Raw genomic sequence first — 57671 nt, 5'->3', positions numbered from 1 at the left:
CCGCCGCCATGCTGACCCCGGCAGCGACTCCGGCTGTCAACTACGCCTCCGCGCGGCCCCTGTTGCTGCCCGTGCCCGAAGTGGTCCTGCCCGCCTATTTCTGCAGCAACGACGCGAGAAACGCCTTCCACAACGAAAGCTACCGCCCGGCGGTGGAGATCGCGACCCGCAACAACGAGGCAGCTGTCACTTATATGCGCCGGCTGCAGGCGACCTATGACCGCGGCCAGCTCGGGCGCGACACCGCAGTGCTCAATGCCATCTCCGCAGAAGCCCGGGCCTACCAGGCTGAAGCCGCGCAAACCTATTCGGCGCAGGCGGTGCTGGTGCGCCAGTTCGACGCGCTGATGGCCGTGCCGCTGCGAACCTGCATGGCCTCGGCCCAATAGGCCCATACCCCCTCGGCCCGCCTCGGAAACCCGCCACCGCATAACCATTTCGGATGATGGCCGAAATGTGTTAGGTAATTTCACCTATTGCTGGCTGGCGATGGCCGAAGCGAGGGGGGCAGAGTGGGATCGAGTACGACAGCGGGTGCATGTTTGCGCAGCCGGCGAAGGCCGGTGCCTGCACGCGCGCCTTTGCTCGCACTGGCCGCGCTGCTGCTTCCGACACTCCAGGCGCATGCGCAGGGCCAGACAACGACCGGGGTCGGTTCGCAGTTTGAGCTCACATACTGGCAGTCGGTCGAAAGCGGCAGCGATCCCGCGCTCTATGAAGCCTATCTCGCGCAGTATCCCAATGGCACTTTCGCGCCGGTCGCGCGGGTAAAGCTTGCCAAGCTCCGCCAGACTGCGCCGGCGCCGGTCCCGATGGTGCCGGCAACTGCCCAGATCGCGCCGCCTCCCGAGCCAGCCCCGATCCCGGGTCCGATACCGAATGTGGCACAGGCGGCTACCCAGGCCCCCGGTCGGCTAGTCACGCCCGCCTTGACCCTCGCCGCGACACCGACCGCGGCCCCCGCCCCCGCCCCTGAGCCGGCACGCCGCCAGCTCGGAGCTCTTGCCGCAAACACTGCGCCAAGGGATCACCACACCGCCGGGGCATCGCGATCCGGTTCGGCCCAGAACGTTCCGACTACCGCCGCTCCGGCCGCCGCCAAGCCTGGCGCCTACGTCACCCCCGCACCCTTCGTCACCCCCGCGCTCCCTCCCGAGCGCCCGATCGATGGCCTCCCCGCGCCCTCAAGCGAGGACAGCGCCGCGCTGCGCCGTCTGCTCGGCGTGCTGGGTGAGAGCCAACGCGCGGGCGCGCCGCCGCCAGCCCCGATCGTGGACGTCCCCGCCCCTGACGAAACGGCCGCGCTCGTCGAGCCGCAGACCTCGCCCACGTCCGCCCCGCCGGCGACCGGTCCGTCCATCACGGTGCCCGATGCCGCTGCACTTTCGGCCAGCGCCTCGTCCGCAGGCGATCTGCGCCCGATCGCGGTCGGTCCGCTGCCCGCCGGGTTTGCGCTGCCGCCCCGTCCCGCACTTGCCGCGATACCCCCGCTCGCGCTTCCCGGCAGCTTTTGCTCGGCCGAAGCGCGCAACACCTACCATGATGGGCCCTATATAACCGCAGTGCAGACGGCGAAGCGCAACAACGATGCCGCAATTGCCTACATGCGCCGGTTGCAGGACCTCTATGACCGCAACCAGCTCACCGGAGATATCAATCCGATGAACGCGGTCGCCGCCGAAGCGCGGGCTTATGGGCCGGTCGCCGCAGCCGCGTTCGATGCGCAGTCGACGCTGGTGAATGCCTTCGTTGCGCTGATGGCCGTGCCGATAGTCCCCTGTGAGGCGCCGAGGTGACCAGCGCGGTCACCTCGCCGGCGCGGGGTGTCGGCTTGGGGGCGGCGCTGGCGCTTGTTCTGGCCCCCCTTCCCGCAGGCGCCGCCCCTTGCCCCGATGCGGCGACCGTACAGGCTGCGCGCCTCGTCGAGTTCGAGACGATGATGATGGACGTCTCGGTGCGCTGCACCCATGTCGGCGTCACCATCGGCAACCACCTTGGTGAAATGTCCGCCGCGCATGTCACCATGTTCACGGAGGCGCGCGACCGCGTCGCCACATTCCTGCGCAGTCTGCCCGTGCCCGTCAGCCCCGCCGCGCAGGCCAGGTCCGGCGGCGCCCGCGCCGGGGCCAAGCCCTCGCGCCGCACCGATCCCTTTGACCGTTACCTCACGATGATCGGCAACCAGTACGGCGCGGGCATCACCACCTTGCAGCGGTGCCGCGCCTTCGATGCCATCGTGGTATCCTTGTCGGAGAGAGCCAATACCGACCGGCTGCTGACCATGGTCTCCGAGTCGCTGATCGGGGTCACGCTGCTCGAAGCCATCGTGAACTGCCCGCCGGGAAAGTGATCCTCAATCGCGCTGTTTGGGTGCGAGCGGCCGGATCAACCCCTCCTGCGCAACATTGGCGACGAGCCGCCCGGCGCGGGTGAATATCCGCCCGCGGTTGAACCCCCGCGCGCGCCCTGCCCAGGGGCTGTCGCAGACATAGAGCAGCCATTCGTCGGCGCGGAAATCGTCATGGAACCAGATCGCGTGATCAAGGCTCGCGCCCATCATGTTGCCTTTGGCCCAGCTGATGTTGTGCGGCAGCGTCGAGGTGCCCAGGAGAGTCATGTCGCTGGCATAGGCAAGCACCGCGCGGTGGATCTTGGGATCATCGGGCAGCGGCGCCACCGCGCGCATCCAGGTGTGCGCCAGCGGCTCGCGCGGGGGGCCGCCCATCCAGTGCCGCGGCTCTACCGGGCGCTGCTCGATCGGGCGCAGGGTCAGCATCATGTGCCGCATCCGCTCGGGCACGCGGTCCGCATATTCCGCGCGCAACTCGGCCTCGTTGCGCAGGCCCTCGGGCGGCGGCACTTCGGGCATGCCTTCGGCATGCTCCAAGCCCGGCTCGCGCTTGTGGAACGAGGCGACCATGGTGAGAATAGGTTTGCCCTGCTGGCTCGCCACCACGCGCCGGTTGGCGAAACTGCCACCATCGAGATCGCGCATGACCTCGAAATCGATGCCGAAATCGTCGTTTCCGCCGCGCAGGAAATAGGCGTGGAGCGAATGAACCGGCCGGTCCTCGGGCACGGTGCGCTCAGCGCTCGCCAACGCTTGCCCGATAACCTGCCCGCCGAACACGCGCCCAACGCCGCCCGGCTTGCGCGCCCCGACGAAATGGTCGCCCCCGGCGTCGGCCACATCGAGCAGGCGCAGCAGGCCATCCACGAGTGCGACGGGATCGGCAGAGTTTTCCGGATTCTCGGTCATTCCAAGCGCATTGCCCAGCTTGCCGTTTGCGTCAACGGAAAGCTGGCGTCAGGCAAACCCCGGCAAGCGCCGCAGCACGCGCCAGCCCGCCGCCTTGGCTCCATTGCGTGCCGGCCAGCGTCCAGGTGCCCGTGGTGCCAGGCCGATGCCCCGCAGCACCCGGTTGAATGCGCGCGCGTCGGCTTCCTCGAAGCTCCATTCCGAACGCCAGGTGATCGAAAGCGATATCGCGCTCGCCGGGCCGTTACGCACGTAATGCGGCGCCATGACCGGCACATAGAGCGCCTCGCCGGGCTTCAGCTTCCATTCGGTTCCGCCCCTGGCGAGGTCGTCGGTCCAGAACAGCTCGCGCCCGCCCCCGGTGTGATAGCTCTCATGCGTCTCGTCAGGCGCGTAGCGGGCGTCCCCTTGCGGAAACAGCGTCATCGTCTTCGCGCCCGCCAGATGCAGCAGGATGTTGTGCTCCGGATCGAAGTGATAAGGCGTCACGCCATCCGGGCTGGTGATGAACACGAAGCCCTGCGGGCGCAGCATCGCACCGGTGCGCGCCTCGATCGCCGGGCGCAGTTCCTCCAGCAACGAAAGCAGCAGTTCGCGGTAGGCGGGAACCTGCTCGATGTTCTTGAGCGCAGCCCAGCTCCCCGTCTCGCCGATGCGGCGGATGGTCTCGCCGATGCCGAGCCCGTTGTCCGGCGGGACAATACCGTTGAGGCCCACCGGCAGGTCGGCGCGATTGTACTCGCGCGAGTTTGCCGGCAACGCCTCGGCCAGCTCGGCCAGTGCATCCAGCGTCAGCAGCGGATGGCCGCGCAAGTCATGGGTCAGCCGGTGCGGCACTTCGGGATAGGCGACAGCAAAGGCTGCGCGCGCGTCTGCTCGGAAAACAGGTTCGTTCATCTCAGGCCCTGCGGGTTGCGGGAAAGCTCGAAGGATACCAGCCGGTCAAACAGCGCGCGCCGCGCCGTGCCCCCGATGGCGATGGAAAAGCGTGCCAGCGTGCGCCGCTCGCGCCACAGCGAATCGATCATCGGGTGATCGGGCGCGGCGCAGCTGTCGGTCCAGTCGATCCCGGCACGCTCCAGCAGCTTGAGGTTTTCGAGCTGGAGCAGCACACCGGGCGAGAAGCGCGCAAAGCTCTCGTCGAACGCGGTCTTGTAGGAGAACGCCCCCGGCGGCGCGATCAGCGTCGCCAGCATGGCAATCGGTCGGCCATCAAGATCGAGGCTCAGCCGCTCAAGCTGTCCGCGCGCCGCAGCCTCCGTCATCGCCTCGCGAAACAGCCCCGCCGTCTCGCCCGCACAGGCGAGCGCGCTCCCCGCGCTGCCCTTCCACCCCCGCGCCTCGAGCGCGAGGAAGCGCTCGATCCACGCGGCGATATCGGTCTCGTCCTCCAGCCGCGTGAAGGTGAGCGTGCCCTGTTCGGCCAGCCGCGCGTGTTGGCGGCGCAATTCCTTGCGCTTCTTGCCCGGCAGCGCCGCGTCGAGATAGCCCGCAGGCGCCAGCGGCGAGGCGAGCATCGCGCGCTCCTCGCGGTGCACCATGGCCACGCGCCGCCCCTGCCGCGCGCCCACCGCGCGCAAGGCATCGGCCAGCGCGCTGTCCAGCGGCAATGCCGCAGTGTGGAGGAAGAGCGCGGCCCCGGCATGGCGGTCGGCCCAGTCAAACAGTGCTTCCCAGAACACCTCTTCCGCCCCCGCCGCCACCAGCGGCGCGCCGAGGAAGGCATTGGCGTGGAGCCAGACCGCCAGATGCGGCAGCGGATGGAGGCCGTAGCGCCGCGCCCGCTGCAGCGGCACCAGTCCTTCGAGAACCTCGCCACGCGCCATGCTGGCGATCATGATGCGCGCGCCGGGATCGAAACGGGCCAGACCCGGCAGCAGATACCACGGCTCGAAAAACGGATTGGGCGTGCCCACCCGCGCCGCCAGCCCGTCCCACGCGCCCCGCGCACCCGCCGTATCCCACGCGCGCCACGGCACGACGGCAAAGCCGCTGCCATGCCGCACAGTCGCCGATGGGTCTCCCCTGGCGGACCTGATCGTAAAGGATTCGTCGTTCAAGGCCGGGTCTCCGGCCCCAAGGGCTAGCAGTACAGAGCCAATATGCGGTTAACGCGTTGCCGCCTTTGCGGCCAAATCAGCCCCCCGTTGCCGCTGCCCGGTCCCGCGCTTTCTGCCACCGCGCAAGCCCCAGCGGCACGAAGCCGAGCGCCAGCCCGCCGATCCCCACCGTCAGCACCACCGGGCTGAACGTCGGTATGCTCCATGCCGCCACGAACGCCATGAACGCGCCGCCGATGAAAGGGAAAACAACCTGCGTCATCGCCGCGCGCATGTCCGTCTGCAGCAGCCCCCGGAAATGCCACGCACAGGCAAAGCCGGTCAGCCCCATGTAAAAGCAGATCTGGAGGCCTATCGCCGCGATCGAGGCCTCGAGGATCGAGGCGACCGAGGGCATGTAGGACGAGGAAAAAAGCAGTACCATGCCAAAGCCCCAGATCACCAGGGTCGCCACCCAGGGCGTCTGCCACTCGGCATGTACCGCCGCATAGCGCGGGTGCAGCACCCCTGCGCGCGACATCGAGAACATGCTGCGGCTGAACTGCAGGATCTGCGTTTCAAGCGCGCCCACCGTGCTCAGCATGGTGGCCAGCACGATAAGATAGCTCCACGGCGCCGGAAACAGCTTGGCCGAGATGGCATAGAGCACATTGGTGTTGGAAGCCGCGATTTCCTGATCCGAAAGCGCGATCAGGATCACGATCATCAGCACCACGAAGAACACGATGAGGTTGATCATCGCCCAGAACGCCCCGCTCGAGGCATCGGCGGGCTCGGTCTCCTCACCGAGGTTCATCGTCACGTCCCAGCCCCAATAGAGGAACACCGAGACCATCGCCCCATCGGCGAAGGACTTGAAACTGAACGCGGTGGGCGAAATCCACGAAAGCGAGACGGCATGCGCCGGTTTTCCAGCGAAGACATAGACCGCCGCGAACATCACCACGAAAATGATCACCGCCTCGGCAATCGTCACGATCACCTGCGCATAGCTCGCATGGCGGATGCCGCGCAGCACGATGGCGGTCACCACCGTCAGCCACACCGCGGCAATCCCCGTCACCAGCGGTGTGTTGTCCAGCTGGCCGGGCGCGACGAGTAGCAGTGTGGCCGTTGCCGCAGGCAGCGTGGCGGAGACCATGAACACCACCGAGGCGACCATCAGCCCCCAGCCTGCGAAGAACCCCCAGGTAGGACCAAACACCGTGCCCACCCAGGCAAAGGCCGCGCCCGCATCGGGCATCACCCGGTTGAGGCTGGCAAAAGCGAACATCAGCCCCAGCATAAGCAAGCCGCTGTAGAGCAGGCTGCCGACCGACAGCGTCCCGATCGCGGCATAGATCGTGCCCGTGGTCACCGCGATGGAGAAGGCGGGCGATGTTCCCGCGATCCCCATGATCGTCGATTCCAGCGCTGACAGCGCGCCCTTCGCCAGGCTCTGCTCGCCGCCCTCATCGCTCATGCCATGTTGCCCTCAGGTACTTTGCCCAGCATGTCGCTGCGGATCAGCGTGCTGCCGATATGCGCAATGCCGTCGCGGATATCGGCCTCGATCGCGATCCTCAGCGCCATTGTATCGCGCCGCCGCAGTGCCGCCAGCGCCTCGCTGTGCCGGTCCACCGTGTAGTGCCCCGCAAGCGTGCGCATCGCGCGGCGCAAAAAGGGGCCGATCTGCAGCCACAGCGATTCGATCAGCGGCAGGAAAGCCGATTGCCCCGCCGCCCCGTAAAGCATGGCATGGAAAGAAAAATTGGCGCCGATCCAGCTATCATAGTCGCGCGCAGCCTCGGCCGCATTGATCACCGCGTCCTCAGCTTCCAGCCGCGCGATCAAGCCTTCCGTCACATAAGGCATGGCCCGCGCCGCCGCTTCGGCTTCGAGCACCACACGCGCCGCGATCAGGTCGTCAAAGCGCTCGATCGTCATCGGCGGAATGCGCACGCGCCGATTGTCCATCAGCTCAAGCGCGCGCTCGGCCACCAGCTGGCGCAGCGCCTCTCGTACAGGCATCGCGCTGACCCCGAGATCAGCCGCCAGCCCCCGGATCGTCAGCGCCTGCCCCGGCTCGATCCGCCCGAGCAGAATGCTCTGCCGCAGCCGCGCCAGCACTTGCTGGTGCAACGTGCGCGGATCATCCGCTCCGCCTTGCGCCTCGGCGACGAGATCTGTTGCCATCATGCTGCTATGTGATCACAAAATCGCGCGCTGGCCTAGAGGCTTTCGGTTTCTCGCAGAGACGCGAAGCAGGAGGGGAGATCGCGAAGAGGTCGCTCCTGGCGGCGAAGCCGCTCCAATGACGCATCGCACGATTCCTCCCTGCGGGACACCACGCCGCGCGCCAAGCCTCGTCTCTGCGCCCTCTCTTCTCCTTCGCGTCTCTGCGAGAACCCCTTCGCCTTTCTCCAGCACCGCGTGATTGACACCCCCCGCCCCGCTCCATACCACCCGGTACGAAAGCTCCCGAGGACTGTTCCGACCCATGACCGCCCCGCAATCCATGATCGCCGACCCGGCCGAAGCGCGCGATTTCCTCGCCGCCAATCCCGAGATTGCCTTCATCGAAGTGATCTTCACCGCGATCTCCGGCGTCCCGCGCGGCAAGCGCGTCCGCAAGAGCGAGCTTCTCCCGATCTACGAAAACGGCCGCCTGTTCCCGAGCTCGATGCTGGTGGCAGACATCACCGGGCAGGACTGTGAGGACACCGGCCTCGTCTGGGGCAACGGCGATCCCGATTACATGCTGCGCCCCGTCCCCGGCACGCTCGTCAAGGCGCCGTGGCTGGGCGATGATGTGGCGCAAGTGATCACATCGATGTACTACGCCGATGGCACCCCTTGCGAACTCGATCCGCGCCACGTCCTTGCCCGCGTGGTGGACCGGTTCAAGCCGCTCGGCCTCACCCCCGTGGTCGCCTGCGAGATCGAATACTACCTCGTCGATCCCGTCCGCGGCCCCAAGGGCGAAGTCCACCTCGCCCGCTCGCCGCATAGCGCCGCGCAGCCCCACCTGATCGACGTGTTCAGCCTCACCGACATTCAGGATTTCGCCCCCTTCTTCAAGGAACTCTGGCGGCAGGCCGATGTGCAGGGCATCCCGCTCGAAGCCGTCATTTCCGAATACGCCCAAGGCCAGGTCGAACTCACGCTCCACCACCGCCCCGACGCCCTGCGCGCGGGCGACGAAGCGCAGATGTACAAGCGCCTCGCCAAGGGCGTCGCGCAAACACAGGGCATGGCCGCGACCTTCATGGCCAAGCCCTTCAGCCATTCCGCAGGCAGCTCGATGCACCTCCACTTCAGCATGGCGGGCGCGGACGGCAAGAACGTCTACGCCAGCGAAGACCCCGAAGGCACCGAGCAGATGCGCCATGCCATCGGCGGCCTTCGCGAAACGCAATCACAGGCGTTCGGCATCTTCGCCCCCAATGCCAATTCCTACCGCCGCTTCCGCGCCAATTCCTACGCGCCCACCGCGCCGATCTGGGGCGTCAACAACCGCTCGGTCAGCTTGCGCGTCCCCGCCGGCCCGCCCGCCTCGCGCCATGTCGAGCACCGCTTCGCCGGGGCCGACGCCAACCCCTACCTCGCGCTCGCCGCGATGCTCGCGGGCGTCCACCACGGCATGGTGAACCGGATCGATCCCGGCCCGGCCGTCGTCGGCGACGGCTACAAGGCCGCTGCCGCTTCGCACTATCAGGTCCCCGGCAACTGGTACGCCGCGATCGACGCGCTCCACGCCTCCGCGCTCATGCGCGACTACCTCGGCGATACCTTCGTCGAGATGTACTGCGCGGTGAAGCGCACCGAACAGGACCGCTTCTTCAGCGAGGTCACCGCACTCGACTATGACTGGTATCTCCGCAACGCCTAACTCTGGGCCTGACCCGCTTGTCGAACGCCGTGACCGCGCCTTCGGGCGCGGCGCCAAGCTGTTCTACGATGAACCGCTCCACCTCGTGCGGGGCGAGGGCGCCAGCCTCTTCGGGGCAGACGGCCGCCGCTACGTCGATATGTACAACAACGTGCCCTGCGTCGGCCACGCGCATCCCCGGATCGTCGATGCGATGGCCCGCCAGCAGGCCACGCTCAACACCCACAGCCGCTACCTCAGCGAACCCGCGATTGCGCTGGCCGAACGCCTCACCGCGCTCCAGCGCGTGACGGAAAGCGCCGTGTTCTCCTGTTCCGGCACCGAAGCCATCGAGATCGCCATGCGCATGGCCCGCATGGCCACCGGCGCGCGCGGTATCGTGTGCTCCGACCACACCTACCACGGTAACAACACCGTCGTCGGCGCGCTCACCAACCTCCCTGCCGGAGACAAGCGCCACGCGGACGTTCGCTCGATCCCCTTTCCGGAAACCTTGCGCCCCCTCGTCCCCGGCCTCACCGGCGAAGCGCTGGCGGACGCCTATGTCGCGCGCCTGCTGGCCGCGATCGAAGACCTCAAGGCCGGCGGCCAAGGCTTTGCAGCGCTGATCCTCTGCCCGATCCTCGCCAACGAGGGTCTGCCCGATATCCCTGAAACCTTCATGGCCAAAGCGGCAGCGCTCGTCCGCGAACACGGCGGCCTGATCATCGCCGACGAAGTGCAGGCAGGCTACGGCCGCAGCGGGACATGGTGGGGCTATGACCATGTCGGCCTCACCCCCGATATCGTCGTCACCGGCAAACCGATGGGCGCGGGCCTCCCTCTCGCGGCCACCACGGCGAAGCGCGCCGTGGTCGAGCGATTCCGCGCCGAGACCCGCTATTTCAACACCTTCGCCGCAAGTCCCCTGCAAGGTGCGGTCGGCTGCACGGTGCTCGACGTGATTAAGGAGGAAGGCCTCGTCGAACACGCCCGCACACTCGGCGCCGAGCTGAAAGCAGCGCTCCGGCAGCGCCTCGGCCTAACGCCAGGCCTGCTCGACGTGCGCGGCAAGGGCCTGTTCCTTGCTGCCGAATTCGTCGATGCCGATGGCAATCCCGACGCCCCCCGCGCCTTCGCGCTCGTCTGCGCGCTGCGGGAAAACGGCTTCCTCACCTCGGTCGACGGCGCCTTCAACAACTGCGTCAAGATCCGCCCCCCGCTGGTCCTCCCCCGCGAAGACGCGCTCGCCTTCCTCGATGCCTTCGACCGCGTCACCGCGCATGCCTGAGATCGAGGCCTACCTCCCCGCCGCATGCGAGGCCCTCGCCGCCTTTGGCCTCCCCGAAACCGAACCCCACCCCGTCGGCAAGAGCGAAAACGTCGTCTTCCGCGCGACTGACCCCGCAGGCACGACATGGGCCCTGCGCCTCCACCGCCCCGGCTACCTCGCGCGCGCGGAACTTGATTCCGAACGCCAGTTCACTGCCCACCTCGCAGAGCAAGGCCTGCTCGTCCCCACCGGCCGCCGCACGAGCAATGGCGCGTGGTATGCCGAAGTCCAAACGCCCGATCCCGAAGGCACCCGCCTCGCCGGCATGACACTCTGGCACCCCGGCCAGACGCTCGGCAGCCTGCTCGGCGACAATCGCGGCCCCGAAACCTGGGACTGGTTCGAACGTACCGGCGCGCTCCTCGCCGATCTGCACAATGCCACGGCCGGCTGGGCCCCGCCCCCGGCCTTCGCCCGCCACCGCCTCGATCTGGACGGCCTTGTCGGTGAAACCCCCTTCTGGGGCCGCTTCTGGGAGGTGCCCTGCCTCACCGCCGATGAACGCCAGTTCCTCGCCGAAGCGCGCAGCCACGTCGCCGCTCGCCTCGCGGACCTCGCCGATCCCCTCATCCTCATCCACGCCGACGCCCACCCCGCCAACATCCTCGTCAGCGAGGGCCGCCTAGGCCTCATCGACTTCGACGACTGCGCCTGGGGCTGGCCCGCGTTCGATATGGCCGTCTCCATCTGGAACGCCTCAGGCGAACCCCGCTTCGCAGACCTGCAGGGCCGCTTCCTCACCGGCTACGCCGCCCGCCGCGCCCTTCCGGAGAACGTCCTCGAACAGCTCAATCTGTTCCTGCTGATGCGCTCGCTCATGCTGATCGGCTGGTGCGCCAACCGCCCCGAAGTGTCAGGCGCGCCCGAGGAATGGAAGCCTGGCTTGATCGAAAAGGTCCGCGCCGCGCTCGAGCGATACCGATAGCCTCCCGCCGCCTTCGCGCGATACGCCTAGCCTACCACTACCTTCGTCATTCCCGCGCAGGCGGGAATCCAGAGCGGCTGGCACAGCGCTTCGGGCCCTGGATTCCCGCCTGCGCGGGAATGACGAATGGAGGTGGAGGAGGGCACCCCGGAATCCGGCCCCCGCCGTCGCCGAGGCCACGACAAGTCATTGAAAGGAATCAGGAACGCAAATCACACCTAAAGCTTACTTGAGATTCAAGATTCGTCCCTAGATTCCAAGGTGATCGCGCATCCCATAGTACCACGCCCCCACCACGCAGTAGGGCACGCGAAACAGCTTGCCGCCCACGAACGGGATGTATGGCAGCGAGGCAAACACGTCGAACTTGGTCATCTGCCCGTCGATCGCCTCGGCCAGGCGCCGCCCCAGCATCTGCGTCGTCGTCACGCCGTGCCCGCTGTCGCCCTGCGAGAAATAGACGCTGTCCGAAACGCGCCCCATCTGCGGATAGCGCGTCATCGTCAGCGCGAAGTTGCCGCTCCACTGGAACTCGACCTTCGTGCCCTTCAGCTGCGGGAAGGTCTGGAACATCTGCGGCAGGATCTTGCCCTCGATCGAGGCCGGATCGAACCCGCCATAGATCGTGCCGCCGCCATAGAGCAGCCGCCCGTCCGCTGTCCGCCGGTAGTAGTCGGGGATATAGCGGATATCCTCGATGCAGTAGTTGGTCGGAAACAGCGTTTCGAGAAGGTCGTCCCCCAGCACTTCGGTCGCGATCACCTGGCTCGAAACCGGCAGGATGCGCCCCGAAAGATCCGGCGCGGCATCGCCAAGGTAAGCATTGCCGCAGACCAGCACCTTGTTCGCGCGCACTTTGCCCTTGGCCGTATGCACCACCGGCGCCGCACCGCGATCGACATGCGTCACGCGCGAGTTCTCGAACACGCGCCCGCCAAGGCTCTCGAACGCCGCCGCTTCGCCCAGCACATAGTTCAGCGAATGCATATGCCCGCCGATGGGATCGAACATGCCGCCGATATAGCGGTCCGAATTGATATGCTCGCGCGCCGCCGCGCCTTCGGCCAGAAACATCTGGGTATGGCCATGGCGGTGCCATTCCTCGGTCCGCTCGGCCAGCGTCTTCAGCTGCGGCTTGCTCATCGCCATGATCGCATTGCCCGCGCGCAGATCGCACGCGATGCCATACTTCGCCACGCGCTCGCGGATGATGCCCTGGCCTTCCAGCGCCATTGCGCCGAACGCCTTTTCCGCCTCCACGCCATAGTGCTGGCGCACTTCGAGCATGCGGCGGCTGTAGCCATTGACGAGCTGCCCGCCATTGCGCCCCGAAGCGCCCCAGCCCACGCGCTCACCCTCGACGACGATCACCTTGTAGCCGCGCTCCGCCAGTTCGAGCGCCGCGCCCATGCCGGTAAAGCCTGCGCCCACCACGCAGATGTCAGCCACTTCCTCGCCAAGAAGCTCGGGCCGCCGAGGTGTCGGATTGGCGCTCGCCGCGTAGTAGGTCGCCATGCCCGCATAAGGCGCGGCTGGGGAGAAGGTGTCGATCACGCGTTCGGTCATGGCAAAAGTCTCGCAAGAAAACCATTGCCGCCTAGCCATGGCCCCCGCGCCCGTCAAGAAAAATGTGATCACATTATTGCCAGTCTGCATCCAAATGATGCAGATTTGGCCCCCAGACAGTCTAATTTGTGATCATCTTCTGCCCCGAAAGGGAGGATCGGGCCCTAGAACCCGATCCTCCCCCCGGTCGCCGGCTTGGCCGCCGCTTCCGCCTTCAACCGCGTCAGGATCTCCCCCGCATCGCGGCTCCCGGCAAAGCGCAGCTGCCGCGCCACCACTGCCATGTCGCCCGGCGTCAGCCCGCGCACCTCGCCCAGCCCCGGCGGCGGAGCCAGGCCGAAGAAGCGCGTGAAGGCCCGCCCCGCGCGCGCCGGACCAAGCGGCAGCAGCTCCAGCTTGAACACGAAGCGCCGCAGCGTCGCGGGATCAAGCTTGCCCGCATGGTTGGTCGCCGCCACCACCGGGAGCGGATGCCGGTCAAGCCAGGTGAGCAGTTCATTGACCTGGCTCACTTCCCAGCTCGCCCGCGCCGTGGTGCGGTCGAACAGCAGCGAATCCGCTTCGTCGAACAGCAACACCCCGCCGCGCGCCCGCGCCTCGGCAAACGCATCGGCAATCAACCGCTCGGTCCCGCCGACCCACTTCGAAAGCAGATCGGAGGCCCGCTTCACCAGCAGCGGCCGGTCAAGCCGCTGGGCCAGATGATGCGCCAGCGCGGTCTTGCCCGTCCCCGGCACGCCCGTCAGCAGCAGCGAGACATCGGCGTGTTCGCTCTCCGCCACCGCCGCCATGAGCGACTCCAATGGACGGTCGGTTTCGAACAAGTCGAAATCGAGTGCCTCGGGCCGGCCCACGAGCAGATCGTCGGTGCCGCGCAGCGCCTTGACCAGCGCTTCCCCGGCCCGCACGCCGCCATCGTCCTCGCCCGCCAGTCGGCTCCCGCGCGCGGCGACCCGCAGCACCGAAGCCGCTTCGGGGGCGGCCTCGATCAGCCCCGCCCAGCCCGCGCCCGCCGCCACGCCTTCCTCGCGCGCGACATGGTCCAGCATCCTGAGCGCGGTCGCGCGCGAGGGATGATCGAGCTTCAGCACGAAGCTCATCCGCCGCAGCATCGCCGGATCGATGTTGCCGATCGCATTGGTGGTCCAGATCACCGGCACCGGGTTCGCCTCGAGCATTCGGTTGATGAAGACCTTGCTCCCCTGCCGCCCGCGCATCCAGTCACCCTGCCCCGGCGTCGCATCGCCGATCAGGTCTTCCATCTCGTCGAAGAGCAGCGCGGCATCGCGCCGCCCCGCCAGGAGACGCTGGCCCATCTGGAACGCCGCGAGCCGGTCGCCCCGATCGGGCTCGCGGCCGTCGTCGTCGGCCTCACCCGCGCTGTGCAGGGTAAGCCCGGCCGCCGCTGCCAGTGTTCGCGCGAACTCGGTCTTGCCCGTGCCCGGCGGCCCATGGATCAGCAGGTTGATCCCCGCCGCACCCTCGGCCCGCGCGCCGTCCAGCAGGCGCCGCAGAAAGTCTGCATCGCCCACGTGGCCAAACGCTTCCAGCGGCAGCGCGCCGGTCTGGCGCGGCCCGACGAGCTGCGCGATGATCCCGTCCTCGCTTTCCGGCATCCGGTCGAGCAGGTTGTCGAGCGCCCAGCGCGTCTGCAGTTCGATCTGTCCGCGCCAATCCGCCCGGAAGTGGGCAAGCCCCATCCGGAACAGCGGGTTCAGCCGCACGCGCCGCTCGGCCTCATCCGCATCGGCCCCGGCCACTTCGCCGATCATCGCCGGCAAGTTGTCGCCCTGCGAGCGCAGCATGTCGCCAAGGCTGCGCACCAGCCGCACCCGTTCCATCGCGAAGACCACCGCGATGATCGCCGCATCGAGCGGATCCAGCCGCAGCAGCGCGGCAACCTCGCCGGCCAGCCGCATCGCGCCCGAAGGCGCCGCGACCGGCGCGTCATCGCTCGCTGCCGCGCGCTTCAGCGCCGTCCACGTCAGCTTCCGCGCCGCCCCGGCGCGCAGGCCGAACAGCGTCGCGCCGTTGCTGCGGCCGAACTCCAGCAGTGTCTTGCCCGGCGGCGACGCGGCCGTCACCCCGTGCATGGCCCGCCGGAGCATCCGCCGGGCAATCATGATCTCGTCCATAAAATCTCGCTTCGCGCCCCGGACGCGAGCGCGCGCACGGGGACGTTCCCAGGTGTTGTCGTTTGCGTGGGAATGCCGCGCGCTGGCCCTCAGGCCCTGCCGCGGCGCGTGGAAGCGCTTTAGGCGAAGGGCTGGAAGGACCGGGGCGCTGTGCCCACCAGGTATCTAAATTCCAGCAATGCTCGTCTCCAGCGGTCGGCAGATTCGCCGTCCGGTGCGCGCCGATAAGCGCATCCGGTTGCAAATGCAACTTCAATCATGCGGATCGCGCACGGTCTCCATTGCGACGAAAGTGGAGGTGCTCGCCACATGCGGCAGGCTCGAAATCTTCTCGCCCAGCACTTCGCGATAGCGGCGGATATCGGCGGTGCGCACTTTCAGCAGGTAATCGAAGCTCGACGCGATCATGTGGCATTCCTCGATTTCGGGAATGCGCAGCACGGCCTGCCGGAACGCCTCCAGCGCCGCCTCGCGCGTGTCGGAAAGCTTCACTTCGGTGAAGGCGACATGATCGAGCCCCACCTTGCGCGGATCGAGGATGGCCCGGAACCCCCGGATGTACCCTTCCGCAATCAGCCGCTTGAGCCGCGCCTGCGTCGGCGATTTCGACAGCCCGATGCGCTGCGCCAGTTCGGTAATCGGCAGCCGCCCGTCCACTGCGAGGATATCGAGGATGGCCCGGTCAAACCGGTCAAGTGATCCGTCATCCATGACCTGACTGTCCTTATCGCCCGCTCAAACCCGAAATTAAGGCCATATGGACTGTCAGACAATGCAAATCAGGCAAAGTGCCTTCCGCGAATCTGGTATTCTCGCGCTATGAGCACCTTTCCCGCCTTCGCCCCCCGCCTCTCGCCCGAAACCCCGCTGTGCCGCGCGATCACCCAGGCCACGCGCATGCCGGAACCCGAAGCGGTGCGCCCCCTGCTCGAAGCCGCCACGCTGCCCGAGGCCGACCGCGCGAAGATCGCGGCCACCGCGCGCACCCTCATCGAAGCCTTGCGCGCCAAGGCCCGCCCCGGCGGCGTGCAAGCGCTTGTGCAGGAATTCGCCCTCTCCAGCCACGAAGGCGTTGCGCTGATGTGCCTCGCCGAAGCGCTGCTCCGCATCCCGGACGACGCGACACGCGATGCCCTGATCCGCGACAAGCTCGCCCACGGCGACTGGGCCGCGCACCTTGGCGGCAGCAAGCCGCTCTTCGTCAATGCCGCGACCTGGGGCCTCGTCATCACTGGCAAGCTCAGCGCCAGCGTCGATGCCGCGGGCCTCGGCCATGCGCTCACCCGCATGGTCCACCGCCTCGGCGAACCGGTTATCCGCCGCGGCGTCGATGTCGCGATGCGCATGATGGGCGAACAGTTCGTGATGGGCGAGACGATCGAGGAAGCCCTCGCCCGCGCCCGCCGCCGCGAAGCGCAGGGCTACGCCTTCTCCTACGACATGCTCGGCGAAGCCGCCGCCACCGCCGAAGACGCTGCGCGCTATATGGAGGCTTACACCCAGGCAATCCACGCCATCGGCAAGGCCAGCGCCGGGCGCGGCATCGTCGCGGGCCCCGGCATCTCGATCAAACTCTCCGCGCTCCACCCGCGCTATACCCGCGCGCAAGGCGCCCGCGTCATGGCAGAACTCGCCCCCCGCGTCCTCGCCCTCGCAGAGCTCGCGAAAAGCTACGACATCGGCTTCAACATCGACGCCGAGGAAACCGACCGCCTCGAACTCTCGCTCGACATTCTCGAAGCTCTCGCCTGCGCGCCCAGCCTCTTGGGCTGGAACGGCCTCGGCTTCGTGATCCAGGCCTATCAGAAGCGCTGCCCCACTGTGATCGACTGGATCGTGGCGCTCGCCCGTTCCAGCAACCGCCGCATCATGGTCCGCCTCGTCAAAGGGGCCTATTGGGACGCCGAGATCAAGCGCGCGCAGGAAGCAGGCCTTGCCGATTTCCCGGTCTACACCCGCAAGGTCCACACTGATCTGGCCTATGTGGCCTGCGCGCAAAAGCTCCTCGACGCGCGCGATGCAGTCTTCCCCCAGTTCGCTACGCACAACGCGCAGACGCTGGCCAGCGTTCTCCACCTCGCCGGGTCCGACTTCACCCCCGGCGACTACGAATTCCAGTGCCTCCACGGCATGGGCGAGCCGCTCTACGACGAAGTCGTCGGCCCTGAAGGCCTCGCCCGCCCCGCGCGTGTCTATGCCCCTGTCGGCACGCACGAGACCTTGCTCGCCTATCTCGTCCGCCGCCTGCTCGAAAACGGCGCGAACTCCTCCTTCGTCAACCGCATTGCCGATCCCGAAGTGCCGGTCGAAGCCCTGATCGAGGACCCTGCGGTGGTGGTCGCCGCCGAACCCGAACCCGGCGCGCCGCACTCCGCCATCGCGCTCCCCCTCGCGCTCTTCGCCGATCGTGCAAACGCCAAAGGCCTCGATCTCGCCGACGAACCCACCCTCGCCGCGCTCGGCGAAGCGCTCGCCAACAGCACCGCGCGCCCCTACCGCGCCGGCGATGCCGCACGCCCGGCCCAGGCCGTGCGTAATCCGGCCGACCACCGCGATGTCGTTGGCCACGTCCACCCCGCCATGCCCGAAGACGCGGCCCGCGCCGCCGCGCGCGCCGCTGTCGCCGCCCCCGCATGGGCTGCCGTGCCCGCGACCACCCGCGCCGCCATGCTCGAACGCGCTGCCGACGCAATGGAAGCGGCGCGCGTCCCCCTGATCGCCCTCCTCATCCGTGAGGCCGGCAAGAGCGCCTCGAACGCGCTGGCCGAAGTGCGCGAAGCGGTCGATTTCCTGCGCTACTACGCCGTCCAGGCTCGCAACCTCTCCAGTGCCGCGCCGCTTGGTCCGGTCGTCTGCGTCAGCCCATGGAACTTCCCGCTCGCCATCTTCACCGGCCAGATCGCCGCCGCGCTCGCTGCCGGCAATCCGGTGCTGGCAAAGCCCGCCCCCGAAACCCCGCTCGTCGCCGACGAAGCAGTGCGCATCCTGCACGCCGCCGGCGTGCCTGCCGATGCGCTCCACTTCCTCCCCGGCGGCGGCGAGATCGGTGCAGCCCTCGTCGCCGCGCCTGAAACGCAAGGCGTCGTCTTCACCGGCTCCACCATGACAGCCCGCGCGATCCAGCAATCAATCACCGGCCGCCTCGGCAAGAACGGCGCCCCTATCCCGCTCGTCGCCGAAACCGGTGGGCTCAACGCCATGGTGGTCGACAGTTCCGCGCTCGCCGAGCAAGTCGTGGCGGACGTCCTCGCCTCCGCGTTCGACAGTGCCGGACAGCGCTGCTCGGCCCTGCGCCTGCTCTGCCTGCAAGAGGATATCGCCGATCGCACCCTGACCATGCTGAAGGCTGCCATGGCCGAGCTTGCCGTCGGCAACCCCGCAAAGCTCGCCACCGATATCGGCCCCGTCATTTCCGAACGCGCCCGCACCGGCATCGCCGCCCATGTCGCCCGGATGCGCGCTGCAGGTTTCCCCCTCACCGAGATGCCCCTCGGCCCGGAAACCGCCCACGGCACCTTCATCGCCCCCACGCTGATCGAGCTGAGCTCCCCCGCAGACCTCACACAGGAGATCTTCGGCCCCGTCCTCCACGTCGTCCGCTTCCGCAGTGAAGATCTCGATACGCTGCTCGAAGCCATAAACGCCTCGGGCTACGGCCTCACCTTCGGCCTTCACACCCGCATCGATCAAACGGTCGAGCGCGTCACGCGCCGCATCGGCGCGGGCAATCTCTACGTGAACCGCAACATGATCGGCGCCGTCGTCGGCGTGCAACCCTTTGGCGGACGAGGCCTTTCGGGTACCGGCCCCAAGGCTGGCGGCCCGCTCTATCTCACCCGCTTCGCGCCCGGGGCGGCCCACGCGCTCCCCACCGCCAGCGCCCGGCCCGATCCTGCCGTCGCCCCCTTCGTGGATTGGGCCGAAAGCCAGGGCCTCAGCGCCATGGCCAAAGCCGCCCGCACCGCCGCCGCCGCCTCGCGCCTTGGCTATGAGGCCGAACTCCCCGGCCCGGTTGGCGAACGCAATCTCTATCGCCTCGCCCCGCGCGGCCGGGTGGCCTGCGTCGCATCCAGCGTGGAGGCGCTGTGGCAGCAAGTCGCCGCCGCACTCGCCACGGGCAACACTGCGGTGATCGTACCCGGTGGCCCAGTCGCCGCGCGCCCCGCAGGCTTTCCACCCGCGCTCGCTGCCCGCGTCCTCTGGGCACGCGAGCCGCTTGCGCGAATCCCGGATCTCGCCGCCGCGCTCATTGCCGGCGAGCCCGCCGCCATCGCGGAGGCCACCCGCCAACTCGCCGCGCGCGACGGTGCGATCGTCACGCCCCACGCACCGCTGGCTGGAGGCGCCGCAACCTACCCCCTCGACCTGCTGCTCGAGGAAGTCACTCTCTCGGTCAACACCACTGCGGCGGGAGGCAACGCCAGCCTCATGGCGATCGCCTAAAAGGATTGCACCGCAAGCATCGGAGCGCGCGCATCGGTTCTTCCGGACTAGACCGGCCCTGCCCCAAGTGCAGGAGAAACCGCATGATCGTCACCCGCGAACCCGCCATCCTCTATTTCGGCACCCCCGTCGCACTGCTCAGTACGATAAACCCTGACGGCAGCGCCAATCTCGCGCCGATGTCTTCGGTGTTCTGGCTCGGCTGGCGCGCCATGCTCGGCCTCGGCGCCGCCTCGCAGACCGCGCAGAACCTGATCGAACGCCGGGAGGTGGTGATCAACCTGCCGTCGGCCGCGATGGCCGATGCGGTCGATGCCCTGGCGCTCACCACTGGGAGCAACCCAGTCCCCGCCTACAAGGCTGCGCGCGGCTACCGCCGCGAGGGCGACAAGTTCGCCCGCGCCGGGCTCACCCCACTACCTTCCGAAACCATCGCCCCGCCCCGCGCCGCCGAGGCACCGGTCCAGCTCGAAGCCCGGATCGAGGCGATCCACGCGCTCGCTGCCGAGGACCCGGCGCAGGCGGGCAAGATCCTAAGTTTCGAGGCCCGGATCACCCGCGCCCACCTCCACGAAAGCATCGTTTTGGAGGGTGACCCCAACCGCATCGATCCCGATCTGTGGCGCCCGCTCATCATGAGCTTCCAGAAGTTCTACGGCCTCGGCCCCGAGGTCCGCCCTTCCACCCTCTCGACGATCCCCGAGGCGGTTTACCGCAGCCCCGACGTCGACCGCGCCCGCGCCGCATGATACCGAAAGCCAAGGCCATGACCGATCAGACCACCACCGAAAGCCTGCGATGGCAGCAGGTGACCACGCGCGACAAGGCGGCTGACGGCACGTTCGTCTACGCCGTCAAGACCACCGGGGTGTTCTGCCGCCCCTCGTGCCCCTCGCGTCTTGCCCGGCGCGAGAACGTGACCTTCCATGCAGGCCCGGAAGAGGCGGAAGCAGCAGGTTTTCGCGCCTGCCGCCGCTGCCACCCCGCCGCCGCGCAGGAACCGGCCGCCTCGCTCATGCAGGCCATGGCGCAGTATATCACCGCCCATGCCGAGGAGAGCCTGCCACTCGCCCGCCTCGCCGATCAGGCGGGGATGAGTTCCACGCACTTCCAGCGCGCATTCAAGGCCGCGCTCGGCGTCTCCCCGCGCGAGTATCAGGCCGCGGCGCGCATGGCGCGCTTCAAGGCGGGTCTGCGCGGCGGCGGCGAAGTGCTCGATGCCGCCTTCGACGCCGGCTACGGCTCGACCAGCAGGCTCTACGAAGCAGTCGACGGCGGGCTCGGTATGACCCCCAGCGCCTACCGTGCCGGTGGCGCTGGCGAGACGCTAACCTATGCGGTGCGCGAGACTGTGCTTGGCCCGCTGATGATGGCCGCCACACCGCGCGGCGTCTGCTTTGTCCAATTCGGTGATAGTGAGGATGCGCTGCAGACGCAGCTCGCGCGCGAATTTCCCAAGGCCACGCTCTGCCCGGCTGGACCTGATGCCCAGGCGCCGCTCGATGCGTGGATGAGCGCGCTCGGCCAGCACCTCGCCGAAGCCGGCCCTCGCCCGGACCTGCCGCTCGACCTGCGCGGAACCGCCTTCCAGATCCGCGTCTGGCGCTTTCTGATGTCGGTGAAACCCGGCGAAGTCGTCAGTTACAGCGAACTTGCCGCCGGCATCGGCAACCCGCGGGCGGTGCGCGCCGCGGCCAGCGCCTGCGCTGCCAATCGCATCGCACTGCTCGTCCCCTGCCACCGCGCGCTGCGCGCCGACGGCAGCCTAGGCGGCTACCGCTGGGGGCCCGAACGCAAACGCGCCTTGCTCGATGCCGAACGCCGCGAGCGTGCCGTCACACATGGGTGAACGCCATTCTGGATCATTGAGGACCGACCAGATTCCCAGCCTACGCTAGGGTCGAGTGAGGCTGAGGCACTCAGAAAACGGCACCAAAGCCAATATACAAACCTATACGGTTCCAACTTGTCGGAGCTAGTGCTTAGAATCAGGTGAATAAACGTTACAAACGAACCAATTTCTTTCGCCCGAACTCTAGCCGCCCATCCGCGCCACCAGTCGCCGGGCCGCCTCGCGCACGTCGGACCAGGTCTCGGCAAAGTCCTCATCGCTCCCGCCGTAGGGGTCGATCACCGCCGTCCCCTCGCGCCCGGGCACAAGGTCCATCAGCAAACTGACACGCGCGGTGGATCGCCCCATTAGCGCGCTGGGTGCAATGCGGCGCAGATCGCGCAGGTTCTGCTGGTCGAGTGCGAAGATCTGGCCGAAGCGCTGAAAATCCTCCGGCCGAACCTGCCGGGCGCGATAGCCAGAGATATCGATACCGTGGCGCGCCGCCTCGGCAATCGCGCGGGAATCGGGCGGCTGGCCCGCGTGCCATCCCCCGGTCCCCGCCGAATCGATGGTGAGCGCCAGCCCCGCCGCTACCGCCTCGGCACGCAATGCGGCCTCGGCGAGCGGGGAACGGCAAATGTTACCAAGGCACACGAACAGCACGGACGGCTGGCTCACGAGGGTCCCCTCGGGTCAGATGGCAACGATACGCCGCTGGGCTTCCCGGCCCATCGCGACGAGAAACGGATCCTCTTCCTGCCTAAGTGAAAACACGGATTTGGTGGTAATGTCCAGCCACCCCAAAGCCGTAATCACTTGGCCGATCGCGCCGCCAAGCGTTTCTCCCGGCCCCAGCAGCACCACCCGGTCGGGCGCGAACTCCCGGAGCGCCACGGTCATCGCCGCGGTGAAGTCGTAAGCCGCCAGAATCTGGTGCCCGAAGGTATAGTCCCACAGCTCGGTCGAATCGGTCTCGAAGCGTCGCCACACCTTACCGCGCCCGTCGATCAGCGGCACTTGCGGGGCGCCGAACCATGCCGCCGGGAGGCTCGCCCGTGCCGCAGTGGCGCTAGCCTGCATGAGCGGGGTGTGAAACGGCCCATGCCCCGCCAGGCGCAGCGGCGGGCGCGGCAGCGGCGGCAGTTCACGCCCCAGCGCATCGAGCGCCGCCTCCGGCCCCGCCACCACCAGCATCCCGCCCAGCCGGATTGAAGGCAGCACCCCCACCTTGGCGCAGGCCGCCTCCACGCCCCGCGCCGTCGCGGGATCGACACGCCAGTCTTCCCCGGCCATCACGATCACCGCCTGCCCGCCGCTCTCGTGCTTCTGCGAGTTCACACCCATCGCATCGGCGATGGCAAACCCATGCTCGCCCGAAACCGCCCCTGCGCAGGCTAGCGCGGTGTACCAGCCCATCGAATTGCCCGTCACCGCGACAACCTCGAACCGCTCGCGGTCCAGCTTCAGAAAGTCGTGAAACGCGCAGGCATGGATCAGGGGCGCCGCCACATCTCCGCGCAGATGGACGGCAGGGTCAAACTTCGCCGCCCAATCAAGCTCGGTCAGCGCCGGCTTGCCCGCCGCTGCCCGCACCGCATCGAAATGCGCGAGCCACGGGGAACCCGCATGATGCCGCGCCAGATAGCCCAACTCCGGCGCATTATATGTCCCCCGCCCCGGGCAGACGACAACGACGGTTTCCTTAGCCACGCACCATCTCCAGCGCCTTGGCCACAATCCCGTCACGGCTTGGCAGCGTATGCGTCGCCGCGCGCGCCAGCGGGATGAAGCTGTCCGTCGCGGCCAGCACGCCCAGCGCCTTCTCCGGCGCCTTGATCGCCATCAGCGCCAGCAAGGCCTCGCTCTGCGACCCGGTCTCACGGCACTCGTCCACCACCAGCACGCGCGAGCATGGCGCCACCGCCGCCAGCAAAGCCTCTTCGGCCAGCGGCGCAATCCAGCGCAGATCGATCACTCGCACCGCCACGCCCTGCTCCGCCAGCAGCTTCTGCGCCTGCATCGAAAGATAAACCCCGTTGCCGTAAGTCACCACCGCCAGATCGGCGCCTTCGCCATGGACGCCAATCTCGCCGACACGGATTTCACTCACCCCCGGCGCTTCATAGACCGAGGTCCACAGCCCATCCCCCTCGGCATGGAGATCGCGCGTCATGTAAAGCGCAATCGGCTCGACGAAGATCACGACCCGCTGCTCCTCGTGCGCCAGCCGCACGCATTCGCGCAGCATCAGCACCGCCTCGCGCCCGCATGAAGGCACCGCGATCACCAGCCCCGGAATATCGCGGAACACCGCCAGGCTGTTGTCGTTGTGGAAGTGCCCGCCAAAGCCCTTCTGGTACGGCAGCCCGGCAATGCGCACGACCATCGGGTTGGTAATCTGCCCGTTGGAGAAGAACGGCAACGTCGCCGCCTCGCCCCGGATCTGGTCCTCGGCATTGTGCACGTAAGCCAGAAACTGGATCTCCGGCAAAGGCAGCAGCCCGTTATGCGCCGCGCCGATCGCCAGCCCAAGAATCGCCTGCTCGTCCAGCAGCGTATTGATCACCCGCGCCGAACCGAACCGCGCATGCAGCCGCGCCGTCGCGTTATAGACGCCGCCCTTGGGTCCCACATCCTCGCCGCAGACAATCGCGTTGGGATACTGCAGCAGCACATCGGCCATGCCCCACGAGATCAGCCGCGCCATATGCTGCGGCTTTTCCATCGCCGCGGCCTCGTCGGCAAAAATCGCCGCGCGCGCATCAGCGCTCGCCAGCGGCCGCGCTGAACCTTCGCGCTTCGGCGGCACAATGCTCGCCATCACCGATGCCGCATCGGGCAGCTTGGGCCGCGCAATCGCCAGTTCCACCTGCCGCAGCAATTGCGCCTCGATGGCATCGTAAGCTTCGCGCACCTCGGCCGCGCTCATCACCTCTTCCTCGATCAGCAGCGCCGCACTGGCGAGCAGCGGATCACGCGCATTGTCTGCCGCAATATCTTCCTTGCTGAGGTACACTTGCTGCACATCGTTCCCGGCATGGCCATAGAGCCGCACCGTCCGCATGTGCAGGAAAACGGGCTTGCGGTACCGCCTCGCATAATCGACCGCCTCGCTCGCCCCGCGCCAGGCCTCGGCCAGATCGCAGCCGTCGCACGCGATGTAATGGAGCCCCGCCCGGCCCGACCAGTTCGCCTGGATCCAGCCCTTGGGCGTGCGCGTCGAAATGCCGATGCCGTTGTCCTCGCAGAGGAACACGATCGGCATCGGCGTTCCCTGAAACGCCGCCCAGGCCGCCGTATTCAGCGCGCCCACCGCCGTCGAATGGTTCGCCGAAGCATCACCGAACGAGCACAGCACAACGCCGTCCTTGGCGAGTACGGTTTCCTCAAGCCCCATGCGCCGAGCAATCCCGATGGAAAATGCCGCCCCCACCGCCTTGGGCAAGTGGCTTGCAATCGTAGAGGTCTGCGGCGGAATCATCAGCCGCTTCGAACCCAGCACCTTGTGCCGCCCGCCCGAAATCGGGTCCTCCGCGCTGGCGGTGAACGAGAGCAGCATGTCCCACATCGGGTTCTCGCCCGGCACCCGGTTCGCACGGTGGATCTGGAACGCGGCATCGCGGTAATGCAGGAACGCCACGTCATCCACGCGCAGTGCTTCGGCCAGGGCGGCATTGCCCTCGTGCCCCGAAGAGCCGATGGTATAGAACCCCTCGCCCCGCGCCTGCAGCTTGCGCGAAAGCCGGTCGAGCTGCCGGCTCACCATCTGGCTGTGCAGCAAGGCCGCCGCGCGCTGCGGGGTAAGCCCCACGGCTGCCAGCCCCAGATTGCTGCGGCGCTGCAGCCCGCCCGCATCGAGCGCGGCAATAAACTGCTCGTGAACTTGCTGGGCGGCGTCCATCAGCGCGGACCGGTTTCGCTTGCGATCATTTAGCCAGCCCTAGCGGATGCGGCGCGGCCCGTCAGCCCCGTTGTGCTGCAAGAGCCGCGCCCCGGCCCGCTCAATGCACTTTGTCGACCCCAATCCCGTCAACCGCCGCGCGTGCAACGCCAGCATCGTCGACGAAGATTCCGTCGACCCCCGCGCCCAGAAACTGGACGATGTCCATGTACATGCCCCGCGGCCAGCGCGCATCGGGCTCGCCGTAGCGCCATTCGATCGGCAGGAACCGGTTTTCCGGCCGGAAAGTAAAGGTCGCAATCTTCAGATCTGCCCGGTGGGCATCGGCCAGCACCGGGGTGCGCGGGCCCATCATGCCCCCTTCCTTGAGCGTCAGGATACGGCGCAGTTCCGTCGCGACCCACTGCGCATACTTGCTCACTTCGGCCAGCCCCTTGGGCGTCATCATCACGCCGAAGGTCAGCTTGCCGCGGGCCTTGACCACATCGGCCGGGCTCTTTGCATCCGGCCCCATCAGCTGCATCAACGCAACATTGGCCATGCCCGCGAGCTCCTTGTGCAGTCGCTTGAGCCCGGTTACCTCGAACGACTGGATGATCAGCGGCGCGCTTTGCAGATAAGCGGAAGCCTTGATCGCGGCGATCAGCTTGCCTTCCATGTCGAAGCCAAGTCCGGCAAAATAAGTCGAATGCTTGATCTCGGGGATCAGGCCGACCGGATTGCCTTTCGTCGTCTTGCGGCTGGCGGCCAGCGCCACGATCTCGTCAAAGGTCGCGATCTCGAACTTGCCGTCATAGCTCATGCTTTCCGGCCGCAGCGCGCCAAGCCGCTCCTTCGCGCGCAGCGTCTTGAGCTCCGCCAGCGTGAAGTCCTCGGTAAACCAGCCCTCCCGGCTTTCGCCGTCGATCATTTTCACCGTCTTGCGCGCGGCAAACTCGGGATGGGCAGAAACGTCGGTGGTCTCGGTCAGGTTGTTTTCGTGCCGCGCCACCAGCACGCCGTCCTTGGTCGGCACGAGGTCGGGCTCGATATAGTCCGCCCCTTCGGCAATCGCCTTCTCGAAGGCGGTCAGGGTCTCCTCCGGCCGCAGCGCCGAGGTGCCGCGGTGCGCGAAGACGAGAGTGTCGGAGGGTCGGGTCGGCGAAGCTGCGGCAGGCGCTGCGGTCATGACCATCCCCAAAACCGCGCTCAGCACCATGGCGGCGCGGCATGATGTGTTGAATATCATGGCGAATCTCCTGTTGGAATGCATGATCCGCTATGACGTGTGCAAGTCACATCCGTGACAGGCCCGGCCCGTGCTCTACAGCAGCGAGACAACCCTCACCGCCGGCAAGGGCCCCGCCCCCGGCTGATCGCGCCAGTCGCGCGCGTTGAGCACCCCGCCATCGGCGCGAAGGTTCGCCACCTGCGCCAGATCGACCTCTCCAAAAACCCACTCGCTGGCGCCCTCGGCGCCCAGTGCGATCACCCCGTCCTCGGGCATCCCCCGGTCGGGCGGGCCATAGATCCCTGCCGCCCCCCGGTTCACGTCCACCGCCGGCGACCAGTCCGCAATCCCCACCGTTGGCGATTGCACCGCATAGCACTGCCCTTCAAGGCTGCGCGCCTGTGCCCCCAGCCGCACCCGCCAATAGCCGTGCAGGCTGTCGGTGCAGCTCGGCACCAGCAGCACTTCAGCCCCGGCATCGACCGCCGCGCGCGCCAGCAGCGGAAACTCGCTGTCATAGCAGATCAGCACCGCGATCCGCCCCAGCGCCGTCTCGAACAGCGCCAGCCCCTCTGCGCCCGCAGAAACGAACCACTGCTCGCGCTCGAAGCGCGTCATCACCAGCTTGTCCTGCGTGCCCGCCTTCCCGTTCGGCGCAAACAGCCGAGCGGCATTGCGATAGCGCCCATCGGCATCCAGCCGCGGCAGGCTCGCCGCCAGAATATGCAGGCCAAACCGCGCGGAAAGCTCGGCATGCAGCGCATCGACCTTGGGCACCAACGCCGCCACGCTCGCGAGCGACCCAGCGAGATCGCCCATCGTCGCGGGCTCAAGGCTTGCCAGCTCCATTGCGCCATATTCGGGAAACACCGCCAGCGCCGCGCCAGCGTCCGCCGCCTCGGCCACCCAGCGCGTCAACTTCGCTACATAGGCGTCCCAATCGGCCAGCTGCTCGATCGGATACTGCGCGGCGGCCACGGTGTATTTGGTCAAGCTCATGCTGCGGCTCCTGCCCACCCCAAACCCCTCCCGCAAGCGGGAGGGGCTTTCCTTTCTTCTCCCCTCCCGCATGCGGGAGGGGTTGGGGGTGGGCCCTTCTTCACCAAGTCCTCAGCCAATACTGCATGGCCTTCAGGCTCTCGCCTTCCTCGCCATGTTCCTTCCACGCAAGCTCGGTCACCAGCCCCGGCACCACGGCATAGCCGCGCTTCGTCCAGAACGCGTCATGCGGCACATAGCCCGCAGGCTTCGCCGGATGGTCGTCCGGCCGGATCACCGCCGCAAAGCACGCCGCACTCGCCCCGCAAGCCTTCGCCTGCGCCTCGCGGTGATCGAAGAACGCATGGCCAATGCCGTGCCCGCGATACTCGGGCAGCAGCACGCTTTCGCCGAAGTAAAAGAGTCGGTCCACATCCAGCCCCCGCGCCGCAAACGGTTCGCGGAACTCCGCCTTCTGGTGAACCATCGGCGCCGCCGTCGCCGCTCCCACGATCCGCGCGCCATCAAACGCCGCGACCAGCACTGCATCCGCTGCCGCCGCATATTCAGCAAGGTACTCGGCCTCGTAAGCCGCATCGCCATCATAGAGATAGGGGTACGCCGCAAAGACCTTGATCCGCAGCTGCGCCAGATCCCCTAGCGCCGCCCCGATTTCCGCACCGGTCAGCGGGCGGACTGCGATTGTCATCCGACGACCTGTGCGGTCCAGTCAGCAAGGTTGTAATACATCGTCAGCCGCGTGATCAGCCCGCTTTCGACCGCGATGAACGCGCCCGCCGGCAGCACATAAGTCTGGCCGTCAGCCTCGGGCAGCCCCTCGTCCGTCGCGAGGTAGGCGCCGTGCACAACGAACTCCGCCGCCGCGCGCGAACCGTCATCGGTCGCCATCAGCACGATGTCCTTGAGCTCTTCCTTGTAGCAGCGCTCCATATGGCCAAGGAAAGCGGCAAACTTGTCCTTGCCGATCACCCGCTCGCCCTGGTTCACATCATGCGCGACATCATCCGCCAGGCAATCAAGCATCCCCTGCCAGTCGCCCACATTGAACGCGGCATAATAGCGGGTCAGCAGGGCAATGGTTTCTACGCGGGCCATGATGGGTCTCCTTCAGCGCCGCGTATCTAGCGAGGCCGAAGGAAATCCACCACATGCCAAAAACGCAAATCCGGTCCTCCCCATTTTTCCGCAGGACAAATGGGGAGGTGGCCCGCAAAGCGGGTCGGAGGGGTCTTAACCGAACAGCTTCGCCGCCGTCGTCGCCACACGCGCGCCCAGATAACGGGCGCCCTCGAGTTCCGTCTCGCTCGGCTGGCGGCTGCCGTCACCGCCCGCAATCGTCGTGGCCCCGTAAGGCGCCCCGCCGACCACTTCATCGTTCCGCATCTGGCCGGCAAAGCCATAATCCAGCCCGACAATCGTCATGCCGAAGTGCAGCAGATTGGTGATCACCGAAAACAGCGTCGTCTCCTGCCCGCCGTGCTGGGTTGCGGTCGAAACGAACGCCGCGCCGACCTTGCCGTTCAGCGCGCCGCGCGCCCACAGGCCCCCGGCCTGATCGAGAAACGCCGCCATCTGGCTCGAAATCCGGCCAAAGCGCGTGCCGGTGCCGACCGCAATCGCGTCATAATGCTCAAGCTCCGCCACAGTCGCCACCGGAGCCGCCTGATCGAGCTTGAAATGCGCCTTTTCCGCCACATCGAGCGGCACTGTCTCGGGCACGCGCTTCACGTCCACTTCCGCGCCCGCCGCCCGGGCGCCTTCGGCGATCGCGTTCGCCATGGTTTCGATATGCCCATAGGCCGAGTGGTAGAGAACCAGAACCCTTGCCATTGCTTCTATTCCTTTTGTCCGGGCGGAGGCACCGAATCGCGCCCTTCCGCATTGCCTGGACCGGTTCTAGTCTGGGCCCGAAGTTCGGTTCAGCCGGATAAAATCAAGCCTATCGTTCCAGTTTATCGAATAATCGCCGCCGCGTGCCGCTATTTGCGTGAACGCGCATTTTGCCCTAAAGGCGGCGCACAAGCCCCGGCCCAGCGCAGGTTTCGCCTCCCGGTGATATCCTCGCCCTGCCGGGGCTTTTGATTTACCGTGCAGCGCCTATCTTCGCCGTACGTTTGCAGAAAGACTCGCCCATGTCCCGTCGCCGCCAGATCTACGAAGGCAAGGCCAAGATCCTCTACGAAGGCCCCGAGCCGGGCACGATCATCCAGTATTTCAAGGACGATGCCACCGCCTTCAACGCGCAGAAGCGCGGCACGATCAACGGCAAGGGCGTGATCAACAACCGCATCAGCGAGTATGTGTTCACCCGCCTCGCGCACATCGGCATCCCGACGCACTTCATCCGCCGCCTCAACATGCGCGAGCAGCTGGTGCGGCAGGTCGAGATCATTCCGATCGAAGTCGTGGTGCGCAATGTCGCGGCCGGCTCGATCAGCAAGCGCCTCGGCATCGAAGAGGGCGAGCCGCTGCCCCACACGCTGATCGAATACTACTACAAGGACGATGCGCTGGGCGATCCGTTGGTCGCCGAAGAGCACATCGCCTGCTTCGGCTGGGCGAGCAACGAGGAGATGCAGGACATTTCCTCGATGGCGATCCGCGTCAACGATTTCCTCGTCGGCCTGTTCGCCGCGATCAACATCCGCCTCGTCGATTTCAAGCTCGAGTTCGGCCGCATCTGGGACGGCGACTATGCCCGCGTGATCCTGGCCGACGAGATCAGCCCCGACGGCTGCCGCCTGTGGGACATGGTCACCGGCGAAAAGCTCGACAAGGACCGCTTCCGCCGCGATCTCGGCGGTGAGGAAGAAGCCTACCAGGAAGTAGCCCGGCGCCTCGGCCTCCTCGAAAACGACGGCGGCCCCAGCGAAGTCTTCGACCTCGGCGCCCACCGGAAGCTGCGCGGGAAGAAGTAGGGCTCAGCGGCGGGCCCACCCCCAGCCCCTCCCGCAAGCGGGAGGGGAGCGGTTCAGCCCATCGCCTTGTTCCCCCGCCCACCTGCGGGATGGGCTCACCTTCTCTTCCCCCCTCCCGCTTGCGGGAGGGGTCGGGGGTGGGCCCACGCAACACCGACCCAAATCACTGCGGAATGATAAACCGCACCGTATTGCTGGACCCCGTGCAGGCCACCGAACCCGAAGGCCGGAACGAGGGATCGTAGCGCGCGCGGCTGATGATATCGCGCGCCGCATCGCCGAACACGAAGGGCGGATAGGCGATCAGCGAGCGCTGGTTGGCGGTGCGGCCATCGGCGGCAATATCGTACTCGACCTGGGTCCAGCCCTCGAAGCCCATCTCCAGCGCGGCGTTAGGATAGGAAGCGCCGCTCACACCGTCTGATTTCAGGCGCGGGATATCGCCAAGCAGTGCACATTGCTGCTCGCTCAGCCCGGTCCGCGCAAACAGCGCCTGCGCATCGGCAAAGCGCTTCTGCTTCGCGGCGATGTTCGCCAGCCGCAGCAGCGCGACCTGCCGCACCGGATTGCTGTCATCCAGTTCGCTGTCGGTCACTACCGCGCCAAGCAGCGCCATCTCGTTCGTCGCCTGCGCCCCGCCGGGTCCCTTGCGCGCCAGATGGACCCGCAGCGTATTGCGCGCCAGTGGATCGGCCGCGATCACCGGATCTTTCAGCGCCGGCAGCAGCACCGCCTCGCGCCGCTTCTGCACCGTCTCGGTCGAGATGCTCGACCGGCCGGCCGGAATGCGGGCCGCCTCGTTCGCGGTGAACATCGCTGCCCAGACCTTTATGGCTGCCAGTGCCGCTCGCGTGGCCGGATCAAGTTTTGCCGGATCGCTCCCGGCAACCAGCGTAGCCGCCCGGTCGACCTCGGCATGGCGCGTAGCATTGTCGGTGCGGGCCAGCGCGACGGCCAGCACCGTGGCCGCTCCCGCCGCGCGGCTGTCCCCCGCCGCCAGCTTGGCCGCGGCCTGAGCCTTGAACCGCGCGGATTGCGCCGCCATCGCTTCCGCGTTCGCGCTCGCAGCTAGGGGGCTGTCCGTCTCCATCCTGACGTCGGCACCACTGACTTCGGCCTCACCAGCCCCCGCCAGCGGTTGAGCCCAGGTGATCAGCCGGCCCCACAGCGGCGAAAACAGCCCGGGCGCATCGCCGCTCACGGTCGAGCAATGCAGTTCCACCCGCACCAGATTGCGGTAGAAGCCCGGCACATCGGCGATCAGCGAGGGCTCCCAGAACCAGTCCTGCACCGCCCGCGCAAAGGCGCTCGCCGCGTTGTAGTCGCCCTGGCTGTAGACCGTCTGCGCCGCGACCACCCGCCCGTCGCTGCCGATGGTGAACTCAACCACAGCCGAATCTTCCGGCCGCAGCCCCGGCTCGCCGGTGCAGCCCGGCACGCCCATGTAGCTTGCCCGGTTGAACGGCGAATCCTCGATCCGTCCTGCGCCGGTATAGGCCAGATAGCGCCGCGCCTCGTCGCGCCGCTTCGCCAGCAGCATGACCTGCGCCATGTCGGAGCGCAGCGCCACATCGGTCAGCGAGACGGTCAGCGTCAGCCCGCCGGAAAGATCGACCGCGCGCTTGAGATCGGCCTCAGCTTCCTTGATCCGCCCCAGGTTCATCAGCACCCGCGCGCGCACCGCCAGGAAGTTGGCGCGGGTCTGCTTGTCGCCCTTCTCGGCGGTCTTGTCGGCGCTCTTCTCGGGCACTTCGGCCAGCGCCGCGTCGAGGACCGTCAAGGCCGCGCCGTCACCGTCGAATTGCAAGGTCTGCGCCAGCCGCATGCGCGCCGACTGGCGCAGCCGCAGGTCATCGCTGCGCGCCGCCGCTTTCAGCCAGCGCACCGCCGCATCATGGTCAAGCCGGGAGAAAGCCAGCAGCCCCAATCGCAGCGAGGAGTCTGCAACCTCGTCGGCAAAGCCGGGCCCCGCCGCTTCGAGCGTCGGCAAACCGGCCGCAATCATCGCCTCGCCGCGCAGAGCCTCATCGCCCGCCAGCAGGCATATGCCGTGCCGCACCGATATGGCCGCCGCCGGGAGCGAGCCCGGCTTGACGCGCTTGTCCGCCTCAAGCGCCTCGAACAAGGGAATGGCGGTATCGCAATGGCCTTCCGCCGCCGCCTTGGACGCCGCCGAGAACTGCTCCTGCAGCGACGGCGCCGCTGCCGGCGCCGCGTCCTCGGCCGCAAAGGCGCAGCCCGGCATGATCACCGCCGCGCCGGCCAGCGCCGCCATAACTACCCTGCGCATCCCGCTCATCTTCCCATCCCCGTTGCCAGACTTGTTTGCGATGCGCCCTTGCGCGTATCGTAACAGGCATGCGCGCGCAGCACATCCTCGGTCTCGGGACTTTTCTCTCCATTCTGGTGGTATCGCCCGCGCATGCGGAGCCGGCGCCGGTCGCGCGGGTTGTGCTGGTCGGCGCGCACTGGTGCGCCCCCTGCCGGGCCGAACTTCCCCGCCTCGCCGCGCTCGCCGCCGCCGCGCGCCCGGCCACGCTCGCTCTCGGCTGGACCGACCGGCTGCCCATGCTCCCCGCCGCCGCGCGCACCGCAGTCGAAGTCCTGCCCCCCGCCACCGCCCGCGCCCTGCTCGAACGCTACGCCCAGACCGCCCGCGGCCTCCCCTTCGCCCTCGCCTACACCGCCACCGGCACCCTCTGCGCCCTCTGGCGCGGCCCCCTCACCGAAGCCGACTGGCCCGCGCTCGCAGCCCGCTGCACGGCAGGCTAGAGCAACCGAAGCGCCCAAAGTTCCTCCCCATTTTTGCAAAGCACAAATGGGGAGGTGGCCCGCAAAGCGGGTCGGAGGGGCCTTCCCCCCTACTCCACCACCGGCAGCGCAATATAGCTCCCGCTATCCCCGCCCACGCTCACCTTCTGCACCGCCTTCACATAATCCCCCGGCTTCGCATCAAGGATCGAGGGCACAAAGGTCTGCGGATTGCGGTCATAAAGCGGGAACCAGCTCGATTGCACCTGCACCATGATCCGGTGCCCGGGCAGGAACACGTGGTTCGCCTGGGGCAATTCGAACGTGTATTCCAGCGGCGCGCCAGCTTTCAAAGGCCGCGCCTCGGCCAGGGTTTCGCGGAAGCGGCCGCGGAAGATGTCCATGCCGACGGCCAGCTGATAGCCGCCCATCGCCCGGTCGCCCGGCACTTCATCCGGGTAGACGTCGATCAGCTTGACCACCCAGTCGCTGTCGGTCCCGCTGGTCGAGGCGGTCAGGTGCACCACCGGCGCCCCCGCGATCGTCATGGCCTTTTCCAGCACCGGCCCGGTAAAGCTCAGCACATCGGGCCGTCCCGAAACCGGGCGCTGGTCCCCCACCAGCCAGGTCGGCCAGGGATTGCCGTCATAGCCTTCCTGCTTGTTGGGCCGCGGATAATAGGTGACGGGCTTGGCCGGATCGGAGACATAGTCCACCGTCCCCGCTTCAGCCGCCGGTTCAAAGCCCAGCCCCTCGCCCGGCAGCAGAAAGAGCTTCTTCGCCGCCGGCGCTGTCGGCCATTGGCCCAGGCGCTGCCACTGGTTGCTCCCGCTCTGGAACGCCGTCACCCGGGCCAGGTCCATCGGTTTGTCCGCAAGGTAATGCGCCAGGAACGGCGCCAGCACCTCGCGCCGCCACCATTTCGAGGTATCGGCATCCCAGCGGATCGCCCCCAGGCGGTCGCCCGGATCGATCGCCTGCCCGTGATACCACGGCCCCATCGAGAGATAGAGCATGCCCTCCTTGTCCGAGGGCCGCAGCGCCTTCCACACAGCCGGCGCGCCGTAGATATCCTCCTGATCCCACAGCGAATGGACCAGCATGGTCGGCACTTTCAGCGGCGCTTTCGCCAGCACCTTGTCCATCGCCTGCTCCTGCCAGAAGCTGTCCCAGGCCTGATGCTGCTTGATCTTCTGCCAGAAGCCGATCTGGTCGAGCCCGTGCGCGGTCGCCAGCGCGCCGGCCGAGCCATACTTCATGTAGTGCGTATAGGCGTCCGCCTCGGTCACCTCGTACTTGCTCGCATTGTCGCGCGTGCCGACCTGCTCCCACATGTAGCTGAGGCCGATCTGGCGGAACGCGCCGTTGTGGAACCAGTCGTCGCCGCGCCAGCCATCGACCATCGGGTTCATCGGCACCGCCACTTTCAACGCCGGATGCGGGTTCACCAATGCGGCGAGCGCGGTGAAGCCGTCATAGCTGATCCCGATGATCCCGACGCGCCCGTTGCTTTCGGGCACGTTCTTCACCAGCCAGTCGATCGTGTCATACGTGTCGGTCGCATGATCGGTCTTCGTCGGGTTCAGGGATGTGCCGACGAAAGGCCGGTTCATCACATAAGCGCCCTCGGAGCCATATTTGCCGCGCACATCCTGCACGACGCGGATATAGCCCGCCGCCATCACCACATCGGGCGCGCTGTCATAGCCGTCGATCGCGCTCGCCATGCTGCTCGAACCGTGCTGGCTGGTCATCTCCTCGGCGTTGTAGGGCGTGCGCGTCAGCAGCATTCCCACACCCTTGGCACCCTTGGGCACCATGATCACCGTATGCAGCTTCACCCCGTCGCGCATCGGAATATCGACGCTGCGCCGTTCGTAATCGCGCAGTGACACCGGGTGCTCCAGCTTCGCCGGACGCTCGTCATAGACCGGCGCCTTGGCCGGCGCGGCAAACGCCGTCGCCGCACTCGCCAGCAAGAGCCCCAAGAACAGGCCTGCGCGCACTTTCATGATCATTCCCCCTCACACCGAAGGGGGGAGCTTAGCACCGCCGGTTGCGCTGCCAAGTCCCGCTAGATTACCAGAACCGCGTCCACGTCCTTGATCAATGCGGCAAAGTCCGCCTCGGTGATCAAGGAGATATCGGTTCCAGCGATCGCTGTGCCAGCAGTGAACGTGGCCAGCAGGATCTTCGCTTCGGGCCCGTCCGCATCGTAATCGATCCAGAGATTGCCGCTCGACTGATCGTAGATGAAGAAGTCGTTGTTATCCTTGGCCTGCGTACCCTGCACCAGCGCGTCCGCCAGCAGGTCTCCTGAAGCGTAGGGATTGATCACCAGAAGAAAATCGCTGCCCGTGGTGAAGTCGGTGATCTTGTCCACGCCCAGCTCGGCATAGGCCCCGATGACGAACTCGTCCGCGCCCGCACCGCCGGTGAGCGTGTCGGCATCCCCACTGCCCTCGAGGATATCGTCGCCCTCCCCGCCGCGCAGCGTATCCGCGCCTGCCTGTCCGACGATCACGTCGACGCCGCCGCCGCCGTCGATCACATTCGCGGCCGCGTTGCCGCCAAGGATCTCGTCGCCGCCGCTGCCGGTGATGGAAACCGCAGCCGAGCCCCCGGCCACGCCCACTTCCACGTTGGCGCCCATCGTGCCGCTCACGGTGAATACCATGCGGTCCGTGCCGCCATCCGCGGCCTCGACCACCGACACATTGGACCCGTCGACGATATAGCTATCATCGCCCAGCCCGCCGATCAGCACGTCCTTGCCGCCTCCGCCGCCTGCCAGAACGTTGGCGGTATCGTTCCCGGTGATCTTGTTGTCCCCGGTATTGCCGGTGCCCTGCGCCGCGCCGTCGATCAGGACCAGATCCTCGAGATTGGCGGCGAGAGTCCAGTCCAGCGATGCGACCACGGTGTCGCGCCCCTCACCCGCTTTCTCGTTGATCACGACGTCGGCCACGTTGACGATATAGCGATCATCGCCTGTGCCGCCCGCCAGCGTATCAATGCCCGTCCCGCCATCCAGCGTGTCGTTCCCGGCATCGCCGCTCAGCGTGTCGTCGCCCTCGCCCCCATCGAGCCGGTCATCGCCGGTTCCGCCGATCAGCTGGTCATTGCCCCCGGCGCCGTTCAGCACGTCGTTGCCGCCCTGCCCGTCGAGCACGTTGGCGACCTCGTTGCCCGTGATCGTGTTGCCGACCGCGCTGCCCGTGCCGTTGATGGCCGCGCTGCCGTTCAGGATCAGGTTCTCGATCTCGCCGGTCAGCGTGGTCGAGGCACTGGTCTCGACCGTATCGCTTCCGCCGCCGGTCAGTTCCACGATCTTGTCGCCGGGGTTGTCGACCACATAGCTGTCATCGCCCGCGCCCCCGGTCATGGTGTCGGCCCCGGCGCCGCCGTCGAAGCGGTTGGCCAGAGCATTGCCGGTCATCACGTTGTCGAGCGCATTGCCGGTAAACGTCGTCGCCTTGCAGCCTTCCGCCAGCCGCGCTTCCTCGATGTTGTCACCCAGCGTGTAGCTGTCGGTCATGCCCGCCGCGCCGATCACGATGTCGCGGCCCTCGCCCGCGTTCTCGGTCACCACGTCGAGCGCGTCGTCCACCGTATAGGTATCGTCGCCCGCGCCGCCGATCATGGTGTCGATGCTGCCCTTGCCGTCGATCACGTTGTTCAGCGCATTGCCGATGATCTCATTTGAAGATTCGTTTCCGGTGCCGTAGCGCGCGTTGCCGGTCATCGTCAGGTTATGCGTGCCCAGGGGCAGGACGTAGGACACCGACGCGATGACCGAATTGATGGCATAGAGGTTGAATTTTTCCTCGATCACGTCTCCCACGTTGTCGACGACATAAGTGTCATTGCCCTCACCGCCGCGCATTACATCGGCCCCGGCACCGCCATCGAGATAGTCGGCCTGATAGTTGCCGGTCAGCACGTTGTTGCCGGCATTGCCGCGCAGCACCACGCTGTTGGCATAGAAGTCGGCGCTCATGTTCTCGAAGTTGTCGGGCAGCACGAAGTCACCAGAATAGTCGCCGCTGAGCACGACGGTGTCGTTCCCGCCGCCGGCCGCCTCCACCAGCTTCGTGCCGGCGAGAAATCCGGTGAAGAGCAGATAGGTATCGTTGCCCGCTCCGCCGATCAGCCGGTCCTTGCCCGGGCTCGAAACAAACGTGTTGTTGCCGCTGTTGCCGGTGATCACGTTGTCGAGATCGTTGCCGACGCCGATGTCGTTCCCGCTGCCGAGCATGACCCCGTCCTCGACATTGTCGGGCAGCGTGAAGCCGGAGGTAGAGCGGATCGTGTCCTTGCCCTGCCCGGCGTATTCGATCACTTCCCAGGTGCCGTTGCCTACGATGTAGGTGTCGTCCCCCTTGCCGCCGTAAAGCTGGTCGCGCGCGTCAATATACCGGCTAAGGCTCTTCGCGCCCCCGCCATCGAGCACATTGGCAAGGTCGTTGCCGCGCAGCACATTGGAAAAGGCATTGCCCGTCGCGGTCAGCGCAGACCCGGTCAGCACCAGTTCCTCGACCTCGTCGGGCAGGGTGAGCGAAATCGCGGATTCGATGATGTCGTACCCGCCGCCCTTGCGTTCGATAACCGCATCACCGGCATTGTCGACGACATAGGTGTCGTCGCCCCGGCCGCCGATCATCGTGTCCGCCCCCGCCAGCCCGTCGAGCCGGTTGTCCCCGGTGTTGCCCGTCAGGCGGTTGTCCAGCGCATTGCCGGTAGCGTCGACCGAATAGCGCCCGGTCAGCGTCAGGGCCTCGACATTGTCGCCGAGCTGGTAGCTCAGCCCCGTGCGCACCGTATCAAAACCCGCGTTCGCGGCCTCGATCACCGTGTCGCCGGTGCTGTCGAGCACGTAGATATCGTCGCCCAGCCCGCCCGCCATGGTGTCGGCACCCGCCTTGCCGTCGAGCTGGTTGGCGCCGTCATTGCCGGTCAGGTGGTTGTCGAGCGCATTGCCATAGCCGCGCAGCGCCGCCGCGCCCGTCAGCACCAGGTTCTCGAGATTGGACCCGAGCGCCCAGGTGATCGAGGCCATCACCGTATCGGTGCCGCGCCCCGCCAGTTCGGCGATCTTGTCGCCCTTGTTGTCGACCACATAGGTATCATCGCCCGCGCCGCCACGCAGCACGTCCGCCCCTGCACCGCCGTCGAGCATGTTGTTGAAGGCATTGCCGATGATCAGGTTGGCGCCCGCGTTGCCGGTGCCTTCCAGCGCCGCAGCGCCAACGAGGATCAGCTTCTCGATATTGGCCGAAAGCGTGTAGTTCGCCCGCGACTGCACCCGGTCATAGCCTGCGCCCGCCGCCTCGATCACCTGATCGCCGGTCACGTCCACGTAATAGATATCGTTGCCGCCGCCGCCTTCCAGCGTGTCCGCCCCGCCGCGCCCGTCGAGGATATTGGCCGCGTCGTTGCCGGTGATGTGGTTCGCCAGCGCGTTGCCGATGCCCTTGGTCGCCGCGCCCAGCAGCACCAGGTCCTCGACATTCGCACGCATATAGTGGTTCACGGTCGAGCGAACCGTGTCGGTCCCGCCGCCGGGCGCCTCGATCACCAGATCGCCGGTATTATCGACCTCGTAGGTGTCATCTTCCGGCGTGCCGATGAACTTGTCCGCGCCCGTCGTGCCTGTGAAAACCGCCATACCGCCAGAGTCCCCCCGCGGGCAGATTGTGACGCTCCCCCGCCGCGGAGGCAACCGCTGTTGGAACCGAAACGGGCGCCGGACCTAGATCATCAGCGCCATTTGCAACTCGCCGATCTGCTGGGCGAAGGATGTGCCCTCGATCAGGATCAGGTCGGCTGCGGCCAGCGCCGTGCCGGGGGTAAAGCTCGCCAGCAGCACTTTGCCCTGCGGGCCGTTCCCGTCGTAGTCGACATAGAGGTTGCCGGTGCTCTGATCATAGATCGCGATATCGTCGGCATCGTGAGCGCTGGTGCCATAGACAAAGCCCGCCGCCAGCAGGTAGCCCGAGACATAGGCGTTCACCACCAGGAGCGTGTCGGTGCCCGATACGAAATCGGTGATCCGGTCCACGCCTTCCCCGCTATAGGTCGATACCACGAACTGGTCGCTGCCCGCCCCGCCGGTCAGGCTGTCGATGCCCGCGCCGCCGTAAAGGAAGTCGTTGCCGACCCCGCCTTTGAGCGTGTCGTTGCCAAGCTGCCCGAGCAGCGAATCATTGCCATCCCCGCCATCGAGCAGATTGCCCGCGCCATTGCCGCCCAGCAGGTTGTCGGACGCGCCGCCGGTGATTGCCACCGCGCCGCTGCCTTTGGCGACACCGATCTCCACATTGGCGCCCAGCGTCAGGTCCACCGTGGTGATGACCTTGTCCAAGCCCGCATCCACCCCTTCGGTCACGGTCGTACCCGCGCCGTCCACCATGTAGATATCGTTTCCGCGCCCGCCGGCCAGCGTGTCCGTCCCGCCCCCGCCGATCAGCACATTGGCGCCGTCGTTGCCGGTTATCACGTTGTTCGCGGCGTTGCCCGTCGCGTTGATGTCGGTGCTGCCCGTCAACGTCAGGTTTTCCAGATTGGCGCCCAGAGTCCAGCTGACCGAGGCGACCACCGTGTCGCGCCCCTCGCCCGTGTTCTCGGTGATCTTGTCGCCCGCGTTGTCGACCACATACGTGTCGTTGCCTTTGCCGCCCGTCAGCGTGTCCGCACCGGCACCGCCATCGAGCCGGTCGGAATAGCGCGTGCCCGTCAGCACATTGGCGCCCGCATTGCCGACAAGGGTGATCGCCCGCCCGAGCGCCGAAGCATCGAGCCCGACCGTGCCGGTCCCGCTCGTATCCGCAGCCGCTGCAGTGCCCGTGCCCGCCACGATCCGCTCGATTCCGATGTCCCCGACGAGCGCCTTGTAGGTTCCCGTCGCTGCGGCAAAGCGCAGTTCGTCGATCCCGCTGGTGCCGGTATCGTGGATCTCGGCCTGCGCCTCCTCCTCCAGCGCCGCCACGATATAAACGTCGCCGCCCGCCCCGCCGTCGAGCGTGTCCTGCCCCTTGCCGCCGATCAGCACATCATTGCCGCCCAGGCCCAGCAAGGTGTTTGCCGCGTCGTTGCCGGTGATCACGTTGGCCTTGGCGTTGCCCGTGCCATTGATCGCCGCCGCGCCCGTCAGCACCAGATTTTCCAGCGCCGAGGTCAGCGTAAAATCGATGCCCGCCCTTACCGTGTCGGTACCGCCGCTGCCGGCCTCGACAAGAGTGTCGAGCAGGTCGTCGACGATGTAGGTATCATCGCCCGCACCGCCCACCAGCTTGTCGATCCCCGCGCCGCCATAAAGCGTATCGCTGCCCGCGCCGCCCGCCAGATAGTCGTTGCCGCCCATGCCGTTCAGCACGTTGTTCCCGGCATCGCCGGTGATCTTGTCAGCAAAGGCCGAGCCGTTCACGATCTCGACATTGGCAAGCAGCCCCTTGCCGCCAATCGTGCCGCCCGGATTGCTCGCCACCAACTGCACCACAACCTTGCGGGTTGCCGTGCCATAATCGGCGGTATCGGTGCCGTCGCCGCCATCGAAGAACCCGGCCGCGTTACCGCCGTTCAGCCGGTCATCACCCGCCCCGCCCAGCACGGCAAGCGCAAGGCCATGGCTGGTGATCACATCATTGCCGCCCCCGGCATCAAGCGTCTGCGGCAGGCCCGATGCGGCAAGATCGATGCTGTCGGCAAAGTCGCTCAGGCCAAGATATTGCAGAATTTCGACATTCTTGATCGTTCCGCCGCCGTAGAGCGGTCCTGCGCCGCTCAATATCCCCTCGGTCGAGAGCGTGACGGCGTGCCCTGCGCCCATCAGCGAAAGCCGCAGGGTATCCGTCCCTTCCCCGCCTTCGACATCGTCGCCGATGCCTGCCGCGATGAGGTCAGCCCCGCCGCCGGCCAAAACGGTGTCGTGCTCGCTCCCGGTATCGTCGTAGATCGGCTGCAGGATCAAATCGGGCTGGGGGCCGGTCGCAAGCGTGTCGTCGCCCGAACCGCCGATCAGCGTGTCGCTGCCCTCTCCGCCGAAGGCCGCCAGAGGCGCGTTGTCGACCGCCTCGATGGTGTCGTTGCCGGCATCGCCGAACGTGTAACCACGCGCCCCGGAGGCGAGAACGAAGAAAAGATGATCATCGCCCGCGCCGCCATGGGTTTCGAAGCTCGCCCGGATCGTGTCGTTGCCATCGTCGCCATAGGTCACCGCGCTATGGTTGCCCGTGGAATCGATCGTGTCGTTGCCGCTGCCGCCCCGCACCGTCTGCAGATACACGCTCAGATGCGCATCGATCGTGTCGTCGCCATCGCCGCCGTCGATGGACTGGGTGTAATAGCCTGCAGTGATGTGGTCGTTGCCGCCCATCCCGAGCACGGTGTTGAACCCGCTGTAGCCGGTCGAGCGGTCCACGGCGATGATGGTGTCGTCGTAGTTGGTGCCCTGGACCCAGCTCAGGTTCTGGATGTTCTGGATCGTCCCGCCGCCGATCTTGATCACTTCCTGGCTGAAATCGACCGTGATTCCCGCCGAGGCGCCCAAGAAGCTGATCTTCAGCGTATTGCCGCGATAGTTGATGCCACCGCCATCGACGTTGTCGCCGTACCCGGCAAAGAGCGTGTCGTCGCCGTCGCCGCCGTTCAGGGTATCGCGCTCGGTCCCGGTGTCGAGCGAGATCGCATTGCTGAAATAGGCCCCGAAACCCGGCGCCCGGTCGGCAGACGCAATCGCGTCATCCCCCGCGCCGCCATCGAGCGTATCGGCCCCGCCGCCGCCGCTGATCAGGTCGCCATCGGCTGTGCCCGTATAGGTGTCCTTGCCAGCACCGCCGCTGAAATCGGCCATTCCTGCACTCCGCTCCCAATCCCGGACGATCTGGAGCGCCGCCGGTACACAAACGATCTGCTAAAACGCCGAATGCCGATTACCTAACAAAATGTGCCTCACCTCGGCGCGTGCTTCGCCCGCAGCGGGACACTTCCCCCATGGCGTCATTGCGCATTAACCCGCCAGCCGCCAAACATCGAAGCCGATGATTCTGCGCGCCCTTTCCCGCCTCCTTGCCCTGTCCGTCCTTGCCCTCGCTTCCGTACCAGCCGGGGCGAAGCCGGCGCCGGTGCCGGTCTGGGCCTTCGAGCAGAGCGACCTGCCCGTCGATCCCGCCTTCCGCTTCGGCCGCTTGCCCAACGGCATGCGCTACATCATCCGCCGCAACGCCACGCCCAAGGACACCGCCGAGGTGCGCCTCCAGATCGAGGCCGGCTCGCTCGACGAGCGCGACGACGAGCGCGGCTTTGCCCACTTCGTCGAACACATGGCCTTCAACGGCAGCGCCCATGTGCCCGAAGGCGAGATGGTCAAGCTGCTCGAGCGCCAGGGCCTGGCCTTCGGTGCCGATACCAATGCCACGACCACGTTCGAGCGCACGGTCTACATGCTCAGCCTGCCCCGTGCCGAACCCGCGCTGCTCGACACCGCGCTCATGCTGATGCGCGAGACGGCGAGCGAGCTCAGCTTCGATCCCGCCGCCGTAGAGCGCGAGCGCGGCGTCGTGCTGTCCGAAATGCGCGACGGCGAGGGCTACAATCTCGACAACGCCAAGGACCAGATGGCCTTCTTCTACCCGCAGGCGCACTATCCCGATCGCCTGCCGATCGGCACTGCGGCGTCGCTGCGCTCGGCCACTGCGGCGGCGCTCAAGGCCTATTGGCAGCGGCAATATGTGCCCGAGCGGGTGACGCTGGTCGTTGTCGGCGATTATGATGCCGATGCCATCGAGGCCGCAATCCGGACGCATTTCGCCAGCTGGCCCGCGCGCTCTGCCCCGCCCCGCCCCGACGAAGGCCGCGTCCTGCCCGAGCAGCAGGGTGAGGCGCATATCCACCTCGATCCCGCGCTGTCCGAACGCCTCACCATCTCGCGCCACGGCCTCTGGCGCCGCGAACCCGACACCGCCGAGAACCGCCGCATAAACCTCATGCGCCAGATCGGCTACGGCGTGATCAACCGCCGCCTCCTGCGCCTCAGCCGCATTGTCCCGCCCCCGTTCCGGGGCGCCGGGATCGGCACCAGCCCGGTGTTCCGGATCGGGCGCACCACCAATCTCATCGTCGACACCGCCGACAAGGGCTGGCGCAACGGCCTGATCGCCGCCGCGCAAGTTTACCGCGAGGCGCTGCGCCGCGGCTTCACCGATGCCGAAATCGCCGAACAGGTCGCCAATATCCGCACCGGCATCGAAAACGCCGCCGCTTCCGCCGATACGCGCAGCAACGACGCGCTCGTCGCCACTGCACTCCTCCTGCTGCGCGACGAAAAGGTGCCGACCACCCCCGCCGGCGTGCTCGAACGGTTCAACCGCAATGCCCCCGGCTTCACGCCTGCGGCGGTGCTCGCCGCGCTGCGCGCCGATGCGATCCCGCTCGATGCCCCGCTGATCCGCTTCCAGGGCCGCTCCGCGCCCGAAGGCGGCGAGGCTGCCCTGCGCGCCGCGTGGAACGAGGCCATGCTCGGCCCCTTGCGCATCTCGGTCCGCTCGCCATCCGGCACTTTTGCCTATACCAACTTCGGCCCCCCGGGCACCGTCGCCGCCGATAGCACCCGCGACGATCTCGGCATCCGCATGATCCGCTTCGCCAACGGCGTGCGCCTCAACCTGAAGCGTACCGACCTCGAAAAGGACCGCATCCTGGTGCGACTCCACATCGATGGCGGCGAACTCATCGACACGAAGGACAACCCGCTCGCCACCGAGATGACGCAGATGATCCCCGCCGGCGGCCTCGGCAAGCACAGCCAGGACGATCTTGAAACGCTGCTCGCCGGCCGCTCGGTCAGCAATGGCATCAGCGCGGCGGGCGATACCTTCGTCGCCGGCGCCGGTACCACGCGCCGCGACCTTGAAGCCCAGCTCCAGCTCCTCGCCGCCACGATCACCGATCCCGGCTGGCGCGCCTCGGCCGACGTTGTGTTTCACGAATCGATGACCAACTTCTTCGCCCGCCGCGACGCGACCCCGTCCTCCGCGCTCGCCAACACGCTCCCCGGCCTGCTCTCGGGCGGCGATCCGCGCTTCGCCGTGCAGGCACCGGAAGCCTACCAGCGGCTCACCATGGCGAAGCTCAAGGCCGATATCGGCGAGCGGCTGGCGAGGGGCGCAATCGAACTTACCCTCGTGGGCGATTTCGACCCCGACGCCGCTATCGCCATGGCCGCGCGCACGTTCGGCGCGCTCGCCCCGCGCGAGCCGGAGTTCCTCCCCCATGAGGAAACCCGGCAGCGCAGCTTCACCCCCGCGCGCGGCCCTACCGTGATCCGCCACAAGGGCGAACCCGGCCAGGCCATCGTCCGCTATGTCTGGCCCACCACTGACGACCGCGACCCGGTCACCGTCATCGGCCTGGAACTCCTGCAGGAAGTCGCCGGGGTCGAAGTGCTCGACACTGTGCGCGAGGCTCTGGGCAAGTCCTACTCCCCCGGCGCGTCCTCCTCGCTAAGCCGGGTCTGGCGCGGCTGGGGCACTTTCAGCGTCACCGCTTCGGTCGATTTTGCCGATGTCGCGGGCACCCGCGCCGCGATCGAGCGCACGCTCGCCGATCTGGCCGCGCGTCCCACCGATCCCGATGTGCTCGAACGCGCCCGCGCCCCGATGCGCGAACGCCTCGCCAACCTGCTCAAGACCAACGGCGGCTGGCTTGCCCTCACCGAACGCGCCCAGTCCCAGCCCGACCGCATCGAACGCTACCAGAAAGCACGCGAACGCCTCGACGCTCTCACCGGCGCCGATATCCAGACCCTCGCCAAGCGCTACCTCGCCCTCGATCAGGCGGTCATTGCCCTGGTCATCCCCGAAGGCGCGGCTGCGCCTGACCGTTGAAGGTTTAATCCACCACCGGAAAAGCACTCTCCCCTTCAGGGGATAGGGTTGGGAGAGGGGAAAGGGGCCAACGCCCGCCCGATAGGGAAGCTGGCGCGCTGCAGCGTTGCACCTATCCTGCAATTTCCCACGCATCGAGGACGACCTGCCATGCTCATCCGCCTGCCCGCCCTGCTCCTCGCTGCGTTCGCGCTGATCCCCGCCGCCGCGCATGCCGGGCACAGTGAACTCCAGGTCCCGCCCGCCGACACGTTTCTGCTCGGCGGTGAGCAGCAGGCGCCCATGGAAGTCTCCGGCCGCAACATCGGCCAGACCAGCGTCACGCTCCTCGTCCGCTCCGGCACCGCGGAAGATGCGCCCGAGACCACGATCGCAACCGTCGCCCCGGGCGGCCGCTTCAGCCACGCCTACGCGCCGGGCGAAATCGCGCTGATCCGAAACCAGTCTGCCAGTGAAATCGCCCGCCTGAGCGTCGATTTCACCGGCAGCCCGGAAAGCCTGTCCATGAGCTACGCCTTGCCCCAGAAGAACTGATCTACAAGGCGCGCGGCGGGATAGGGGGTCACTCCAGCCCGGCGGAACCTTCCAGTCCGGCCAGCTTCGCACCGATCGTCTTGGCAACGTCCGTCCGCACCTGGTCGTTGTGCGCCTTGACGCTCATCATCACCTTGCCATTCTTGTCGAGCAATTGCGCGCCCTTGCCCGATCCGGCCGGGGCAAGCTGCACGATCAGCGGGCTTGGCGAAAGGCGGTTGCTCGCGCCGTTGGCGCCATCGACCACCGCGCCGACGCCGCCGCCCAGGAGGATGTTGCCGAACGAGGCACCGCCCAGCTTCGACTGCACCAGAACATAAGTCGGATCATAGCCGTCCAGCGTGATATCCGCGCGCGTATCGTCCTTGCGCCGCATATTCGTCTTGCACGGCGTCGTGCAAGTCATGCCATTGCTGAAGGTAACCTTGGCACCTTTGGGTTCCGATTTGGCCTCATACTTGACATTCGGCCCATTCATCACCGTTGCGCAGCCTGACAAAGCAAAAGCGATCGCTGCAAGCGACGAAATATTGCTGATTTTCATTGCATTCCCTTCCCGATTCCAGAAACATCCATAACGAAGGAAATGCATTCGGTAAACCGCTGTGCGTATTGTTTGGCCCGAAGCGGATTTTTTTAGCTGGCGGGATCGAATTGTTCGATGCAACAAGCAGCAAGCCGCCGGGCAAGGCCGGGGGGCCGTGTCAGGCCACGGTATCCTGATATCGCCGCACGGCTACGAACCCCAGCAGCGCCAGCATCAATGCCAGCACCCCCATCTCCGGCAGCGCATCCACCAGGCCCCAGCCCTTCAGCATGATCCCGCGCACCAGCCGGATGAAATGCGTCGTCGGCAGCACTTCGGCCAGGGTCTGCGCCCACTGCGGCATCCCGCGATAGGGAAAGGCGAAGCCCGAGAGCAGCACCGAGGGCAGGATGTAGAAGAAGCTCATCTGCATCGCCTGCAACTGGCTCTGCGCCAGCGTTGAAAGCGTGAAGCCCAGTCCCAGGCTCGTCACCATGAACAGCAAGGTCGCCCCGAGCAACAGCGGCAAGGGCCCCGCAAACGGCACCTGGAACAGGAACCGCGCCGCCAGCAGGATCACGCAGAGCTGCACCACGCCGATCGCGAGATAGGGCACGATCTTGCCCACCATCACTTCGAACGGGCGCAGCGGCGTCGCCAGCAGGTTCTCCATTGTCCCCTGCTCCACCTCGCGCGTTACCGAAAGCGCGGTCAGCATCACCATGGTCATCGACAGCACGATGGCGAGGAGGCCCGGCACCACGTTGTGGCTGGTGATCCCTTCCGGGTTGTAGCTGCGGTGAATCACCAGATCGACCGGTGAGGCCCCTTGCGCCCGCGCGCCCAAGGGCCCGATCAGATCATGGCCCAGCGCGGTCGCCACGGCCTCGCCGATCGCGCCGATCGCATTGCCCGTCGCGGCCGGGTCGGTCGCATCCGCCGTCACCAGCAGCTGCGGCCGCTTCCCGCGCACCAGATCGCGCCCGAAATCCGCCGGGATCGTCACGACAAACTGTACATCGCCCCGCTGCAGCATCGCCTCGCCCGCGCCGGGGCTTTGCACCAGTTCGGTCACCTTGAAATAAGTCGTATTGCGCAGCGCCGCATCGATCGATCGCGCGAAGACCGAGTTGTCCCCCCGCTCGATCGCCATGGGAAGCCCGCGCGGATCGTTGTTGATCGCATAGCCGAAGATCATCAGCTGCATCAGCGGCATGACCAGCATCATGCCCACCGTCCCCCGGTCGCGCAGCATCTGCCGCACTTCCTTGAACACCATCGCGCCGATGCGCTGCATCATGGTCGCGCTCATGCTTTCACCATGACCGAGTTGTCCTCAGCCCCCCGCATCAGGTGGATGAACACATCCTCCAGGCTCGGGCTCGCCTCGCGGAAGGTGATCGCGTCCGCCCATGGTGCCACCGCCGCATGCAAGGCCGCCATGTCCGGTCCGCAGACATGCAGCGCCGTGCCAAAGGGTGCCGCCATCGCCACGCCGGGCCGCGCCTCGATTTCCTTGGCGAGCCGGTCAGCCCCCGGGCCCTCGCCCAGCAAGGCCTTGAGGCCCGAGCCCGCCACCACATCGGCAATGCTCCCCCGCGCCAGCATCCGGCCATAGGCGATATAGGCAATCTCGTGGCAGCGCTCCGCCTCGTCCATGTAGTGCGTTGAAACCAGCACCGTCATTCCGCCTGCGGCCAGATCGTGGATCTGCTCCCAGAACTCGCGCCGCGCCTGCGGATCGACGCCCGCCGTGGGCTCGTCCAGCAGCAGGATTTCCGGCCCGTGCAGCACGCAGGCCGCGAGCGCCAAACGCTGCTTCCACCCGCCCGAAAGCTTGCCCGCGAGCTGATCGCTGCGGCTCGTCAGCCCCAGCTTCTCCAGCGCCTCCGCCACCCGCTCGCGCCGCCGGTCGAGCCCATGGACCCGCGCGAAGAACTCCAGATTCTCCGCAATCGTCAGATCGGAAAACAGCCCGAACTTCTGCGTCATATAGCCCACGCGCGCCTTGATCGCGCTGCGCTTGGTGCGCAGGTCGCAGCCCAGCACCGTGCCCTCCCCCGCGTCGGGGATCAGCAGCCCGCAGATCATCCGCAAGGTCGTCGTCTTGCCCGAGCCGTTCGGCCCCAAAAACCCGCAAATCCGCCCCCGCGCCACGGCAAGGTCCACGGCATCCACAACCGTGCGCCCCCCGAAACGCTTGGTCAGCCCCCGCACGTCAATCACCATTTCCTCCCCGGAACGGGGAGGCGAACCATCCGAAGGATGGCGGAGCGGCTCGCTCAAGGCACCGTCACCGCCACCGGCAGCCCCAGCGGCAAAGGCTTGTCCGCCGCCAGCGCCGCTTCCACCATGAACACCAGCTTCGCCCGCGCATGCTCGCTGTAGATCACCGGAGGCGTATACTCGGCGCGCGGCGCGATATAGCGGATCGTAGCGGCGCGCGCGGCGCCGCAGCCATCGCAGCTAAAGCGCACCGCCATGCCCGGGTGCAGCCCCGCCACCTTGTCCTGCGGCACGAAAAAGCGGATCTTGCGCTTGTCGTCAGGAATGATCGAGACAACCGGCTGGTTCGCCGGCACCCATTCGCCGGGATTGAAGTAGGTCTGCTCGATCTGCCCGGCCGCCGGCGCCACCGGCGCAATCTCCTGCCGCCGCCGCGCTTCAGCCGCCAGAGCCGCCCGCGCGCCCGAAACCTGCGCCGCTGCCGCCGCCTGCTGCGCGCTCCGCCCCACGCTCAGTGCCCCGGCGCGCTGCTGCGCCTGCGCTTGGCGCACGCTCGCCGCCGCGCTGTCCCGCGCCGCGCGCGCCGCATCAAGCTGTGTGCGGCTGGCAAAGCCCTTTGCGGCAAGATCGGAAAAGCGGCGATAATCCGCCTCCGCCCGCACCAGCTGCGCTCTTGCCGAGGCCTCCGCCGCCCGCGCCACATCGATCTCTGGCGCCCGCTCGCGCGCAGCCCCCAGATCGCTCAGCGAAGCTTCTGCCCCGGCAACCTGCGCCGCCGCCTGCGCCGCGCCCGCGTCCGCTGTGCGCGGATCGAGCGCGAAGAGCGGCGCCCCGGCCGAAACGTGCCCGCCCCGCTCCACCGGCCGGCTCGCCAGCGTCCCCGAAACCGGCGCCGCCACATACAGCGCCTCGCCCTCGACGTAACCCAGCCACGGATCGGGCGCCGCGCTGCGCGTGAACAGCCACACGGCGCCGCCGCCCAGCAAGGCCAGCAGCAACAGGATCGGCAGGCGTTGGCGCAACGTCATACAGGCGCTCCCTTCCGGATCAGGCCATTCAGCAGCACATCAGCATGGCTGCGCGCCATCGCCTCGATATCGAGCGGCTTGGCGCCCACCGGCTCGAACACGATCCGCCACAGCGCAGACAGGATCACGCCCCCCGCCACGCTGCGCGCTGCCAGCGCCGGATCGGCGCAGGCAAACTCCCCGCGCGCCACACCATGGCGGATGATCGTCTCGATCGCGGCGAACACGCGGGTCAGGGCCTGATCGTGGTAGAATTTGACCAGATCGGGAAAGGCCTGCCCCTCGCCGATGATCAGCCTTGGCAGAAACGCGATGTTCCCGCTCGTCAGCCGCAACAGCACCACGCGGATGAACCGCCGCAGCGCCTCGGGCGCCGGGTAGTCGCCAAGGTCTGGCAGCGCGGCGGGCAGCACATCCTCGATCATCCCGCCAACCAGCGCGCGGAACAGCGCCTCCTTGCTGTCAAACACGGCATAGAGCGCGCTGCGGCTGATCCCCACCCGGCGCGCGATATCTTCCATCGGCGTCGCGGCAAACCCGCGCGTCGCAAAGGCCTCGCGCGCGGCATCGAGGATACGGTCCAGGCGGTCGGGGGGCATGACTCGCGGCATGCCCGAATAAATAACAGACGCGTCTGTTATTTAAAAGCACCGGCAGCCCTTGCACCATTCAGTCCGAACCGGACCTGCCGCTTGCACCGGCCCGAGGCTTGAACCACAAAGGCATTGCCGGTTCGCAACGGGATTTGCGACGGAGGCTGCACCAACCGGCCCCGTCGCGCAGAGTCGTATCCGCCCTTGCGGCTGGCTACCCCCCCTGCGGTCCCGTGCATTTCGGCATCGGACCTTGGACCGGAGGGGCCACCATGACGACGCGCATTGCCGAAAATCTCAAAGCCAATCTTGATGCCATCACGCTCGCCGCATCGGAGAACTTGATCCTCCCGGTGGGCGTGCAGGTCTCCTCGGTCAATGGCATCGGCGTGGTCGCCACCGGCGCGCACCGGTTGGCCATAGCCGGCTCGCTCGCCGGCAGCGTGGCGGCGATCCGGATCGAAAACAGCGTGAACACGCGCATCAACATTGCCGATACCGCCCATGTCACCGGCGATCTGGCGGGGATCGAGATCAAGGACCCGACCTCCAGCACGGTGGTCAACATGGGCAGGATCACCAGCCTTTCGGGCAGCGGCCTGTTCATGGACAGGACAGCAGTGGTGGTGGGCGATCCCGCGAAGTTCAATCTGCGCAATTTCGGCACGATCTCGGGCGAAATCGGCGTCACCATGGGCAATGGCCTTGCCGCGATCGTCAACGAAGGGTTGATCGTCACCACCGGTGTGTTCGCCGTCCAGACCGGCGCGCTCGACGATTCGCTCATCAACCAGGGCCGCATCCATGGCACGGTCGCCTTGGGAGACGGCCGGGGCACGATCATCAACGACGGCCTGATCCGCGGCGCCATCAACACGGGCGCCGGCGAGGACACCGTGACCAACACCGGCCTGATCGCAGGCCTGACCAGCCTCGGCGGCGGCTCCGACCTCTTCACCAACGAGGGCAGAATTCGCGGCTCGGTCGATCTCGGCGCGGATGCTGACAGGTTCGTCAACACCGGCACGATCACGGGCACGGTACTGGGGGGCGATGGCAATGATGTGATCGAGAACCAATCGGGCACTGTCGGCGCAGTGAATCTCGGCACCGGCGACAACAACCTGACCAATTTCGCGCGCATTTCCGGCGCGGTCACTTCATCTTCCACCAGCAACAACACCATCCAGAATGAGGGCGGCCGCATCGGCGCGATCGCCCTCAATGACGGGCGCGATACCGTCTTCAACACCGGCGGCCGGATCCTCAGTGTCAATCTCGGCGATGGTGCCAACATCCTCACCAACCTCGGCCGGATCGACACGTTCGTGACCATGGGCGCGGGCAATGACTCCTTCGACAATCTGGGCGCAACCAGCAGCAACGAGATTACCGTAAGGTTGGGCCTCGGGGACGACGTGCTCGATCCCGGCATGAACGTCGAAACCGCCAATGGCGAAGGCGGCATCGATACGCCCGATTTCAACGCCACCGATGGCGTCGTCGCCGCGCTCGACGGCAGCCGGGCGAACACCGGCGTCGCGCGAGGCGACAGCTACACCGGCTTTGAAGTCGTCATCGGTTCAGCGACGGGCGCCAACACGCTGATCGGCGACGCGCTTGACAACCAGCTTTTCGGCGGCGCGGCCAACGATGAACTGCGCGGCGGTGACGGCATCGATTTTCTAGGCGGCAGTGCTGGTGACGACCTGATGTTCGGCGGAGCAGGCAACGATGAACTTCGCGGCGGGATCGGCAAGGACAGCCTAGTGGGCGATGCAGGTGACGACACCCTGCTTGGCGGAGATGGCGACGATATCCTCAGTGGCGGCGATGGCAACGACACGGGGGTAGGCGGCACGGGCAACGACAACATGACCGGCGGACTGGGCAACGACACGCTAGCCGGCGGCGACGGCGCTGATCGCATCGTCGGCAGCCAGGGCGACGACTTTATCACTGGCGGCGAAGGCAACGATGACATCAACGGCGGTGAATTGGGCATTGCCCCGGGGACGGCCGGTAACGATACCATCAGCGGCGGTGGTGGTGATGATTTCATAACTGGCAACAATGGAATCGATGTGATCAGCGGCGATGACGGAGCCGACGATATCGACGCAGGGGCAGGGAACGACACGATCAACGGTGGCAATGGGGCTGACCGCCTGGCGGGCGCCCTTGGAAACGACACGATCAATGGCGATGACGGCAACGACCTCATCACTGGCGGATCGGGCGACGATACGCTCAACGGCGGAAATGGCGATGACACCATAGTTGACGACGGCATCAGCAATGACATCCTGAACGGCGGCGCCGGAAACGACCGCCTCTCTGGCGGCCCGGAGGCTGACATCCTGAATGGCGGGGATGGGAATGATACACTGGAAGGGTCGAGTGGCGACGACACAATGACAGGTGGAGCAGGAGCGGACGTGTTCCAATGCTACCTTCGCGAGTTCAATGACAAGATCACCGATTTCACCCGCACGCAAGGCGACAAGATTGACCTTTCCGTCATGGACGCCAGTAGTTCGCCGGGGGAACAAGCCTTTACCTTCATCGGCACCGCCGCCTTCCACAATGTGGCAGGCGAGCTGCGCTTTTCAACCAGCGTCGAGCTCGGGAAGACCACGATCAGCGGCGACATCAACGGTGATGGAACGGCCGACCTCGTTATCACCCTGAACACTGTCGTGTCGCTTATCGCAACCGACTTCGTGCTTTGACCCATCGCAGAGCCGGGCAACAGCCGGCAGTGACCGCCCGGTTATAACGCAAGACATTGCGGCAACTCCCGATCGGGTGCGGGGGCAGGCAGGATAGGCGAACCACTTACGCACATCTGCCGGGCATAAATAACAGACACGTCTGTTATTTATGCCCGGCGCAGGCGCCTGCATGCAGCGATTTTCCTACATCGCCGCCATCTGCTAATGCCGCCTGATGCCCTGCGTTTCGGCCATTTTCTGTCTGCCAATCCCGCATCCGGTGGCCCCGTCCCGCGCCGAAAGATTTTTCCCCCAGGACTGTGTCAACCGTGTCAACCTGCCCGCCCTGAACGTGGCCGCAAACTTGCCCTTCCCGCCGCACCGTTGCATAGGCTCGCCCGAGTCTCCCAGCCTCCTCGCGAAAGGCCGCCCATGAAAGTCCGCGTTCACGTCAGCCTCAAGAACGGGGTGCTCGATCCGCAGGGCCGCGCTATCCATCACGCGCTCGAAGGGCTCGGCTTTGACGGGGTCAACGATGTGCGCGCCGGGCGCCTGATCGAGCTCGACGTTGCCGACAGCGTCTCGGACGAGAGCATCGAGGACATGTGCCGCAAGCTCCTCGCCAACCAGGTGATCGAGAACTTCCGCATCGAAAAAGTGGCCTGAGGCCATGGCTTTCACCGCAGCCGTCATCACCTTCCCCGGCTCCAACTGCGACCGTGACATGGCGGTGGCGATCGAGCGGATCACCGGCACTGCGGTCCACCGCGTCTGGCACGGCGATGCCGAGCTGCCCGCAGGCCTCGATTTCATCGCGCTGCCTGGCGGCTTTTCCTACGGCGACTACTTGCGCTCGGGCGCAATGGCGGCGCGCTCGCCGGTCATGCAGGCGGTCGTCGCGGCGGCGAACCGGGGCGTCACCGTGCTCGGCGTGTGCAATGGCTTCCAGGTCCTCACCGAAGCCGGGCTCCTCCCCGGCGCGCTGATGCGGAATGCCGGCATCCGCTTCGTCTGCCGCGATGTGCCGCTGGTTGTGGAAAACAACCAGTCGCTGCTCACCGCGCGCTATGCGGCGGGTCAGCGCATCACGATTCCCGTCGCCCACCACGATGGCAACTATTTCGCCGATGCCGAAACGCTGGACCGCCTCGAAGGCGAAGGCCGCGTCGCCTTCCGCTACGCCGAGCCCGTCAACGGCTCGCAGCGCGATATCGCGGGCGTCCTCAACGCGGCGGGCAACGTGCTCGGCATGATGCCTCACCCTGAACGCATGATCGAGCCCGCACAGGGCGGCAGCGACGGCCGGGCCTTGTTCGAAAGCGTGCTGGCCGGGCTCGGCGTCGCGGCCTGAGCGGGGCTTTCAGGCTGCGGTGAGGCCCTGCAGGCGGCGCAGTTCGATCGTGTCGAACAGCCCGCCGGCATCGGCGGCGCTCATCGGGCGGCCGAAGTAGTAGCCCTGGATCTTCTTGCAGCCCAGCCGCCGGATCACTTCCAGCTCCTCGGCGGTCTCGACGCCCTCGGCCGTCGTCGACATCTCGAGGCTGTCGGCCATCGCCACCACAGCCCGCACGATCGCCAGGCTCTCCGGGTTGTCCTTGGCCGCGCCCTGCACGAAGCTCCTGTCCACCTTGATCGTCGAGAAGCGCAGTTTCCGGAGGTACCCGAGCGAGGAGTAACCCGTGCCGAAGTCGTCGAGCGCCACGCCGCAGCCCAGCGACATGATCCGCTCCAGCGTCTGCTGCGCCGCAGTCCCGTCGCGCACGAAGATGCTTTCGGTCACTTCGATCTCGAGCCGGTGCGGCGGCAGCTCGCTCGCGGCAAGCGCGCTCACCACCACCTCGGCGAAGCTGGGATCAAGCAGCTGCTCGCCCGAAACGTTGACCGCAACCTTGATCGGCGCCGGCCAGTTCATCGCCTCGAAGCAGGCGGTGCGCAGCACCCATTCGCCGATCGGCACGATCAGACGCGTATCCTCGGCCAGCGGGATGAACTTCACCGGGCTCACCGGCCCATGATCTTCCGAATTCCAGCGCAGCAGCGCCTCGAAGCTCACCGGCGCCTCGGTGATCGCATCGACCACCGGCTGGTAGGCCAGCGTGAACTCACCGCGTTCCAGCGCGTGGCGCAGCGAGAACTCGAGCTTGCGTCGCTCCTCGGCATGGACATGGAGCGCCGGCTCGTAGTCGAAGTGCAGCCCGCCGCCCTCGTCCTTGGCGCGGTAGAGCGCGAGGTCGGCATTGCGCATCAGCGTCTCGACCGTCGCCCCGTCACGCGGCCCGATCGCCGAGCCGACGCTGGCCCCCACGAACAGCGTGTGGTGGTCGATCTCGTAAGGCTGCGACAGCGCGCTTATCACCGCATGCGCCACCTGCCGGATGCGCGTCCCGTCGCCCGCATCGCGCACCACGATGGCAAACTCGTCGCCGCCCAGCCGCCCGCACAGCTCGTTCTCGCTCATCAGCGACTTCAGCCGATCCGAAACCCGTGCCAGCAGCTGGTCGCCCACGAGGTGGCCCAGCGTATCGTTGACCGCCTTGAACCGGTCGAGGTCGATCATCATGAAGCCGCAGCGCATCCGCCAGCGGTCGGCCTCGCGCATCGACTCACCCAGCGTCTCGGTAAGCATCAGGCGGTTGGGCAGGCCGGTCAGCGTGTCGTAGCGGGCGAGGTAGGCGATCTTGTCGGCGCTCTCGCGCTGCTCGGTCACGTCCGAACCCACGCCGCGGAAGCCGATGAAGTTGCCGTTGTCGTCAAAGCGCGGCGAGGCCGAGAGTTCCCACCAGCGATTGCTGCCGTGCAAGGTCACAAGGACCAGCAGGTTCGAAAAGCTCTCGCGGCGCTTGAGCCGTTCGGCCAGGTCGTGCAGCGAGGAATGGAAGTGCCCGCTTTCCCAGGTCGGCCCCGCGATCAACTGGATCAGCGGCTTGCCGTCGATGTCTTCCGGATCCTCGCCCAGCGCGAAAGCAAAGCGCGGAGACGCCGCCCGCACGCGCCGCGAGGCGTCGGTCTGCCACAGCCAGTCGGCCTCGCCTTCCTCGAATTCGCGCAGCAGCAGCGAGACGACCTCGCTCTTCTCCGCCATGCCCGCTTCGGCCACCTTGCCCGCCAGGAACATGCGCGCCGCCTCGAGGCTGCCGACGCCAATGAACATCACGAACGTGATCGCGGCGGCCGCCGCTGTCAGCTTGCCGAAGCAGACGAAGACGAGAATGCTTGCCGCGCCAAGGATCGCGTTGAACAGCACCGCGCCGAGCGGCACCGCAGCGAAAGCGAGCGCGGTTCCGGCCATCAGCATTGCCATGATCGTCCAGACCAGCAGGCGCTGTTCGGGCGAGGCGAAGGGCGACATGACGAGGATCGGGATCACCCACACCAGCCCGGCGGCCACGGTGCAGACAGTATGGCGGTGGATTTCCTGCCGGGTCATCCGGCGCCGGTCGGCATCCTCGAGCGTGTGATCGAAGCGCGCGCTCCAGATCAGCACGCCGGCAAGCAGCGAAGCCCAGGCAAACAGCAAGGCCGGGTGGATCGCACCCCACAGCGCCTGCGCCACCAGCGCGGCGGCAAGCCCATGCGCGATCAGGCGCGGGCGGGTCAGCCGGGCAAGGCCCGAATACTGCAGACCGCGCAGCCGGCCCCAGTCGCCTTCAGCCGAATCGCTCAGGCCGAGTACGGCCATCGCCGGCAGTTCCCTTGGCAGGGCGGGCATGCTTTGATCAGTCGTTCGGGTCACGACCCCGTACTTAGTAGGGAAACCTTGCACAATGGTAAGCGCTGGCAAGTTTCCGCCGCGCAGGCGCGCTCGGCGCCAGCGCTCAAAGCATTGGAATTCATGATTTTAACCAAAGCTTCAGATCGTGAACAGTCCGCAGCACTTCCGCAGCGAGGCAGGACCCGCGCACGACGCCCCTGCCACCCGCGCGCTCGCCGTGCTAGCCCCATGCTTCCGACCACCACGAGAGCTCAACGCCGACCATGACTGCCCCCCTCCTGATCCTCGACGGCGGCACCGGCCGCGAGCTTGCCCGCCGCGGCGCGCCCTTCCGCCAGCCTGAATGGTCCGCGCTTGCACTGATCGAGGGGCCCCAGTTCGTCAGCGCCGTCCACGCCGCTTATGTCGAGGCCGGTGCGGACGTGATCACCTCCAATTCCTATGCGCTTGTACCCTTCCACATCGGCGAGGCGCGCTTTGCCGCCGAGGGTGAGGCACTCGCCGCGCTCGCCGGCAAGCTGGCGCGCGAAGTGGCCGATGCCGCGCCGCATCAGGTGCGCGTCGCGGGCTCGCTGCCGCCCGTCTGCGGCTCCTACCGGCCCGACCTCGTCGATCTCGAACGCGCCCGACCAGTGCTCGCAGTCCTGGTCGGCGCGCTGGCTCCGAACGTCGATCATTGGCTGGCGGAGACGCTGTCCTCGCTCGTCGAGGCGCGCCTCGCCGCCGAAATGACTGCCGCCACGGGCAAGCCGCTGTGGCTTTCCTTCACTCTGGAAGACGAGAAGCCCGGCAGCGAACCCGCGCTGCGTTCGGGCGAAAGCGTCACGGCCGCCGCAAGCCTTGCGCGGGAACTCGGCGCGGCGGCGCTGCTGTTCAACTGCAGCCAGCCCGAAGTGATGGAAGCCGCCATCCGCGCCGCGAATGCGGAACTTGGTCCAGACAGCCCGATCCGCCTCGGCGTCTATGCCAACGCCTTCCCGCCGATGGCCGCCGATGCCGAAGCCAATTCTGCGCTCTGCCCGATCCGCGAGGACCTGACGCCGGAAGGCTACGGCCGCTTCGCCCGCGCCTGGCACGCAGCAGGCGCCTCCATCCTCGGCGGCTGCTGCGGCATAGGGCCGGAACACATCGCCGCGCTGCGCGAGGAAGCCTTGCATGTCTGATACCGGCAGCCGCGCCCAACCCGCCACCACCAAACCGCCGGGCTGGCCCGACGAGGTGGCGCTGGGCGCGCTGCCGCCGGGCGAGAAGCTCATCGTCCACGCCCGCCAC

Annotated in this window: 44 protein-coding genes (2 of these 44 only partly in view); 18 read left to right on the top strand and 26 right to left on the bottom strand. The window is 67.0% G+C overall.

The window, feature by feature from the left end; translation table 11 throughout:
- The 3 genes from WCL10_RS11300 to WCL10_RS11290 form a co-directional block, all read left to right on the top strand.
- Positions 1 to 389: the 3' end of a hypothetical protein gene (locus tag WCL10_RS11300; RefSeq protein ID WP_336895744.1), read on the top strand. Its footprint begins 679 nt before the window's first position; only the last 389 of its 1068 coding nucleotides appear in the window; its start codon lies beyond the left edge, outside the window; the stop codon is at positions 387 to 389.
- A 174-nt stretch (positions 390 to 563) separates the two neighbouring features.
- Entirely contained in the window at positions 564 to 1796 is a 1233-nt protein-coding gene (locus WCL10_RS11295) for a hypothetical protein (protein WP_336895743.1), read from the top strand.
- A complete protein-coding gene (locus WCL10_RS11290; protein ID WP_336895742.1) occupies positions 1793 to 2350 on the top strand; it encodes a hypothetical protein in 558 nt (185 codons plus the stop codon). The genes WCL10_RS11295 and WCL10_RS11290 overlap by 4 nt, the downstream gene beginning before the upstream one ends.
- 3 nt (positions 2351 to 2353) lie before the next feature.
- On the opposite strand, the gene WCL10_RS11285 is transcribed toward WCL10_RS11290, so the two are convergent.
- The 5 genes from WCL10_RS11285 to WCL10_RS11265 form a co-directional block, all read right to left on the bottom strand.
- Positions 2354 to 3259: an acyl-CoA thioesterase II gene (locus WCL10_RS11285; RefSeq protein ID WP_336895741.1), complete on the bottom strand. Its 906-nt coding sequence runs from the start codon at positions 3257 to 3259 to the stop codon at positions 2354 to 2356.
- 48 nt (positions 3260 to 3307) lie between these two features.
- A complete protein-coding gene (locus WCL10_RS11280; RefSeq protein WP_336895740.1) occupies positions 3308 to 4156 on the bottom strand; it encodes a cupin-like domain-containing protein in 849 nt (282 codons plus the stop codon).
- Positions 4153 to 5319, bottom strand: coding sequence for a GNAT family N-acetyltransferase (locus WCL10_RS11275; RefSeq protein ID WP_336895739.1), 1167 nt, complete (start codon positions 5317 to 5319; stop codon positions 4153 to 4155). Before WCL10_RS11275 ends, WCL10_RS11280 begins: the two co-directional genes overlap by 4 nt.
- Before the next feature lie 76 nt (positions 5320 to 5395).
- Positions 5396 to 6781 carry an APC family permease gene (locus WCL10_RS11270; protein ID WP_336895738.1) on the bottom strand — a complete coding sequence of 462 codons (1386 nt, stop codon included), beginning with the start codon at positions 6779 to 6781 and terminating at the stop codon, positions 5396 to 5398.
- Positions 6778 to 7497 carry a GntR family transcriptional regulator gene (locus WCL10_RS11265; protein WP_336895737.1) on the bottom strand — a complete coding sequence of 240 codons (720 nt, stop codon included), beginning with the start codon at positions 7495 to 7497 and terminating at the stop codon, positions 6778 to 6780. Before WCL10_RS11265 ends, WCL10_RS11270 begins: the two co-directional genes overlap by 4 nt.
- A gap of 301 nt (positions 7498 to 7798) precedes the next feature.
- Between WCL10_RS11265 and WCL10_RS11260 the strand changes: the two genes are divergently transcribed.
- From WCL10_RS11260 to WCL10_RS11250, 3 genes are read left to right on the top strand one after another with little or no spacing between them, the layout of a single operon-like run.
- Positions 7799 to 9190, top strand: coding sequence for a glutamine synthetase family protein (locus WCL10_RS11260; protein WP_336895736.1), 1392 nt, complete (start codon positions 7799 to 7801; stop codon positions 9188 to 9190).
- Complete coding sequence (locus tag WCL10_RS11255; RefSeq protein ID WP_336895735.1) at positions 9165 to 10460, top strand: aminotransferase class III-fold pyridoxal phosphate-dependent enzyme; 1296 nt, start codon at positions 9165 to 9167, stop codon at positions 10458 to 10460. The genes WCL10_RS11260 and WCL10_RS11255 overlap by 26 nt, the downstream gene beginning before the upstream one ends.
- Complete coding sequence (locus WCL10_RS11250) at positions 10453 to 11427, top strand: phosphotransferase (protein ID WP_336895734.1); 975 nt, start codon at positions 10453 to 10455, stop codon at positions 11425 to 11427. Before WCL10_RS11255 ends, WCL10_RS11250 begins: the two co-directional genes overlap by 8 nt.
- A 249-nt stretch (positions 11428 to 11676) precedes the next feature.
- Here WCL10_RS11250 and WCL10_RS11245 read toward each other — a convergent pair whose 3' ends face one another.
- The 3 genes from WCL10_RS11245 to WCL10_RS11235 form a co-directional block, all read right to left on the bottom strand.
- A complete protein-coding gene (locus WCL10_RS11245) occupies positions 11677 to 12993 on the bottom strand; it encodes an FAD-binding oxidoreductase (protein ID WP_336895733.1) in 1317 nt (438 codons plus the stop codon).
- Positions 12994 to 13157: 164 nt separating this feature from the next.
- Positions 13158 to 15128: an AAA family ATPase gene (locus WCL10_RS11240; RefSeq protein ID WP_336895732.1), complete on the bottom strand. Its 1971-nt coding sequence runs from the start codon at positions 15126 to 15128 to the stop codon at positions 13158 to 13160.
- A gap of 252 nt (positions 15129 to 15380) precedes the next feature.
- Positions 15381 to 15839, bottom strand: a complete 459-nt coding sequence (locus WCL10_RS11235; protein WP_336895731.1) for an Lrp/AsnC family transcriptional regulator — start codon at positions 15837 to 15839, stop codon at positions 15381 to 15383.
- Between the two features lie 108 nt (positions 15840 to 15947).
- Between WCL10_RS11235 and putA the strand changes: the two genes are divergently transcribed.
- The 3 genes from putA (at position 15948) to ada (ending at position 21420) form a co-directional block, all read left to right on the top strand.
- On the top strand, positions 15948 to 19571 hold the full coding sequence (putA, locus tag WCL10_RS11230) for a bifunctional proline dehydrogenase/L-glutamate gamma-semialdehyde dehydrogenase PutA (RefSeq protein ID WP_336895730.1): 3624 nt from the start codon (positions 15948 to 15950) through the stop codon (positions 19569 to 19571).
- A gap of 83 nt (positions 19572 to 19654) precedes the next feature.
- Positions 19655 to 20320, top strand: a complete 666-nt coding sequence (locus WCL10_RS11225; protein ID WP_336895729.1) for a flavin reductase family protein — start codon at positions 19655 to 19657, stop codon at positions 20318 to 20320.
- A 17-nt stretch (positions 20321 to 20337) separates the two neighbouring features.
- On the top strand, positions 20338 to 21420 hold the full coding sequence (gene ada / locus WCL10_RS11220) for a bifunctional DNA-binding transcriptional regulator/O6-methylguanine-DNA methyltransferase Ada (RefSeq protein ID WP_336895728.1): 1083 nt from the start codon (positions 20338 to 20340) through the stop codon (positions 21418 to 21420).
- A 186-nt stretch (positions 21421 to 21606) separates the two neighbouring features.
- Here ada and WCL10_RS11215 read toward each other — a convergent pair whose 3' ends face one another.
- From WCL10_RS11215 to wrbA, 8 genes are all read right to left on the bottom strand, one after another.
- A complete protein-coding gene (locus tag WCL10_RS11215) occupies positions 21607 to 22083 on the bottom strand; it encodes a low molecular weight protein-tyrosine-phosphatase (protein ID WP_336895727.1) in 477 nt (158 codons plus the stop codon).
- A 15-nt stretch (positions 22084 to 22098) separates the two neighbouring features.
- The gene (locus WCL10_RS11210) at positions 22099 to 23115 is read right to left on the bottom strand and encodes an ACP S-malonyltransferase (protein WP_336895726.1); all 1017 of its coding nucleotides are present in this window, start codon (positions 23113 to 23115) and stop codon (positions 22099 to 22101) included.
- Positions 23108 to 25306 (bottom strand): thiamine pyrophosphate-dependent enzyme, encoded by a 2199-nt coding sequence (locus tag WCL10_RS11205; RefSeq protein WP_336895725.1) that lies wholly within the window; start codon positions 25304 to 25306, stop codon positions 23108 to 23110. Before WCL10_RS11205 ends, WCL10_RS11210 begins: the two co-directional genes overlap by 8 nt.
- A 100-nt stretch (positions 25307 to 25406) precedes the next feature.
- Positions 25407 to 26534 carry a glycerophosphodiester phosphodiesterase family protein gene (locus tag WCL10_RS11200; RefSeq protein WP_336895724.1) on the bottom strand — a complete coding sequence of 376 codons (1128 nt, stop codon included), beginning with the start codon at positions 26532 to 26534 and terminating at the stop codon, positions 25407 to 25409.
- 75 nt (positions 26535 to 26609) lie between these two features.
- Positions 26610 to 27515 carry a carbon-nitrogen hydrolase family protein gene (locus tag WCL10_RS11195; protein ID WP_336895723.1) on the bottom strand — a complete coding sequence of 302 codons (906 nt, stop codon included), beginning with the start codon at positions 27513 to 27515 and terminating at the stop codon, positions 26610 to 26612.
- 100 nt (positions 27516 to 27615) lie between these two features.
- Positions 27616 to 28203: a GNAT family N-acetyltransferase gene (locus WCL10_RS11190; protein ID WP_336895722.1), complete on the bottom strand. Its 588-nt coding sequence runs from the start codon at positions 28201 to 28203 to the stop codon at positions 27616 to 27618.
- A complete protein-coding gene (locus tag WCL10_RS11185; protein WP_336895721.1) occupies positions 28200 to 28610 on the bottom strand; it encodes a ketosteroid isomerase-related protein in 411 nt (136 codons plus the stop codon). Before WCL10_RS11185 ends, WCL10_RS11190 begins: the two co-directional genes overlap by 4 nt.
- A 135-nt stretch (positions 28611 to 28745) precedes the next feature.
- The gene (gene wrbA, locus WCL10_RS11180; RefSeq protein WP_336895720.1) at positions 28746 to 29345 is read right to left on the bottom strand and encodes an NAD(P)H:quinone oxidoreductase; all 600 of its coding nucleotides are present in this window, start codon (positions 29343 to 29345) and stop codon (positions 28746 to 28748) included.
- A gap of 302 nt (positions 29346 to 29647) precedes the next feature.
- Here wrbA and purC point away from each other — a divergent pair, with 302 nt between their 5' ends.
- Complete coding sequence (purC, locus tag WCL10_RS11175; protein WP_336895719.1) at positions 29648 to 30433, top strand: phosphoribosylaminoimidazolesuccinocarboxamide synthase; 786 nt, start codon at positions 29648 to 29650, stop codon at positions 30431 to 30433.
- A gap of 163 nt (positions 30434 to 30596) precedes the next feature.
- Here purC and WCL10_RS11170 read toward each other — a convergent pair whose 3' ends face one another.
- Positions 30597 to 32723, bottom strand: coding sequence for an energy transducer TonB (locus WCL10_RS11170; protein WP_336895718.1), 2127 nt, complete (start codon positions 32721 to 32723; stop codon positions 30597 to 30599).
- Positions 32724 to 32839: 116 nt separating this feature from the next.
- Here WCL10_RS11170 and WCL10_RS11165 point away from each other — a divergent pair, with 116 nt between their 5' ends.
- Complete coding sequence (locus WCL10_RS11165) at positions 32840 to 33205, top strand: hypothetical protein (protein ID WP_336895717.1); 366 nt, start codon at positions 32840 to 32842, stop codon at positions 33203 to 33205.
- Positions 33206 to 33294: 89 nt separating this feature from the next.
- On the opposite strand, the gene WCL10_RS11160 is transcribed toward WCL10_RS11165, so the two are convergent.
- The 3 genes from WCL10_RS11160 to WCL10_RS11150 all read right to left on the bottom strand — a co-directional run bounded on the left by WCL10_RS11160 (position 33295) and on the right by WCL10_RS11150 (position 42035).
- Positions 33295 to 35196: a CocE/NonD family hydrolase gene (locus WCL10_RS11160; RefSeq protein ID WP_336895716.1), complete on the bottom strand. Its 1902-nt coding sequence runs from the start codon at positions 35194 to 35196 to the stop codon at positions 33295 to 33297.
- Positions 35197 to 35258: 62 nt separating this feature from the next.
- On the bottom strand, positions 35259 to 38852 hold the full coding sequence (locus WCL10_RS11155; RefSeq protein ID WP_336895715.1) for a calcium-binding protein: 3594 nt from the start codon (positions 38850 to 38852) through the stop codon (positions 35259 to 35261).
- 84 nt (positions 38853 to 38936) lie between these two features.
- Complete coding sequence (locus tag WCL10_RS11150; protein WP_336895714.1) at positions 38937 to 42035, bottom strand: calcium-binding protein; 3099 nt, start codon at positions 42033 to 42035, stop codon at positions 38937 to 38939.
- 187 nt (positions 42036 to 42222) lie between these two features.
- Here WCL10_RS11150 and WCL10_RS11145 point away from each other — a divergent pair, with 187 nt between their 5' ends.
- The gene (locus tag WCL10_RS11145) at positions 42223 to 45066 is read left to right on the top strand and encodes an insulinase family protein (protein ID WP_336895713.1); all 2844 of its coding nucleotides are present in this window, start codon (positions 42223 to 42225) and stop codon (positions 45064 to 45066) included.
- Between the two features lie 150 nt (positions 45067 to 45216).
- The gene (locus tag WCL10_RS11140; protein WP_336895712.1) at positions 45217 to 45600 is read left to right on the top strand and encodes a hypothetical protein; all 384 of its coding nucleotides are present in this window, start codon (positions 45217 to 45219) and stop codon (positions 45598 to 45600) included.
- Positions 45601 to 45628: 28 nt separating this feature from the next.
- Here WCL10_RS11140 and WCL10_RS11135 read toward each other — a convergent pair whose 3' ends face one another.
- The 5 genes from WCL10_RS11135 to WCL10_RS11115 form a co-directional block, all read right to left on the bottom strand.
- Entirely contained in the window at positions 45629 to 46078 is a 450-nt protein-coding gene (locus tag WCL10_RS11135) for a hypothetical protein (RefSeq protein WP_336895711.1), read from the bottom strand.
- Between the two features lie 226 nt (positions 46079 to 46304).
- Positions 46305 to 47438: an ABC transporter permease gene (locus WCL10_RS11130; RefSeq protein ID WP_336895710.1), complete on the bottom strand. Its 1134-nt coding sequence runs from the start codon at positions 47436 to 47438 to the stop codon at positions 46305 to 46307.
- Positions 47435 to 48412 (bottom strand): ABC transporter ATP-binding protein, encoded by a 978-nt coding sequence (locus WCL10_RS11125; RefSeq protein ID WP_336895709.1) that lies wholly within the window; start codon positions 48410 to 48412, stop codon positions 47435 to 47437. Before WCL10_RS11125 ends, WCL10_RS11130 begins: the two co-directional genes overlap by 4 nt.
- A complete protein-coding gene (locus tag WCL10_RS11120) occupies positions 48409 to 49380 on the bottom strand; it encodes an HlyD family efflux transporter periplasmic adaptor subunit (protein WP_336895708.1) in 972 nt (323 codons plus the stop codon). Before WCL10_RS11120 ends, WCL10_RS11125 begins: the two co-directional genes overlap by 4 nt.
- Positions 49377 to 49991: a TetR/AcrR family transcriptional regulator gene (locus WCL10_RS11115; RefSeq protein WP_336895707.1), complete on the bottom strand. Its 615-nt coding sequence runs from the start codon at positions 49989 to 49991 to the stop codon at positions 49377 to 49379. Before WCL10_RS11115 ends, WCL10_RS11120 begins: the two co-directional genes overlap by 4 nt.
- Positions 49992 to 50245: 254 nt before the next feature.
- Between WCL10_RS11115 and WCL10_RS11110 the strand changes: the two genes are divergently transcribed.
- From WCL10_RS11110 to purQ, 3 genes are all read left to right on the top strand, one after another.
- The gene (locus WCL10_RS11110) at positions 50246 to 52705 is read left to right on the top strand and encodes a calcium-binding protein (protein WP_336895706.1); all 2460 of its coding nucleotides are present in this window, start codon (positions 50246 to 50248) and stop codon (positions 52703 to 52705) included.
- A gap of 414 nt (positions 52706 to 53119) precedes the next feature.
- Positions 53120 to 53353 (top strand): phosphoribosylformylglycinamidine synthase subunit PurS, encoded by a 234-nt coding sequence (purS, locus tag WCL10_RS11105; protein WP_336895705.1) that lies wholly within the window; start codon positions 53120 to 53122, stop codon positions 53351 to 53353.
- A gap of 4 nt (positions 53354 to 53357) precedes the next feature.
- Complete coding sequence (gene purQ, locus WCL10_RS11100; RefSeq protein WP_336895704.1) at positions 53358 to 54038, top strand: phosphoribosylformylglycinamidine synthase subunit PurQ; 681 nt, start codon at positions 53358 to 53360, stop codon at positions 54036 to 54038.
- 9 nt (positions 54039 to 54047) lie between these two features.
- Here purQ and WCL10_RS11095 read toward each other — a convergent pair whose 3' ends face one another.
- Positions 54048 to 56366, bottom strand: coding sequence for an EAL domain-containing protein (locus WCL10_RS11095; RefSeq protein WP_336895703.1), 2319 nt, complete (start codon positions 56364 to 56366; stop codon positions 54048 to 54050).
- Between the two features lie 296 nt (positions 56367 to 56662).
- Here WCL10_RS11095 and WCL10_RS11090 point away from each other — a divergent pair, with 296 nt between their 5' ends.
- A complete protein-coding gene (locus WCL10_RS11090) occupies positions 56663 to 57562 on the top strand; it encodes a homocysteine S-methyltransferase family protein (RefSeq protein WP_336895702.1) in 900 nt (299 codons plus the stop codon).
- Positions 57555 to 57671, top strand: partial view of an RMD1 family protein gene (locus tag WCL10_RS11085; protein WP_336895701.1) — the 5' end (the start) only. 732 nt of this gene lie beyond the right edge of the window; only the first 117 of its 849 coding nucleotides appear in the window; it begins with the start codon at positions 57555 to 57557; its stop codon lies beyond the right edge, outside the window. Before WCL10_RS11090 ends, WCL10_RS11085 begins: the two co-directional genes overlap by 8 nt.

This window comes from Novosphingobium sp., from assembly GCF_037133355.1.
GTDB lineage: Bacteria > Pseudomonadota > Alphaproteobacteria > Sphingomonadales > Sphingomonadaceae > Novosphingobium.
This window is presented reverse-complemented; position numbering and strand designations above follow the sequence as displayed.

Coding starts and splice junctions, on each gene's coding strand:
- WCL10_RS11285 (WP_336895741.1), bottom strand. CDS start 3,259: ATGACCGAGAATCCGGAAAACTCTGCCGATCCCGTCGCACTCGTGGAT.
- WCL10_RS11280 (WP_336895740.1), bottom strand. CDS start 4,156: ATGAACGAACCTGTTTTCCGAGCAGACGCGCGCGCAGCCTTTGCTGTC.
- WCL10_RS11270 (WP_336895738.1), bottom strand. CDS start 6,781: ATGAGCGATGAGGGCGGCGAGCAGAGCCTGGCGAAGGGCGCGCTGTCA.
- WCL10_RS11265 (WP_336895737.1), bottom strand. CDS start 7,497: ATGATGGCAACAGATCTCGTCGCCGAGGCGCAAGGCGGAGCGGATGAT.
- WCL10_RS11260 (WP_336895736.1), top strand. CDS start 7,799: ATGACCGCCCCGCAATCCATGATCGCCGACCCGGCCGAAGCGCGCGAT.
- WCL10_RS11255 (WP_336895735.1), top strand. CDS start 9,165: ATGACTGGTATCTCCGCAACGCCTAACTCTGGGCCTGACCCGCTTGTC.
- WCL10_RS11250 (WP_336895734.1), top strand. CDS start 10,453: ATGCCTGAGATCGAGGCCTACCTCCCCGCCGCATGCGAGGCCCTCGCC.
- WCL10_RS11245 (WP_336895733.1), bottom strand. CDS start 12,993: ATGACCGAACGCGTGATCGACACCTTCTCCCCAGCCGCGCCTTATGCG.
- WCL10_RS11240 (WP_336895732.1), bottom strand. CDS start 15,128: ATGGACGAGATCATGATTGCCCGGCGGATGCTCCGGCGGGCCATGCAC.
- WCL10_RS11235 (WP_336895731.1), bottom strand. CDS start 15,839: ATGGATGACGGATCACTTGACCGGTTTGACCGGGCCATCCTCGATATC.
- putA (WP_336895730.1), top strand. CDS start 15,948: ATGAGCACCTTTCCCGCCTTCGCCCCCCGCCTCTCGCCCGAAACCCCG.
- WCL10_RS11225 (WP_336895729.1), top strand. CDS start 19,655: ATGATCGTCACCCGCGAACCCGCCATCCTCTATTTCGGCACCCCCGTC.
- ada (WP_336895728.1), top strand. CDS start 20,338: ATGACCGATCAGACCACCACCGAAAGCCTGCGATGGCAGCAGGTGACC.
- WCL10_RS11205 (WP_336895725.1), bottom strand. CDS start 25,306: ATGGACGCCGCCCAGCAAGTTCACGAGCAGTTTATTGCCGCGCTCGAT.
- WCL10_RS11200 (WP_336895724.1), bottom strand. CDS start 26,534: ATGATATTCAACACATCATGCCGCGCCGCCATGGTGCTGAGCGCGGTT.
- WCL10_RS11195 (WP_336895723.1), bottom strand. CDS start 27,515: ATGAGCTTGACCAAATACACCGTGGCCGCCGCGCAGTATCCGATCGAG.
- WCL10_RS11190 (WP_336895722.1), bottom strand. CDS start 28,203: ATGACAATCGCAGTCCGCCCGCTGACCGGTGCGGAAATCGGGGCGGCG.
- WCL10_RS11185 (WP_336895721.1), bottom strand. CDS start 28,610: ATGGCCCGCGTAGAAACCATTGCCCTGCTGACCCGCTATTATGCCGCG.
- wrbA (WP_336895720.1), bottom strand. CDS start 29,345: ATGGCAAGGGTTCTGGTTCTCTACCACTCGGCCTATGGGCATATCGAA.
- purC (WP_336895719.1), top strand. CDS start 29,648: ATGTCCCGTCGCCGCCAGATCTACGAAGGCAAGGCCAAGATCCTCTAC.
- WCL10_RS11170 (WP_336895718.1), bottom strand. CDS start 32,723: ATGCGCAGGGTAGTTATGGCGGCGCTGGCCGGCGCGGCGGTGATCATG.
- WCL10_RS11160 (WP_336895716.1), bottom strand. CDS start 35,196: ATGAAAGTGCGCGCAGGCCTGTTCTTGGGGCTCTTGCTGGCGAGTGCG.
- WCL10_RS11155 (WP_336895715.1), bottom strand. CDS start 38,852: ATGGCGGTTTTCACAGGCACGACGGGCGCGGACAAGTTCATCGGCACG.
- WCL10_RS11150 (WP_336895714.1), bottom strand. CDS start 42,035: ATGGCCGATTTCAGCGGCGGTGCTGGCAAGGACACCTATACGGGCACA.
- WCL10_RS11145 (WP_336895713.1), top strand. CDS start 42,223: ATGATTCTGCGCGCCCTTTCCCGCCTCCTTGCCCTGTCCGTCCTTGCC.
- WCL10_RS11140 (WP_336895712.1), top strand. CDS start 45,217: ATGCTCATCCGCCTGCCCGCCCTGCTCCTCGCTGCGTTCGCGCTGATC.
- WCL10_RS11135 (WP_336895711.1), bottom strand. CDS start 46,078: ATGAATGGGCCGAATGTCAAGTATGAGGCCAAATCGGAACCCAAAGGT.
- WCL10_RS11130 (WP_336895710.1), bottom strand. CDS start 47,438: ATGAGCGCGACCATGATGCAGCGCATCGGCGCGATGGTGTTCAAGGAA.
- WCL10_RS11120 (WP_336895708.1), bottom strand. CDS start 49,380: ATGACGTTGCGCCAACGCCTGCCGATCCTGTTGCTGCTGGCCTTGCTG.
- WCL10_RS11115 (WP_336895707.1), bottom strand. CDS start 49,991: ATGCCGCGAGTCATGCCCCCCGACCGCCTGGACCGTATCCTCGATGCC.
- WCL10_RS11110 (WP_336895706.1), top strand. CDS start 50,246: ATGACGACGCGCATTGCCGAAAATCTCAAAGCCAATCTTGATGCCATC.
- purS (WP_336895705.1), top strand. CDS start 53,120: ATGAAAGTCCGCGTTCACGTCAGCCTCAAGAACGGGGTGCTCGATCCG.
- purQ (WP_336895704.1), top strand. CDS start 53,358: ATGGCTTTCACCGCAGCCGTCATCACCTTCCCCGGCTCCAACTGCGAC.
- WCL10_RS11095 (WP_336895703.1), bottom strand. CDS start 56,366: ATGGCCGTACTCGGCCTGAGCGATTCGGCTGAAGGCGACTGGGGCCGG.
- WCL10_RS11090 (WP_336895702.1), top strand. CDS start 56,663: ATGACTGCCCCCCTCCTGATCCTCGACGGCGGCACCGGCCGCGAGCTT.